Here is a 55,801-nt window from a genome sequence, read left to right on the forward strand (position 1 = left end):
TTCTCCGGGGAAGGCATCACTCCCCGGCTCTCCGAAATCACGCAGAAGCAGCTGCAGATATTTGACCGCGTGGGTGTGCCAAGGCCATCAATCTGACCTACACAGTATAAATTTTGCGGATTTCACGTTTATGGCAGAACATGAGTTGCCGAAACGCGAGTCCCTGCTTGCTGAATTCAAGAGCGACAGAGGAAAGAAAGGAGGAGGTTCTCCCGATGACGACCTGGTCGAAGAAGCAGTCGGGATGACCAACACTGAAAGAGGAACGCTCTACCTTGGAGCCTAGGACGACGGCCGCCTTACCGACAGGGGAACATTTTCGTGACCCTGTCGGTCTTGCTGCTCTGATCGGCAACCGAACCCGTCCATCGTTGTCAGTGCGTGCGGAAATCATCGGCATCAAGGGGCATCAGGTTATGGCCGTTCATATCCCCAAAAGCTTTTCCGTCGAGTCCACGGTTTCAGGGAAAATCTTAAAGCGAAGGCTTAAGGCGGACGGATCGCCTGAAGCCATCCCTATGTACCCGTATGAAATTTATACGAGACTTTCAGATCTTCGAAAGCTGGTTTTTTCTGCCCAGCCGATTCAAGAAGGTTCTCCTGATGATCTGGACCCGAATCAGATGGTCCGTCTTCGCGCCACGATTCAAAACCAGCACGGCGACCAGCAGCTGCTTGGCCTGACGGACGAGGAGCTCGCCCAGGCTCTGCGGCTTACCGCCCGCGTCGGCGACAAAATATATCCGACCCTGACCGGTCTTCTTCTGGCCGGCAAGGAAGCAAGCCTTCAGCGTTTCGTGCCTACTGCTGCAGCCGACTTTCAGGTGCTGCAGGGAACGAAGGTTTTGATCAATGCTAACGAGGTCTGGACGTAGGACATCACGTACTTCCGAACCAGCCATTACACGGGAGTCTTCTACTACGCCTATGTCATCGTGGACGTCTACAGCCGTTACGTCATCAGCGCTCGGGTTTTTGAAGCCGACAACGCAGACTATGCCGCCCAGTTCCTGCAGGACGCCTTTCATGAGTACGGCATCGTGCCGGGGCAGTTGGTCGTGCACTCGGACAACGGCGCGAGCATGAAGGCGGCCAAGACGCAGGGAGTGCTCACTCACTACGGTGTGAAGTTCTCCCACAGCCGCCCGCGAGTGAGCAACGACAATCCCTACTCGGAATCGTTCTTCCGCACGCTCAAGTACAACGGTGACTATCTGTACCCGCGCGATGGCTTTGAAAGCCTTGAGCACGCTCAGAAGTGGTTTGATGATTTCATTGAGCACTACAACGAAAAGCACCGCCACTGCGGCATCCGTATGGTGACGCCGGGGTCGCGTTTTCGGGGTGAGGACGCTGAGATCCTGCGCCGGCGCAGGGAGACGATGTTGCGTGACCGTCAACAGGCCCCGGAGCGGTGGATTAAGCCTGAGGCGTTGCTCAATTGTGAGCCCGTCCGCAAGGTGTGGCTAAACCCCGAGAACGGGCAGTTGCGTGAGGCTCAGCCGGTCGCGCATGCGTAAACGGCGCACTGCAGCAAGTCCACCGCGCGCCGTAGCGAACATCTTCGCGGTCACACGGAGTCGGACCTCTCCTATCCGTACCAGCGCATTGTAGAGACGTCATACGCGGCGTTGCAGCCCACATCTTTGTGGTCCCCAAAAACCTCGGGGGAATCCGCCGAAGGCGGAGGGGGCAGAGCCCCTCAGAACTCACACATATAAAAATTTGTAAATTAGCGAAAAGAAGACTTGACATCTACCGAAATCTTATCGAGCAGGGACTGATTGAAGAAATCGGGCGCGGCAAATCCAGAATGCTGATGCTGGGGCAAAAGGACTATTCAAACGCCGGCAAAACAGCAGAATATATAAGGCAGAGAGGCATTGATTCCATTCGTTTCCCAGAAATGATTCTGGAACTGGCCAAGCGGCAGGGAGGCGCCGTTACAAAAAAAGATGTTATGGAACTGCTGCACGTTTCCAAGCCGCAGGCTTATAAAACGCTGCAGCAGATGCGCGAAGACAAGCTCCTGAAACTGGAAGGCAAGGGAAGATTCGCTTTTTACAGAATAACCGGGAAAACAGCATGAAATGTTTTCGGCTGCCAAAGTTTTAAGCGAAGGATGAAATTGGGAGGTTCCCGCCTCAAATTTTCGGGATGAAAGTGCGCATTTAAAGGGAAAAGCCAGAGGGGCGGCTTTCGCCGGAAACTCTCATGAAGAGTACCCTTGAGGGCGTCGATGCCCAGCGTCAACAAACAACTCATCGTTCATTTGGAGAATCCGACTTGAAAGCCAACCTTTTGCTGCTTCCGGCCCTGTGCCTCGCCGCCTCCGGCGCCCTCGCTGCGATTCCGGGCAACACGACCGACGAAAGCTTCGCGCATGCCAAGAAGACGCTGCTCGAGAAAGTCTTCTACGACCACCGCGTGACCTTTTACTGCCGCGCCTCGTTTGACGAGCACAAGAACATCACGCTGCCGCGCGGCTTCACGACCCCGACGCACGAGGGCCGCGCGAACCGGCTTGAGTGGGAGCACATCGTCCCGGCCGAGAACTTCGGGCGCGCGTTCGAAGCCTGGAGAAACGGCGACCCGCGCTGCCAGAGCTCGAAGGGAGCCTTCAAAGGAAGGCGCTGTGCGAACCTCGCGAGCCGTGAATACCGCCTGATGCAGGCCGACTACTATAACCTCTACCCCGCGATCGGGGCCGTGAACGCGATGAGGAGCAATTTTCCCTACACGCAGTTCGCCGCGGACGCGCCCGCGACCTTCGGGACCTGCCCGATGAAGATTGAGGACCGCCGGGCCGAACCCCCGGACTGGGCGAAGGGACTCGCTGCAAGAACGTACAAATACATGGCGGCGGCCTACCCGCAGTTCCGGATGAGCGACCAGCAGCGCCGCCTGATGGACGTCTGGGACAAAAAATACCCGGCCGATGACTGGGAGTGCCTGAGGGCAAAGCGCATCAAGGCCCTGCAGGGCAACGCCAACCCCTTCACCGAGGAGTCCTGCGCTCGCAGAAAGTAAAAGCCAAAGTCCGGGGCGCCGTGGAAATGGGCCCAAGCCGGGGCTTCCGGCGCTGCCTTCGAGCGCATCGCGGGATGCGGCGCCCTGCCCCGGCTAGGCTCCGCTTCGCGGTCTCAATATACTTCGACCGGACAGTGGAAAACGCCTGTTACATTAATGTGAACAGCAGGGAGATCAGGATTCCTGCGGACTTCCGCCCGATGTTCTCCAAAAAGAGCATAGGCGAAATCGTACTCGCGGATCGCACCAAGGCGCCGGACGACATGAACGGGCTTGCGGCTTGCGGTCACGGTCTACCGCATCCGCGATGGCAAAGCCTGGCCCTTCGGAGCCTCCGACATATCAGGAGGCCCGACCGCACGCATCGGGGCAAACAAAATCTTCATCCCGAGGAATTTCCGGGGCTTCATCCACGTGTGGACTTTCTATCGGGACTCCTTCCAGTGCGAGGAAACGGACTGAAAGGCCTCGCCGCCGGCTTCCCCCTGACATCGACCGCATCGTCCTCACCCTTCGAGCACCACCCCGGGCTCCTGCGGCATGAAGAGCATGTTCCCGACCGGATAGCCGCAGGCGTTCGTGCAGCCGCGGCGGCTGCTCTCGCCGATTACGACCACATAGAAATGGGAGGGCAGCCCCAGGCCTGTCACCCATCCTGCGATCCCATATTCGGAGCCCTGCCCAGAAAAGCGCTTTTTTGTCTGAAAGCCCGGGGCAGGAAAGACCATGAAAACTTCGGACATTAGACGGCTCGGAACATAAAAATTCCGGCAGGGTCGGGAAACGGCCTCTGCCGGGATTTCAGGCGCAGGCGGGAAAGACCCGCCGAGGCGGCGCAACGGGCAGGATGGACTGGAAATCAGGCCCTGCCCTGCTTCTGCGGCTTAGTTTTTCTTATGCACGCGCGGGTGCACGGTGAGCCCCAGCGCATGCAGCGAGGTGCTGATCTCAAGCACGAAGTACATCATTGACACCACCGTGAGCGCCATGCCGCACAGCAGCAGCACCGACTCGGGCACGTCGAGCCTGATTCCGAAGAGCGCGTCAAGCACGTTGCAGAGCACAATGCAGGCGCTGAAAGTGACCGACACCGCCATGCACAGCATCGCGCGGCGCAGGTACCAGGCCCGCTTGTAGATCAGTTCGATCGAGGCGTCCAGCTCCGGGTCGATCAGCTTGTCCGACTGGCTCGCTTTCTCGCGCAGCAGCTCGCGGATGCGGTTCGTGGCGTGGCTGTAGCGGTTCGTCATGGACAGCAGGAGAAGGCCTACTCCGGAAATCAGCGTGACGGGGGTCAGAGCGGAAAGAAGGACAGAACTGAATTGCACGGCCATTTAGATTAATGCCTCCCATTCGAATGGATGTTTTTTATGAAAAAGTGAACTATAAGCCCAGAAAAAGCTCATGGCACAAAAATCTCATAAAAACAGGGTTTAATCCTATCTCCGGACCCTCCGGGGCCCAAGGCCGCTTAGCAAAAGGCGGCCTGCCCGCCGGCTTACGGGGCAGACCGCCTGGCAAAGCGCGCTTTCCCTTTAATTAGAAGGAAAGCCGCACGCCCGCATTCACGCTCCAGGCGCTTTCAAGCGAGTTCCCGAAGCGGTACTCGGCGTCCGCAAACGCGAAGGCGTTCCGCCCGAGCGCGACCTGAAAGCCCGCGCCTGCGTCATACCAGCTGCCCTTGTTCCCGATCGAGGCGTCGTAGCCCGAAGCGCGCGTGGTCGAGTCAAAGGCGCGGATCTTCTGCTTTCCGCTCCACTCGCGGATCCAGTCGGCCTTGATGTAGACCGAACTTGCCTTCTCCGCCCCGAAGCTGAGCCCGGCCCGGAAGCCCGCGCGCGTGAGCACGGAGTTGAAGCTGTCCTGGGCGATCCGCGAGCCCTGCGTCGTGCTGTAGTTCCCGTCGGTCACGTGCAGATACTGGAGCTGCAGCTCCGGCTCCGCGAACCACCCTCGCTGCCCAGCGGACAGCTTGTGGCCCGCTTCGACCGAAAAGCCCGCCACGTGGTTGTCGAAGTCGCCCTTCACCCGGCCGCCCGAGCCGTTCACAATGTCGAAGCTGTTAGACAGCCGCCCCCACTGCGCGACGAGGTCGACAACAGCCCCGCTTTCTCCCAGCCACGTGCCGTAGGCCTTCACGCCGAAGCGCCGGGTATCCCCGTCGCCCGAAAGTCCCTTGAAGTCGACGTCGGCGTCGCGCCAGTCGATGGCCACGCCGGCCAGCGCCCGCCCGGCGCTAAAGGAGAAGGCGCGGTCAAAACCGGCCTGGTAGGTCGCGGCCGAAGTCTTGAAGTCGCCCCGGCCCGAAGAGCTCTCGAGGGTGTCGTAGCGCACGCGAAGCCACAGGCCGTCCTCGCCCTTTGCGTAACGCGCCTCGCCCAGCCTCTTCACGAGTCGGTCCATATCGACCGCGTTCCAGTACATGGAGCGCGCGGCCCCGAGCACCGCCCGGCCCGCGTCGGAGAGCTCCACCTTCGTCTTTCCGCTGTTAGGCTGGACTGGCGTCACCGGCTCATCGGGCGTATCGGGCGTATCGGGCGTATCGGGCGTGTCAGGGGTGACAGGCTCGGTCTCGGTCGCCTCTTCTATATACCAGTTCGTGCCTTCCTTGCCAAAAACCGAGTCGGTGAAGGCGACGCCAGGCCGATAAGTGCCCTTGCCGCTGCCTTTGCCGTTGTAGAGGGTGTTTTCCGCATCGCCCTTCACGTAGTCGCTCTTTGCGAGCGTGAAGGTCACGTTGGTCACGCCCTGGTCCTTCATTTCGGCCTTGAACTCGTCGCCCCAGCCGGAGGCCTTCCCGTTCGTGGTCGCAAGGCGCACGCCTTTCAGCGCCTCGATGTTCGGGACCTCGCTCCTGTCAACGACCAGGGCGATCGTGCTGGAGGAGCCTTTCTGCAGGTCCGTTGCGTAGAGCATGTTGCCGCGGGACGGAGTCGGACTCGCCCGCATGACGAATGTCCCGGAGCCGGACAGGGTTCCCGCCGTGAGGCTCGCGCCCTCGGACTTTGAGAGATCGACCGAGCCGCCGCCCTCGCCGAAGGCGAGGCTCTTCACGAAGCTCCTGCCATAAGAGGTCCAGGACGCCCCTTTGGAGAGCAAAACCGAGGCGCTCCCGGCCGTGGAGGCGGAGGCCATGCGCCCGGAGCCGGTGAGGAAGTTCACCGTCCGGGCCGCTGAGGAATCGCCCCCTAGGTCGTGGTAGTCATCGATCTGGCCGCGGATGAAGGAGTCGGAGCCGCTTGCATCGAGCGTGAGCTGCCCGCCGTTGGCGACGTAGATGTCGCCCGCGATCTGCGTCGTGCCGCCCGAGAAGGAAAGGGAAGCGGGGCTCGACTCGCTCCCCGCGTCGCCACCCACGAGGATCGCACCATCGATGCGCCGCGTGCCTTCCCCGCTGAAGGCGACGACACCCGCCTGATCTACCCGGACCGCTGCGTTCCGCACGTTCACCTCCTCTTCCGAGGAAGAGTCGGAAAACGCGCCCTTGTAGTCGCCCGAGGCGCTCTCTTCGAGCGTGATGTTGACATTTCCGGTGATGTTGAGAGTCGCCGACTCCAGCCGCACGCCGTAGGCTGAGCCGTTTTCTCCCTCGGCCGAGATGCTGGCAACCGACAGGTCCCCGACGGTGACGGGAAGAGCCACGTTCGTCATATAAAGGCCGTTGGCCGTGCCTGTATCGCCCGTGGCGGCGACGCCCTCTACGTTGATACTGCCAAAATTCCCGGAGACAGGGTAAAGGTAGATGGGGACGTTGTCACTATATACCGTACTTGCATCCCACCAATCTTCCAAATAAACGCCGTCCGCACGGGTTACGCCCTTGACTTTGGAGACCTTTGCCGTGGAAATTTCGACTTTGCTTGCTGGACGCATGCTCTCAATTTGAGACATCAAAATTCCGCTGGCCCACTCCGAGGTCGAGGCGACGGCGTCAACGGTGAGAGAATTCACGTTGACGGCTCCCTGGTGCTCAGCAAAAAAAGCGGCTGTCATGGCGTCGCCGGTCACATTGGTGACAGTCACGCGGTCAGCTCGAAAAAGAGAGCTTGATGTGGAAACAGGGAACGCCTGGTCTCCTGAGTAGGAGGTCACATTGTCAATTTCGATGTTGTGGGCATAGAAGTCGTCTGCGTCGGTCTGCAGAGGTGAGGATCCTGTAAAGCCATGGCTTGAAAACGTGCCGGAAATATAAAACTTGCTCGCGGAGCTGGAAACGCCTACGTCTGCGGCATTGTCATTGAGCGTGATGTCAGTGGCGCGGATTTCCGTCCCTTCGCTCCCAAGATAAGTGAGGTGAGTTGTGCCGACAGGAATCCATTCCAAGTCAGCGTCTCTGCGCTCGTTAAGGGGGATGGTTCCTGTGGAATTCGAGATGGTGAGCCCCTGGTTGAATTTGAGGACAACGTTCAGGGGACCGATCTTGTTTTGGTGGTCATGCGAGCCGGGGAAGTTGTCGATGTCCACGGCAAGAGCCTTGCTACCGGAAAATGACACGGGGGCGTTGAACTCTATGGAAACGGGGAGATTCTCAGAGGCCGTGTTGCGCGCGGTGTTGGCGATCAGGATGCCGGTGTAAGGGTTGCGGCTGTCCCAGGTGCTGCCATTAAAGTTCACGGCGGAAGCGTTGATGACGAGATCGTTGTTCCCACCGTCGATGCGGATGCCCGTGGACTGAAATGAGATCTGGTGCTCGCCCGCGTCAAGCGTCGTCGTGGTTTTCTGCGACTGGCGGTCAAGCCACACGCCTCCGTACGGGAGCTCCTGGGCCGACAGGGTCACATCTTCGTTCCAGGACTTGCTCGATCCCAAAGGCCCGTATTCAACTGTTGCCGCTTCGGCGCTGAAAGGAGCGGCGGCAGTCCCCGCGGCCACGGCGGCGGTTAAAAGCGTTTTTCTGAAATTTTGAGGTGAGAAAGCAGACATTCATTCTCCTTGGATCTGTAAAGCAACAATGTATGAAAAGAAATAGCGGGAAAAAATTGCGTATTTTAACATGACCTTACAATCATTAATGGTTCTTCAAGGAATAGCAGGAAGAACTACCTCAAATCGAATACCGCTCTCGCTCGCAAGCAGCCTGCAGCGAGCCATTTGAAGCGTTTTCTGGATCAGGGAATTCGGGACTAGAAAAAGGACAAAAACTCCAGTTTAACAAATTCATCCCTGCCGCCTAAACTCGATTTTCTCTCCCAGCTCCGCTGCCCCGGTTCTTTCATCAAAGACATGAAACGAGAAGCGGACGGAAGCATTCACATCTACTTGGAACCTGTGTGCGAAGCAGTCTGCCCCGCTTGCGGTAAACGGTGTTTCTCAATTCACGAAAGCACGCGACGGATTGTGAGAGACGCGGGAACGCGTGTACGTTCACTTTGAAGCCCGGCGGGTTCAATGCAGCTGCGGCTGTCATAGGACGGAACGCCTGCCCTGGGTCAGCCAGCGATCCAGGCTGACGAATCTGATGATCGCTAACATCCAATCCCTGCTCCGGCTCCGTGTGTCCATCAGCGATGCAGCCGCCCACTACCGCCTGAGCTGGGACACGGTCAAGGCTTGTGACAAGGTTCTCCTCAAGTATTTATTCCAGAAAGTTGATTTCACCGGTGTGAAGCACCTGGCCATTGACGAATTCGCCGTCCATAAGGGGCATCGGTACGCAACGGTCGTCATGGATCTGGGCACAAGGCGCATCCTGTGGGTAGGAAAGGGAAAAAGCCGCAGAGACGTGGAGCCCTTCTTTGAACTCCTGCGGCAACACCACGCCTCCGGCCAGATCCAGTCCGCATCCTGCGACATGAACGCCGCATATCCTCGGATGGTGAAGGATCACCTGAAGGGGGCGTCGCGGTCTATGACCTTTTCCACGTCATGGCCAATTTTATCAAGGAGGTCCTGACTGAGGCCAAGACCGTCATCCGTGAGCAGATACGGAAGGAACTTCGTAAAAACAGCAAAATCCGGGAGAACGAGGAAACGAGGGAAAGCAGAGCCGGTCAGGTCAGGAAGCTCTCCGATTTGAAAAGCGCGGAATGGGTGCTTGCGCGGCGGCCGGACGATCTGCAGGTCGACAGACAGGAGCAGTTGAACCGTCTGAAGGCCGACAACGAGCTGCTGGCTTCCCTCTACCCGATTGCCGATTTAATCCGAAGAATATGGTGCTGCCGTTCGGAGGTTCTGGCTCGTGAGGCATTACAAAAAACAAAAAACCTGCTGGAGACTGCAGCTGAGAAACATGATTTCAGTCCAGCACGGAGATTTGCCAAAATGCTCGGCCGCCGCGCAGAAGGCATTGTCAATGCCGGGAAGTTCAAACGGGGTACCGGCCTCCTTGAAGGAGCGAACAATGCGATCAAAGTGCTCAGGCGAATGGCATACGGCTTCAGAGACTTTGAGTATTTTGTACTGAAAATCAAGTCCATTTTCCCCGGAAGGAACCTGTCTCCATGGAGAAGCCTTCCAGACTATGCCGCTGTGTTGAAATCAGGGCTGTGGGTACCAGCCTTTCCCGGTATACCGTGAAGAACCAGGTTATGAAGCTTCAGGGACGATAGGCGGAAAGCTTTGAAAAAAGAATCTTTCGCCGCAAGAGAATGACCCGCGAGGACCGGGAGCCGGACCGGACCCTCGGCGCCCTATCATGTGAGAGGCACCAGGCGCTTCGGCCAGCCATTTTTTTGTCAAAAACAGAAGAATGCGCGAGAGGGCAGGCGCGCCTCTCCCGGGAAGACCCCGGAAAAAGGACTGCTTACAGACGGGCTGCCGCCCGACAAAGCACCCCTTTTTCAGGCCGGGCGGACTTTCAGGAAACTCCTTCCCGATTTTTCTGGGAGGCTCCGAGCCGCCGGCGCTCCGCGTAGAAGCGCACCGCCGCGAGCGCGAGCAGCACCGTGGCGTAGAGGAGATACTCCCCGTAGGGCCCCGCCATCTCGGAGAGCGTCTTCCCCCTGAAGGCGAAGTCGCGCAGCATGCCGAACTGCCAGGTGAGCGGGAAGGCGTTTGAGACGTAATGGACCCAGCCGGGGAACTCGTGCTCGGCCATGGTCATCCCGCCCATGATGAAGCCCGGGGGCACGATGAAGATCATGAAGGCCGCCCCGTTGGCAGGCGTGGGCATCCTCCAGGTCACGATCATGGCGAGCAGCCCGATGCAGAGCGGCAGCAGGAACAGGCTGGGCAGATAGGCGAGGTAGTTCCCCTTGAAGGGCAGCCCGTCAAACTGCACGAGCGCCGCCGTCATCAGGGTGACAGCGGCGCAGTAGCCCAGGCAGTAGGGGAAGAGCCTCGCGACGAGCGCCGACAGCCCCCGCTCGCAGATCGTGGTTTCCCAGAGCCCCGAGACATGGAGCCGCCCCATGATCATGAGGGAAGTGATGCCGAAGTAGATGCCGGAAAAGAAATAGAGGAAGGCGAGCACCGTGATGTGCAGAGAATTGGCGGGGTTAAAGAGTCGCCGCACCTCCACTCCGATCCCGGAGGAGGAGGCACTTTCCGAGGCCTGGGAGGCGGCCCCGAGCGCTGCCAGGTTCGCCGCCGACACCGGCACGCCCTCGGCGGTGGCCACTTCGCTGAGCGAATTGAAGACCTCCCCGTTCTGAGCCGCGTTCGTCTGGTCCGCGAAATACCCGACCCGCGCCAAGCCGCGTCCGGTGAGGACCGATTCGGTGAGCCCGCGCGGAATGTAGATCACGCCCACGAGCTCGTCCTGGCGCAGCAGGCTCTCGGGGTTCACCGGGGAGCGCACCACCTTCGCCACCCGGATATCCCTCGAAGAGTCGAGGGCGCTGATCAGCGCAGCGCTCTGCGTGGTCCGGTCAAGGTCGATCACCGCGACCGGGGCCTCGATCACGCTCATCTGGGTGAAAAAGAGGCCGAGAACGACGGTGGTCACAACGGCAGCCATGACCGAGAGCTTGTGATAGGGCACGAAATGGCCCGAGGTCATCGCCTCGAGCTCCTCGAACATCGAGTCAATGATGTCCTGCAGCCACTTGGAGCGGCCCCTGCGCACTTCAGGCATGGGTCTTCACCTCGATGGTCATGCCGGGCTCCACCCCGGACTGCGGCGTGACGTAGATGCGGGCAATGAAGGAGGTGAGGTCGGCCTGGCCGCGCTCGCGCGTGCCGCGGATCTCGGCAAAGGAGGGCGCCCGGTAGAGCACCCGCACGATGCCCTGCACCTTCCGGCCCGAGGCGGTCGTGCCGGTCACCGTGCTCCCCTCGGAAAAGCGCGGGACGTCCTTCTCGCTCACATAGATCTCGTAGTACTGGCGGGAGGACTGCAGGAGCACGGCGGGGCTGCCGGCGCTCACCATGTCGCCGGGCTGATAGAGCAGCTTCACGATCTTGCCGTCCTCGGGCGCTGTGAGGGTGAGGCGGCCGCGCTCGACTTGGAGCGACTCAAGGTCGGCGCGCAGCTGCTCGCCCTGAGCTTCGAGCTGCCTCACCTTCAGGCGCCGGTTTTCAATGGATGCGCGGGTATCGGCGATGGAGGACAGCCGCATGCCCTCCGCGCTTCCGGTCCGCTCAAGGCGCGCAAGGCCCGAGCGGTTCGCACCCACCGTGGCAGCCGCGAGGTTCTTGCGGGTGTTGGCAAGCGCCGCGGCCGCCGACTCCCAGCTGCTCTTGGCCGAGTCAAAGCTCGACTGCGACACCGCCCCCGAACCCACGAGCTCCCGGGCCCTTCCGAAGTCCGCCCGGGCGCGCCGCTCAGCGGCCGCGGCCGAGTCAAGGGTCGCCTTGACCGCCTCGATCGTGCGCCAGGCGTTTTTCTCCGTCGTGGAGGCGGCCGCAAGGTCGATGCCGATCTGGCGCTTCTCGGACTCGACCGAAGCCTCGTTCTCGGCGATCTGCGCTTTAAGGCGCTTCACCGCAATGGCGTTGTCCACGCCGTCGAGCGTCATCAGGGGGTCGCCCTTCTTCACCCGGCCGCCCTCCTGGACGGGCCGCTCAATAAGGCGCCCGGAGACCTTCTCGAAGGCCACGTTCACCTCTTCGGCGGTGAGGATGCCGTACTTCTGGCGCTGCGCGAGCGTGTCTGCGTCGTGCCGAGGGCCGAGCAGCATGAGGACGACCCCGATCACAAAGAGCGCTCCGAGCGCCGCCACGGGCTTAAGAAGCTGGCGTTGCCCTCCGGCGGGCCGGCCGAGGCGCTGCGGCCTGCTGTCCTGCGCGGGCGAGCCCGCGTCTCCCGGATTCCCGCTCTGGACCATTATTTTTTGATTATTTTCTTTCATTATTTCTTTATTTTTTCTCTAAAATCAATCGTTTCTCATTCATCGTCAGCCGGATCGGAAAGCTTGAGCAGCAGCCGGGCGAGCTCCCTGCGCTCCTGACCGGAGAGCCGATCCGAGAAAGCCGCCACGCGCTTCAGGTGTCCGGGGAAAATCCTCCCGATCAGCTCGATCCCCTCGGACGTAATCTGCACCCGCCTCGCCCGCGCGTCGTCCGCGAGCCGCTCCACCCGCACGAGGGGCTTTGGCGCCTGGCGCATGCGCCGCAGCATGATCGACATCGTGGGCGGGGTGACGCCCACCCGGAGCGCAAGCTCGCGCACCCCGAGACCCAAAGGCTGCTCGCGCAGCGCCATGAGAAGCAGGAACTTCCCCTCAGAGAGCCCCTCGCGCTCAAGGGGCGCGATGATCTCCTCCTGCACGCGCGAGGCGCAGTTCAGTAGCGACAGCGTGAGCGCGGCCGCCTCCGGTGCGAGTCTCACGCCCGCCTTTTTCACGTTCTTCTCGATCGTCTCGAGGCTGGGAAGCTTTCTGATGCGGTAGTTCATTTAAATAGTTAGCCGGCTAAATATTTGCGAAGTTTAATCGTTTCCGTCCGACCCGGCATGCAGAAAAAGGGGATGACAGGGAAAAATCCCCATGAGCGAATTCAGGTGCGGCGCTGCCTTTGACCTGCGCTTCCAGCGATGTCCCTGGTCCGGAAAAGCCCGGTGTGATCCGCCCGGCGCCAGACCGGGCCCCGCGTTCCCATGAAAAACTGCGTCCTGCTCCTCGTGCTGCAGGGGCCGTTGCTTGGAGCCCTGTTTCTAGGCTTCCCGCTTTTCTCGAGTTACGCGTTGCTGCAGGGCCACCCGCTGCGCCGGGTCCTCGCAATGGCCTGGAGCAGCATATGGAAGGTGCGATTGCTTTTCATCGTCTTCATGCTGATCGGGATGCACACCGGGGCCTGGCGCGCCTCGGGCACCAGCGCCTACCTCGTCCTGCTCTTCCCGGAGATGATCCGCCCGTCCTGCTTTCTGCTGCTTGCCTTTCTCGCGAACTGCGCGGTGTCGTTTCTCCTGGGCTCGTTCTTTGCCACGGCCGCAACCATGGGCGTGGTGTCGATGAACATCGGCCTGAACCTCGGCGTTCCGCCCCTTTTCACCGGCGGGGCCATCCTCTCGGGCGTTTATTTCGGGGACCGGATGAGCCCCGTGTCCACGAGCGCCATGCTGGTGGGCGTACTCACCGGCACGGATATCTACCGCAGCATCCGCAGCATGGCCTGCTCGGCCTTCGCGCCCTTTCTCCTCGCCTGCGCGGCCTACTTCCTGCGGGGCCTTCGGGAAAGCGCCGGGGCGGGGGCTCCGGCCGCCGACAGCCTCCGGGGCTTTGCCGCCCTTTACAGCTTTTCGCCCTGGCTGCTCCTGCCCGCCCTGTCCATACTCGGCTGCAGCCTCCTGCGGGTCCCCATCCGCTGGAACATGGCGCTCAGCATCGCACTGGCCGCGCTGCTCGCGCTCTTCGAGCAGGGCATGCCGGCCCGGGAGCTCGCCCGCTCCCTCATTCTCGGCTACCGCTCGCCCCCGCCCGAGCTCTCGGGGCTGGCTGACGGCGGAGGGCTCGTCTCCATGCTCAAGGTCGCGGCGATCGTCTGCCTTTCCTCCTTCTACGCCGGGATCTTCGAGGCGACCGGGCTGCTCGACGGCCTGAAGGCAAAGTTCGAGAGCCTCGCAGCGCGCCGGGGACGCGCGCCCGCGGTCGCCGCGGCCGGCCTTTTTTCTTCGCTGATCGCATGCAACCAGACCTTTGCCATCGTGCTTACGCATCAGATCTGCAGCCGCTTCGGCCTTTCACGCGAAAAGCTCGCCCTCGCGCTTGAAGACTCGGCCGTGATCCTCTCGCCGCTCGTGCCCTGGTCGATCGCCTGCGCGGCGGTGCTCGACGCGACAGGCTCTGCGGCCGGCGCCGTTTTCTTCGCCGTCTATCTCTACCTGATCCCGCTCTGGAACCTCTGGCGCAGCCGCGGCCTATAGAGCCTCCTCCCGCCCCGGCCGGCTCCGCCCCCGCGCGCTCTGCTTCTTGGAAAAAGCGTCGGAGCCGTTTACATTTATACCCCTTTATAGTTATCTCAGACAACATAGCCAAAAGTGGTAATCATAGTCATAAATTTTTAATTTCATTCAATAATAAATGGCCGGCATTCCAAGCGCCCCGGGCTTTTCATCATTTGCCTTAATATTCATAACACACTGTTTTATATAACTTAAATCTTATTAAGGCCCTATTGACTTTACCTTAATCATAACTACTTAACCATAATGCTGCAGATCAATTGCTTTGCAATTTTTTAACGCCCTCTCAGCTCCCGATGACGCACTCTTCCTCCGTTTAACTAAAATTTTATTGTCGATGGGATTACACTTATAAATGGTAATTCTATAGATAAATTGCATTAGGTCTTATGCAGTAGCCTAACAAGGAGAGAGAACATGACAAACAGGATTTCCCGTCGTTCATTCCTGGGCGGCTCAGTCGCGATGGGCGGGGCCATGATGGCTTTTGCAGGCGACGCGCTTGCCGCCAAAGGCGGCAAATCCTCGAAGGCTCCCGCGAAGTGGGACTTCGAGGCTGACGTCGTTGTTGTGGGCGCCGGCGCTTCCGGCATCCCGGCCGCGATCCGCGCCCGCGAGGCGGGCCTGAGCGCCCTCATCGTCGATGCCAACTACGACATCGGCGGCCACGCGATCATCTCTCAGGGCAACACGCTGCTGGGCGGCGGCAACGCGGTCCAGAAGAAATACGGCATTCAGGACAGCCCCGAGACCTGGTTCAAGGATCTGACCGACTGGTCTGTCATCCTGCCCAACGGCTTCCCTGACTTCCGCTTCAACGACCGCGAGATGCAGTACCTCATCGCGATGAACGGCGTGCCCACCTACGACTGGCTCGTGAAGATCGGCGTGCCCTTCCTCGACAAGGCCCCGAACAACGCGGGCGCCTACGGCGCGGGCTGCAGTGCTCCGCGCGAGCTGCACTTCGCCTGGACCAAGGGCGCCTGCCCCGAAGCCCCGAACGGAAAATCCGGCACGGTGCTCATGCGCGCACTGGAAAAGGCGGCCCTCAAGGCGGGCGTGAAGTTCCTGATGAACTACTACATGGATGAGATTGTCCCCGAGACGAAGAACGGGGAGGTCGCAGGCGTGCTCGGCATCCGCGCCCACAGGACCCCGAAGGTTCTGCCCGACGGCAAGGAGCTCGTCGCCTTCAACGGCGCCAATCCGCTCTACATCAAGCACAAGGCGAAGAAGATCACGGTGCGCGCGAAGAAGGCCCTCGTGCTCGCCACGGCCGGCTATACCGACAACGTGAAGTTCCGCCGCATGGTCGACCCGCGCCTTACCGAAGAGTTCGCCTCCGCGGCCTGCGAATACTCTCCGCAGGACGGCTCGGGCACGCTCGCCGCCATGAAGCTGGGCGCCGCCCTCTGGGGCGTGACCAACGCGAACACCGACCGCTCGATCTCGATCACCCGCGGCGCCGTGGTGGGCGTGCACGACACCTACCTCAAGTGGGAGCCCGAGTCCCCGATCTTCCCGCTCGTGAAGCACTCGGGCGTGTCGATCCGCAACTGGCAGGACGCAATCGTCGTGAACTGGTGCGGCAAACGCTTCTACGATGAACTCGTCTCCGCCGGCCAGGTGAAGAACGGCGCGGCGCTCACCTCCTACGGCACCTCCAACGCCACCCGCGGCCTCATGAACGGCACGAACGGCGCTCACTTCAAGGACCTCAAGACCAACCCCTACGTCCAGGGCGACTACAACAACTACAAGCGCACACCGTTCAACCCGATCAACTTCATTCCGGCCGCGCTCGCCATCAACGAGGGCTCCTCTGAGTCGAACAACTGGTCCTCCGGCCCGCAGTGGGCGATCTTTGACTCCGACGGCGTGAAGCGCGAGCGCATGCACATCAGCGACACCTCGGTCGACCCGCAGTACTTCTTCAAGGCCGACACGATCGAAGAGCTCGCCGCGAAGATCAACACGAACCCCTGGATGAAGCACAAGATCGACCCGAAGGCGCTGGCCGCGACGGTGGACCGCTACAACAGCTTCGTCGACAAGGGCGAGGATCCGGACTTCGGCAAGCCCAAGCCCCAGTACAAGATCGCAAAGGCCCCGTTCTACGCGGCCTGGACCTCCGTCACACTGCACGACTGCTACTGCGGCCTGCACGTGAACAAGGAGTGCGGCGTGCTCACCTGGGACGAGAAGCCGATCAAGGGCCTCTACGCCGTGGGCGAGGTGACGGGCGGGTCCTCCATGCACGGGCTCTCCCGCGGCCTGATTATGTCCTACGTGCTCGGCAAGAAGTTCGCGAGCCTGAAGTAAGGCAGGAGGAAGGGATATGAAACTCACGATGATCGCAGCGGCCGCGGCGGCCGCAGCCGCTCTCGCCTTCGCATCCCTTCCGGTCTCAGCTGAGGAGGCGGGCGAAGGCTCCGCCCCTCAGTGCCTTGGCTGCCACGGGCCTTACGAGAAGGTCCGCGAGCTCACTAAAGACTGGAAGGATGAATTCGGAGACCCCGTCCAGCCGCATCAGTACATGGACGCGAAGGCCGCCAAGCCCCACGCGGCGAGAAAGATAGCGCCGGACTGCAAGATGTGCCACGGCACGCATCCCATCCCGCCCACCAAGGGCATGACGATGAAAAAGCCCACGCTCAACTCCTGCTACGGCTGCCACCACATGGAGAACTTTCAAAAGTGTTCGAGCTCCGGGTGCCATGAAAAGGACCCGCCGCGCAAATGAGGCCTGAGGCGCCTCCTACAAAAACAGATAAAACAACGAAACTTAAGGCCGGAGCACCGCCCAAGACAGTGGGCGGCCGGCCGTTTAGCCTGACGCTGAACCTCCTCTCCTAGGCGTCAGGCCTTTTTTGTCCTGTTTTCAAGCAATATCAATTTTTACTGTAATAAGTACAGCTAAAGCGCTGTTTTTGAGCAGACCGCACCACTCTGGGACAAAAAACGCACCAAAGCCGCATGTTCCGTCTTCCGAATCCCCGAAACAGGGCGTATCCGCACTGGCACGCCTTTTGCGTGAATTTCAGGCCATAGAAGGAGGAAGTCATGTCAGAAAAACAAAAAACAAATCTCCCTGGAGAAGGCGGCCGGATCAATGCGAAGGCGATCGGGCTCGCAGCGGCGCTCATCGCGCTCGCGCTGATCTGCCTCGCCCCGGCCCAGCCCGGGCTTTCCGTGGCGGGCCAGCGGATGCTGGGCGTCATGATCTTTGCCGTGATCGTGTGGGCGAGCGGCGCGATGTCCTACCCGGTCTCAGCGGGCGTCATCCTCGCCCTCGCGGCGCTGCTTGTGGGCTTTTCCCCGAACGGCACGGGCGGCATCGTCGGCACGAGCGCCGGCATGAAGATGGCGCTCGCGGGTTTTTCCTCGCCTGCGTTCTGCCTCGTGGGCGCCGCGCTGTTCCTCGCCGCGGCGATGACGATCACGGGGCTTGACCGCAGAATCGCGCTCCTCGTGCTCTCGAAGATCGGGACCGAGCCGCACCGCGTCGTGATCGGCGTGACCCTCTGCGGGTTCATCCTCTCGTTTTTCGTCCCCTCGACCACGGCGCGCGTCGCCTGCCTCGTGCCCATCGTCATGGGCGTGATTGCCGCCTTCAAGGTGCCCCTCACCTCGAAGTTTGCCGCTGCGCTCATGATCACCGTGGCCCAGGTGGACTCGGTCTGGAACGTCGGCATCAAGACGGCGGCAGCCCAGAACATGGTCGCGGTGAACTTCATCAAGAGCATCACCGGCTACGACATCAGCTGGCTCGAGTGGTTCACGGCGGCCGCGCCGTACGCGGCCTGCATGTCCGTGTTCCTCTATTTCGTCGTGACCTGCCTCATGCCAATCGGCGACGTGAGGATTGAAAACGGCCGCGAGGCGATCCGCGCCCAGTTGAAGGCACTGGGGCCTATGAAGCGAAACGAGTGGAAGCTGCTCATCGTCTCCTGCGTGCTTCTCTTTCTCTGGGTGACGGAAAAAAAGCTCCACCCGATCGACACGACCACTTCGACCGTGGCCGCCATCGCCCTTCTCATGATGCCGGGCTTCGGCGTGATGGAATGGAAGGACACCGTGCACCGCATCAACTGGGGAACGGTCTTCCTCTTCGGCATGGGCATCTCGCTGGGCTCGGCGCTGCTCTCGACGCACGCCGCGCAGTGGCTCGCCAATGAGATCGTCCTCGCCTTCGGACTGGCAAGTGCCGCGCCTTTCACGGTGCTCGCTGTGATGGCCGCCTTCCTGATCGTAGTGCACCTGGGCTTTGCCTCAGCCACGGGGCTTGCCTCAGCGATCATCCCGATCATCATCGCAGTCCTCTCCTCGCTGCAGACCCCGGGGGTCAATGTGATCGGCATGACGATGATTCTCCAGTACGTAGTGAGTTTCGGCTTCATTCTGCCGGTGAACGCCCCGCAGAACATGATCGCCTACTCGACTGGGACCTTCACGGTGAAAGAATTCGCCAAAACGGGCATCATCCTCACGGTCGGAGCCTACGCGCTGCTGCTCCTGATGTCGAAGACCTACTGGAGCTGGCTCGGGCTTATCTGAAACCCCTGCACCCGTTCTTCCCTTTCGGCGTCCGGCAGCACTGACGGGAGGCCGGCCCGAAGACCCCGCCCTGCGTCAGGCGCTCTTACTCCCCTCGCGGCGGCCTGCCCTGCCGCCGCAGACCCGCGGGATGCGGACGGGGCCGCCCTCCCGTTTTAGCGACCCGCAACCCGGGCCGCGAGCCATGCGACAGCCGCATGGAGGGCCTGCCTGCAGCTGATCAGGCGCACGACTGCCCCGCCCGCCGGCTCTTCCCGTATCGATATTGAGTTAACAGCATGCGGCCTGCTCTCCCAGAATCGCCGCCTCGTATCCAGTTCCTGTTCGTCAGGCTGACGTTTTGCTATCGGCTTCCTTCATCAGTTTGTTACCGCCAGACTCTGCCGAGTCGCTAGTCCTTCCCTCAATCGGACGGACGGTGGACTTTCACTACCAGTCACACGTGCGCTGCTGGGCGCACCAAAAAAAAACGGGACCCCGGAAATTCCGGAATCCCGCTTCGGAAGAGTCCTCGGGGGAAGCGCTCCTTCGCCTCCCCCTTTACAAGGCCTTTCGGGCCCGTCAGACGTCCTTCCTGCCCATCACGATCTGGCCCGCCATATAGCCCGAGGTGTGGGCGAAGCCGCATGCGTTGCCGCCGCAGTAGAAGGCGCCGTGCACGCCCGCCACGGTCTCGCCCGCGGCGTAGAGGCCCTTCACGGGCTTCAGATCCCAGCCGAGAACCTCGAGCCTGCTGGTCACGCGGAAGCCGCCGCAGGACAGGTTGTTCCACGGATACATCTTGATGCCGTAGAAGGGGCCGTTCTCATCGATCTTCACGGTCATGTCGGTGCGGCCGAACTGCGTGTCATTCTTCTGTTCGACGGCCTTGTTCCACTGCGCGAGCTGGGCGCGCAACCCCTTCTCGTCGATCCCAGAGAGCTTGCAGAACTCGGCGAGCGTATTGGCGCGGAAGAGATTCTGGCCCTTCTTGAACTCCTCTTCAACGCGTTCGTCGTTCCAGGAGGGCAGTCCGATCAGGGCTCCCACCTTGTACTTCGCGCGGGTGGCCTCGTAGATCTTCTTGTCCATGAAGACCAGGTGCCAGCCACCGGGGTTGCCGGCCAAGTGCGGCGTGATGTGGCAGATGCCTTCCTTCTCCGTCACGAAGCGCCGGCCGTTCTTGTTGATGAGGATGCCGCCCGCGTTGGTGAAGTACCAGAAGCGGCAGTAGGGGCCGTTGCGGCCGTTCACTACGATGCCGCAGGGGTAAGAGGCGATGTACTGCATGTGCGAGAGCGGCACGCCGACGTCGCGCACGGCGATCCTCATCGCAGTGCCGTCGTTGGCCGAGCAGCCGATCGAGACGCCCTTTCCCGCGACCGACGGGACCCAGAAGTCGAGAGACTGCGGAGTGCCGGTGATACCGCCCGTGGCGAGGATCACACCGCGGCGGGCGCGGATGCAGATCTTCTTTCCGGTATCGAGGTTCGTCGCCTCGACGCCGGTCACCGTGTTCTTCTTCATGTCAAAGAAGATCTTCGTGAGCGGCGTGCCTTCCATGATCTGGATGTTCTTTTTCTTCGACTCGCGCACGAGCACGTCGATGTAGTCCTTGCCCTGGTAGCTTTCCTGACGGATCGCGCGCAGGTTGCTGTGGCCCGGGTACTTCTCGAGGTGGTGCGGTGCGAGCCCGTGGTTTTCAAGCCAGTCGAAGGCTTCGCCGGAATGCTTCGCGAAAAGCTCCACCGGCTCCTTGAGCGACATGTAGGCACCGTAGTCCATGATGTCGTGCGCGAACTCCTGCCAGGAGTCCTTCGCGTGCTCGCGCTTCTGGATCGCAGAACCGTAGGCGGTGAAAAGGCCCCCGCACATGCGGGTGGCGGAGTGATACGGACTGTAGGACTTGTCGACTACGAGCACGCTGCCACCCTTTTCAACCACTTGGTTGGCGGCCATGAGGCCGGCGCCGCCAGCGCCGCAGACGACCACGTCAACGGTCTTGTCCCAGCGGGCGGGGGAGGCGGAGGACTGGCTCGCGGCAAACGCCGGGGCCGCGGCAACGGCCGCGCCCGCGCCGGCCGCGGTTCCGAGGAACTGACGACGGGAAAGGTTCTTGAGATTCATCATGATCTTTTACTCCCCTTTAAACTTGCGGTTCGGGATCGCGTGGCAGTCATGGCAGATGTAGTGGCTCTTGCCGTGCATGGAGTGGCACTGCGTGCACTCGACGCGGCCCATGTGGGAGTCGTGGGGGTTAAACTTCTCTCCGGCCTTGGCCGTTTTTTTGGCGAGCGCCTCGTAGCTGCCGTGGCACTTGAGGCAGGTCTTCTGGCTCGGTGCAGCTTTCGCAGCCTGGCCCGCGTGGCAGGTTTCGCACTTGAGCGAGGCGTGCGATCCGTTTATCGTGACGGCGCCGGCCGGTGCGGCTCCTAAGCAGACGGCCGCAGCAAAGGCCGCCATGATGGCTTGAGCAGGGAATCTCATTTTTGTTCTTCCTTTGGTCTGCTTCCGGCGGACTGGGCGCGGCGTCTTCGGAAGCGGGGTCTTGGTTTTCTTGTAAGAGCCAGAGCAGCATGGGCGGCCCATCTGGCTTAAGCAAATCTTAAGGACGGGGTGCGTCCCCCGACTACCTCCCAAAGGAGGTGGACAAAAAGATGTTCTTAAAGGGGCCGCCCGCCTCCCGCCCCGCGGGGCGAATTTTTTTACCGGCATGAAGAAGCATCCGACAACACGACTGTCCGCCGCCGCGCTTTCCGTCACACTTTCTGCTGCGCGTTATACCGCATGGGCTGCGGTGCTCACGGCCTGTCTCGCGCTGTCCCTGCCCGCCGCCGGGTCAGAGCCTGAGCCTGCCCGGGACCCGGACGAGATCCTGATCGGCGTCATAGGTTCCAACGACCTTGGCTTCCGCTCGAACACCGTGACGCCGACGCTGCAGCACCTGGAAAAGAGCCTGCCGCGCTACCGCTTCCGCATCATGGACATCCCGGCCTACCAGGCGCTCGACCTGATCGAACGCACCCGCCCCGACTTCGTGGTGGGGCCTTCCGACGTCTTCTTCACCCTCATCAACACCGCAGGCGCACAGGCGCTCGCGACGAGAAAGAGCGCCTGGGCACGCGACGGGGGCGCGTCGGTGGGTTCTGCGATCGTGGTGAAAAGCAACGGGAGCGCGATCCGGACGCTTGCCGACCTGCGTGGCAAAAAAATCGCAGCCTCGATGCCCGACTCGCTCGGCGGGTGGCTCGCCTTCAAGGGCGAGCTCGCCCGCGCGGGCTACGATCCGGAGGACTTTATCGGAGGCGCGAACTTCCTCTCCTACGAATATCCCGCGGTCTTTGAGAGCGTGATCGACGGGCGCAGCGATGCGGGGATCCTCTCGGCCTGCCAGCTCGAGTCGGCGGAGGCCTCGGGGCTGCTCGCACCCGGGCTGCTTCGGGTCATCAACGAAAAGAGCGACAGGGCGATCGCCTGCCGGCGCTCGACCGACCTCTACCCCGGCCAGACCTTCGGCGTGCTCGACTTCTCGCGCCCTGAGCTCGTAAAAGGGATCGCGCTCGCACTGCTATCCATGCCCCCGCAGCCCACTTTTTCCTGGCAGGTGGCCGGGCAGTTCCACGCCGTGAGCCGCCTCTACCGGGACCTGAGGATCGGACCCTTTGCTGTGAAGCCCTGGACACTCCGGGACTTCATCGCGCGCTACTTCTGGTATTTCGCCGGAGTGCTGGGGCTCGCGCTCTTTCTGGTGCTGAACGAAATCCGCCTCAACCGCCTGGTTGCCCGCCGGACCTCCGCCCTCGAGCGCTCGCTCGAAGAAAACCGGAGGCTTGCCGACACCGAGCGGCAGGCCCGCGAGCGGCTATCCGTGCTCGAGCGCCGGTCCTTCGTCTCCCACATGGGCTCGATGATCGCCCACGAGTTGAAGCAGCCTCTGGCGGCCATGCGCAACTACTGCGAGGTCGCCCGCATCAGACTCGAAGATCTCGACTCGCCGCCATTGGAGGAACTGCTCGAAGCGCTTTCGCGCGAGGTCGAGCGCGTGAACGCGATCGTGGACCGCGTGAGAAGCTACGCGAAAAAGACCCCGCAGTCGCACAGCCCGGCCGACCTCTCCGAGGTGGCGCGGCGCGCCGCCGGGAACTTCAGGAACTACCAGGAGTACGCGAGGGTCCGCCCCGCGCTGCGGCTTGAGCTCGAGCCCGGCTCACGGGTCGACGGGGACGCCCTGGAGCTCGAGATCCTGGTGCTCAACCTGATGAAAAACGCCGCCCGGGCCGAACAGGGGGTCGAGTCCCCCGAGATCCGCCTGCAGGTGAAGCGGACCGCAGAGGGCGTGAGGATGCGGGTCGAGGACAACGGCCCGAGGCTTACCGACGAACAGTTCGAGCGGCTCCAGCACGCCTCGGACTCCACCTCTGCGGAGGGCCTGGGGCTGGGGCTGCCGATCGTGCGCAGCATCGCAGACGCTCATTCGGCCGACCTTTCCGTCACGCGGCTCGAGCCCATGGGGCTGCGCTTTGAAATCCTTTTTGACGCGTCCGCCCAGGCCCTGGCCGGCGGCGCCCCGGAGAAGAACCATGCCTGACCAGCCTCTCATCCGCATCGTCGATGACGATGCCGAAATCCTCCACTCGCAGCGGCTGCTGCTCGAGACACTCGGCTGGGAGGTCGTGGCGTACTCGAGCGGCGAGGAGTTCCTGCGGCACGACGCGTTGCGCCGCCCGGGCTGCGTCGTGCTCGACGTGCGCATGCCAGGCATGACCGGGCTCGAGGTCCAGGAGGAGATGGAGAAACGGGGCGCGGCGCACATCGCTGTCATCTTCCTCTCCGCCCACGGCGACATGCCGATGGCGGTCCACACGATGAGGCACGGCGCGGCCGACTTCCTGCAAAAGCCTGCCGATCCCCGGTACCTGCTCGAGCGGGTGTCGGCCTGCGTCGCGCGCTCGGTGGCCAAAAGCGACCTCGAGGCCGAGTTGCGGCGCCTGCGGGATCTCTACGCGGCGCTCTCGCCCCGCGAGCGCGACGTCGCCCGCTGCATCGCCCGGGGCCTTCGCAACAAGGAGATCGCCCGCGAACTGGGAATTGAGGAGACGACCGTGAAGATGCACCGCGGCAACGCCCTGTTGAAGCTGCAGGCCCGCACGAGCGCGGACCTGGTGCGGATTTTCACGCTCCTTGACATGAAGGAGAAGGAGGCCTCGCTTTGAAACGAAGAGTGCTGGTTGCAGGGCTTGCCTCGGCCGCCGCCCTCGGGGGCGGCCTAGAGGCCGCCCGGGCCCGCCCCCAGGGCCCGAGGCTCGACGGTCCGGCCGACGTCCTTGTGGTCGGTTCGGGTCTTGCGGGGCTCTCGGCCGCCGTCGCAGCGCGCGAGGCCGGGGCCGAAAGCGTTATTGTCCTTGAGAAGGACTATCTGTTGGGCGGCCACTCGGCCATTGCGAACGGCTACTTCGCCGCGGTCCGCCTCGGGGGCAGGAACCGCACCGAATACGAGACCGCCGTGCAGCAGATGATCGCCGACATGAACCTGACCGGCAAGAGCGCGGGCGACCAGCGCCTGATCGAGACGCTCGTGCGAGGCACGGGCCCGGCGCTCCGTTGGCTCTCGCGTCACGGCGTGGTCTGGATGAACTCCACCTACGAAGCGCTCGGAGGGCTCGCGCCGCGCTGCTACGTCTCGAGCTTCGAACGCGGGGGCTACGACTTCGTGCGGGCCTTAAGCCGGTCGGCCCGGCGCCTCGGGGTCGAGATCCGGTTTTCGAGCCGCGCGACCGCGATCGGCCGCAGCGGCTCGAACCTCGTCGTGACGGTGAACGGCCGCACACCCGTTACCGCACGCTCGGTCGTCCTCGCGACCGGAGGCTTCGGTGACAACCCGCAGATGCGCATGAGGTACGACCCTAGGCTCACCGAAGACATCCGCAGTACCGCCAATCCGTACGGAGAGGAGCACGACACCGCAATGGGAGACGGCATCGCCCTCGGCGAGTCCCTCGGAGCGGCGCTCGTCGACATGGACCAGATTCTCACGATCCCCTACTCGGGCGGCAGGCTCACGAACTACGTGGGAGCCGACATCTATCTCACTCGCGACGGACGGCGCTTCGTGCGTGAGGATGCTCCGATGAATGCGATCTCGGAGGCGGTCTGGAAGCTGCCGACCCATGATTTCTGGGTTGTCACCGACTCGCAGTCCGCCAAGGGCGCGAGCCGCAACGTGAAGTTGATCAAGGGGCTCGTGAAAACCGCCGACAGCCTCAACGCGGCGGCCCGCGGCATGGGTATCGATCCAGATCGTTTCAGGGCCGTCATGGCCCGCTACAACGAAAGCGCGAAAAGCGGCCGCGACCCGGAATTCGGCCGCACGATGTTCACTCAGCAGATCATCCGCCCGCCCTTTTACTACGGGCTTGAGAAGCCCTACGTGCACTTCTGCAACGGGGGCCTCAAATTCAGCCCGGAGGGGAAAGTGCTTCGCGCCGACCTCTCGGCGGTCGACGGGCTCTTCGCCGCGGGCGAGGTGACCGGCGGCCTCCACGGACGGGGCCGTCTCGGGGGCTGCTCGCTGCCCGACTGCGTTGTGTTCGGACACATCGCTGGAAAAAGCGCCGCGGCCCGGGCGCGGCGCCTGAAGGCAGGGCGCCGGGCGTAAGGATCCTTACCCCCCGGGAACCGGGGCCCCGGGTGGCTTCAAGGGCGGAGGAGCGTCAGCCGCGCACCACGAGCAGCGGGATCTTCCCCTCGGCCGCGACGCGGGTCGCTACCGACCCCATCACCGCGGACTTGAAGTTGCTGTAGCCGTGGCTGCCCATCACGATGAGGTCGAGCCCTTCCTTCGCGCCGTACTTCGCGATCGCGTCGCCGGCCATGCCTTCGAGCTTCACCTCCTGTGCCGTGATCCCCGCTTCCTTCAGGATCCGGCGGGCCGGTGCGAAGGCCTCCTCGTACTCTTCCTCTTCGAGGGCCCGGAGCTGCTTTTTGTCCTCGTCGTTCAAGGTCATGTAGCCCGCGGTCTCATAGGCCTTGATGCCGTCCATCCCCTCGAAGACATGCAGGAGGAAGATCTTCGGGTCGGGCCCAAGGAGGGCGAGGTGCTTCACGACGCAGGACGCGGCCGCGTCCCCGGCGCCCGAGCCATCGAGAGCGATGCCGACCTTCATCCCGGAGGCGGGACTCACCCGGCGGCCGCGCACGAGCAGCACCGGCACGCGGGTCTTCGAGATGACCGAGGTAGAAACCGAGCCCAGGAACAGCTTCTTCACGTTGGAGAGGCCCTGCGCTCCCATCACGATGAGGTCGGGCCGGATCGACTTCACGGCCGCGGCCACCGCGTCGGCGGGCCGCCCCACCACGACCTTCTCCTCGGCGTCGATGCCCTTCGTGCGCAGGATCTTGCGCAGCGGCGCGAAGATCTTTTCAGAGGCTCTCGTCACAAACTCGTCGAAAGCCTCCCGGGCGCCGTTTTTAAGCAGCGCCTCGCTCCAGGGCATCTGGGCGTTGAGCAGCATAACGCGCGGCTTGCTGCCCAGAAGCTTCGTTCTCGCCACCACGAACCTCACTGCATAGAGGCTGTAGAGGCTTTCATCGACCGGCAGAAGAATCTTCAGCATTTTTTCCCTCCCCGCCCCTTCAGGCCGGCACCACGAGCATCGGCACCTTGCCGTCGGCGGCCACGCGCGAAGTGGCCGAACCGAGCAGAATCGACTGGACGTTGGAGCGCCCGCGGGTTCCCATCACGATGAAGTCGAGCTTTTTCTTCGCGTACTTCGACAGGGCGATGCCCGCATCGCCCGACAGGCACACTTCCTTCACGGGAATCCCCGCCTTCTCGAAAATCGGGCGCACCGGCGCCATCGCCTTCTCGAAGGCTTCCTTTTCGAGCCCCGGGAGCTTCTTCTTCAGGTTCTCGAAGTTCATCTCGGCCTCTTTCGTTTCAGCCGGGGTCTCAGGCAGAGGGCTTTCTTCCGGATAGGAGTACGAGAGCTCCTCGAAGACGTTCACGACGTTGATGAGCCTGAAGCCCGCGTCAGAGCCGAAGAAGTCGCGGTGGGCGGCCACGAACCGGGCCGCAGCGAGGCTGGTCTCCGAGCCGTCGACCGCGATGCCCACGCGCAGATCCCCGGCCTTCGGAGCCTCCTTGTCGCGGATCACGAGGACCGGCACGTGAACGCGCGCGAGCACCCCGGTCGTCGCCGACCCGAGGAAGAGCTTCTTGAAGTTATCAAGGCCTCGCGAGCCCATCGCGATGAGGTCGGCTCCGAAGATGCCGGCCTCCTCGGCGATCGAGCTGGCCGGCAGGCCGATCACGGTTTTCTCGGCAGGCTCCATGCCCTTCGCCTGGAAAATCGCGCGGGCCGCCCCGAAGACCTTTTCGGAGTCATCGCTGTAGAGCCTTCCGTCGGGATCCCGGCCCCGGATTTTGGGCAGCATGGCGCCGTAGTACGGCTGGACGTTGAAAAGCTCGACTTCAGGCTTCTGTCCGAGCAGAGCGATACGGTCGGCCACAAACTGTGCAGCGCCCGTGCTGTAGGCGCTGCCGTCGATCGGAAGCAGAATCTTCATGGCTCCTCCTTTAGGCCAGGCCCTGCAGCAGGAGAAGACCGCCCCGCCGGGGTCGGCGCATGACAGTTGATTAATCCGCGAAATGCGGGTGAATCCTTTAGTTAGAAGTATATCCCAGCCTATGGCAAGCGGTCCGGCCATAATCCGGAGCATATCTGTAAGCTCCCCGGACGCACCGCCCGCCTGTCTCCGGGGGTCTCCAAAAGAGCCCTCTTTCACTAAGATAACGAGCTTCCCTGATCCAATTTCGACCGCCGGGCCTTTCCTTCCTGGGACCGTGTTCCATCTCTCAAGCGCCCCGCCCCATGAAGTTCAGCCCTGAAAACCTGCTCTCCGCCGCAAAAGTTGCCCTCGTCAACGCTTTCGGCGCAGCGCTTTGCGGGCTCCTTCTCAAAGGGGCTGCCTACCCCGTGACGGCGACAGAAGTTTTGTCGCTTGCCGCCTTCCTGCTTCTTGCCGTGCGCGCCCCGGCTGTGCTCCGCGTCCTGATCACCCTCGTTCTCTCGGCCTACTGCCTGTATTTCCCGATCGGGCTGCGCTGCGGAATTGTCTCGGAAGGGCAGATCGCCGCGGCCTTCGCCACCGACCCGCGCAAGGCTTCCGAATTTTTCGACACCTTCGGGCCGCTTGACTTCGCCTCCCCGGTCCTTCTCGCGCTCGGGCTCGTCCTTTTTTACGCAGCGGCCCGCCGCGTGAGGATTTTTAAAAGCAGGAAGTTTTTCGCTCCAGCCCTTGTCATCGCTGCCGCTTTCCAAGCGAAGGCCTTCCACCCCGTGACGCACACCGCGAAGCTCACGCACCGCGTGGCGGAGGAGCGCAGGAACTTAAAGAACATGAACTGAACGCCCGCCTGGAAGGTGCTCTCCGCGCACCCCGCCTACAAAAACTACGTCCTTGTGGTAGGCGAGAGCGAGCGGCGCGACTACATGAACGCCTACGGCTACCCGGCGGACGACACCCCCCTTCATGTCGCGGGCCCCGGGCATCGTCTACGAGGGATTCACGGCCGAAGGTGACAACACGATCCCGTCGTTCACCCGAACGCTCACGCTCCCCGACCCGAAGAGCCTGCGGCCACGCTACGAATACAACCTCGTCGACCTCGCCCGCGAGGCGGGCTTTGCGACCGCCTGGTTCTCGAATCAGGACTACGTCTCGCCTTTCGACACCCCGGTCACCGCGCTCGGTGCGCGCTCCGAGCGCAGCCGCTGGCTCAAATTCGGCCGCGACGCGAGCCGCAACTACTTCGACTATGAGCTCCTGCCGCTCGTCAAATCGGAGCTCGACCGGGACGATCCGCGTCCTAAACTTATCGTCGTCCACCTGATCGGCTCCCAAGACGACATCTGCGAGCGGGTGAGCGACAAGCTCCCCCGGATCTCGCACGTAAAGGACCCGGCCTGGAAGATCCTTGGCTGCTACCTCGACACGATCCGGCAGACCGACGCCGTGCTCGAGCGCCTGCGCGGCGCCACGGCGTGATGCGGCTTCTGCACTCCCCGGTGAGCCGCCAGCACCGCGACATCCCGCTTTTCCTCACCTCGAGCGACGCGAAGGAGCACCGCACGGTCCGCGGCCTGCGCTACGGCAGCTCTTTCCTCGAAGGCTTCATGGAGTGGACGGGGGTGAGCACTCGCGAAATCCCCCGCCCGAGATCCCTTTTCCTCGCGCCCCCCGACACCCCGCAGCCCGAGGCGGAGCGGATGCGGCTCCTGCGCCCCGACGACCCCTCGGCGAACATTCAAAGTCACTGATCCGTCTGGCCTTTTTATAATTTCACTCAGAGCTTCAAGGAGTAAAATTTTATTTTTTCTGCGCGCTGAACCAACATGCTGGACGCATTTCTCAACGGGCTGTCCGCAATCGTCGTGATCGTCGTGATCGCGGGCTTCGGCTACTTCACCGCCGCACGGGGCTGGTATGACGACAAAGGCCGCCAGCTCGTCGCACGCATCGTGAATCTGTCCATCCCATGCCTGCTCTTTTACTCGCTCACCTCGCGCTTCACCCACGAGGCGTTCATCGACATGCTCAAGATCGTCCCGATCTCCTTTCTCACCGTCGGGACGAACTTCCTCATCTCGGTGCTGCTCGTGAAAAAGGGCGTCGTCGACCAGAAGATGGGCGGGACCTTCATCGCCTGCTTCACGACCTCCACGGTGCTTTTCATCGGCATCCCCCTCATCTGGTCGCTCTACGGCGACAAGGGGCTGCCGTACCTCCTCGTCTACTTCTTCGCCAACAGCCTCTTCACCTGGAGCCTCGGGATCTTCAACATCCAGCTCGAGGGGAGCCTGCGGCGCGGCGAGCCCCGCCCGAAGCTCCTCTCGGCGAAAAACCTGAAGATGATCCTCTCGCCGCCGATCCTGGGCTTCGCCACGGCGGTGATCTTCCTCGTCTTCAGCATCCCCATCCCCAAACCCCTCGCGATGATCGTGCAGTACATGGGGCAGCTCTCCTCGCCGCTTGCTCTGATCTTCGTGGGCATCACGGTCTACCTCGTGGGCTTCAAGAGGCTGCGGAACCTGAACCGCGAGCTCGTCCTCATCATGCTCTCATGCTTCCTGCTGCGGCCGGCGCTCGTTGCGCTCTTTTCGCTGCCCTTTGACCTCCCCCCGGGGGCGAGGCAGGCCTTCATCATGTCGGCCACGCTGCCGGTGTCTTCCACGATCCCGGTGCTCGCGAAGGTCTACGGCGCCTCGCCCGCCTTCGCCTCCGAGGCCGTCGGGGTCACGACCGCGGCCTACGTGTTCGTCCTGCCCGTCCTGATCCTCGTGGTGACGCTGCTCTTCTGAAGCGGGGGCCGCGCGCCCCTTCAAAAAAGCCTTCGCCCACGGGCTTCGCCGCCCGCCCGGAGGTTACCGGGCTTCGGAAATTGGTATAGGCTTTCCACTCTGGAGCCGCCTGAAACCACGGCGCGGCCCCTCAGAGGAGAATCAAAATGGAATTTTTCGAAGCTGTTTCCGCCAGGCACTCCACCCGCGACTACAGCGCAGAGCCCGTGTCCGAGGCCTCGCTGAAGAAAATACTGGGCGCGGCCTGCGCCGCCCCCATCGGCATGGGGCGCTACGACGCGCTGCACCTCTCGGTAGTCTCGACGCCTTCGGGCGCCGCGGCGCTGCACGCCCGCATGAACGCGCTTTTTCCGCAGGATCCCCTCTACAACGCCCCGGTCTTCATCCTGGTGTCCTCGGCCGACTCCCCAATGGCGGGCCAGAACGCCGCCTGCATCATTGAAAACGTCCTGCTGGCCGCAGCGGCCGAGGGGCTGTCGGGCTGCTACATCGCAGGCGCCATTCCGAAGATCGCCGAAGACCGCGCGCTCGTGCGCGAGCTGGGCGTCCCCGAGGGCTTCAGGCCCGTGGCGGGCGTGCTGGTCGGGCACCCGAGAAACAAAAAGGAGCTCGGGCTGCGGCGTCCTCCGGCGCTCGAGAAAATCCGCATGACGAGACTCTGACCCATGGAGGCCGCCTTCAAGGAGGCGGGCCTCGCTCTGCAGGCCTGCCCCTACCTCTTTGCCGTGGCTAAGATCGCCGACCCCTCCGGGATCGACTGGAGCGTTCCCTGGACCTTTGTCTCCAGCACGCCCGGAGAGCTCTCGATCGTGTGCCAGGAAAAGGCGCTGCCCGCCTCGGCGCGCCCCGTCTCCTACGGCTGGAAGATGATCCGGGTGATCGGGAAGATGCCCTTCGACGCCGTGGGCGTCATGGCCTCACTTTCCGGGGCGCTCGCCCGCGAGGGGATTCCGCTCCTTGCCTTTTCAAGCTACGACACGGACTTCCTCTTTGTGAAATCCGTTCACTGCAGCCGCGCGCTCGAGGCGCTTGAGAAAGGCGGCTGCAGGGTCCGGCGCTGAAAGGGAAAGCCCCTAGAGGATCGCCATGAAGTCGCGGCGGTTTTCCTTGAGCAGCATTACGAGCTTCAGGGCCGCGGGCGACAGGTTGGCGGTCTTCAGGTAGTTCAGGTAGTAGCCCGTGCTCAGATTGAAGCGCTCCACCTCGACGCGCACGAGTTGCCCGGACTCAAGTTCCCTTCGCACCGTCATCTCGGGCAGCACGATGAGCCCCATGCCGCACACGGCCAGCTGCTTGGCGAGCTCCATCGAGTTGACCGAGCAGCTGCCACAGAAGTGGGGCTCGCCCTGCTCGGCGAGCCACTCTTCGAGCTTCGCCTGGGAGCGGGCGCCTTTCTCGCGCGTGATGATGCAGCCCTTCGCAAATTCCGAGGGCAGCAGCGGGCGGCCCATCGCGCACCAGCGCGAACTCGGGCTCGCGAGCACCCGGTAGGGCTCGCTCAGCAGCTGGTATTGCACGAGGTCGCCGGCGCCCACGACGCGCGCGCAGATGCCGAAGTCCGCCTCCAGGTCCCGCACGTCGCGGGCGACCTGCTCGGAATTGCCGATCCTCAGGTGCAGCTCGATGCCGGGATAGCGGCGCCGGTATTCCGAGATAAGCGGCGGCAGATAGTAGGTTCCAACAACCGCCGAGGCACTCACGGACACGTGCCCGCTCTGCAGCTCGGTGAAGTTCTGGAAGGCGTTGTCAATTTCGCCAAAGAGTTCGAAAAGCCGCCGCGTGTAGTTGTAGAGGATCTCACCCTTCGGAGTGAGCGAGATCTGCCTGCGGGAACGGTCGAAAAGCGGAGCCTTGAGCGAGTGCTCGAGCTTCTGAATCTGGCTGCTCACGGTGGGCTGCGTCAGATAAAGCGCCTCGGCCGCCTTGGAGAAGCTTCTACATCGGGCGACGGCATGGAAGGTTTTCAGCCAGTCAAGGTTCATAAGGGACATGGGCGATATCAGTCCGGTTATTGTAGAGCGGCCGGACTCCCGGGTCGGGGCCGCAGGAGCAGTTCGGAAAGCCGCCCGTAGAGCGTGAGAAGCTCCACCTGCAGCGGCATAAGACCCGCCGCCCGGTCGCCTTCGGGCATCTTCAGGCACTGTGCGAGCGCAGCCTCCCCGCAGACGCGGCCCGACTTCCGCAGCGCCTCGGCCTCGGCCTCGAGCGCGCGAGCTCCCTCAGGCCCCGCCTCTCCCCTCTGCGCCCCGAGGACCCGCTCGAAGTGCGCGAGGCAGCGCTCGAAGTGCCGCTGAGACTCGAGGATCAGCGCCTCGGAACGGGGCGGGAAGAAGCGGTTCGCGCTGCACTTGCCCTTCACCAGCGCAGCCAACGCGGTCTCGAGCAGCCCCGAGGCGGACTGCACGATGGCGTTGGCGCGCTCAAGGGCCTGCCACTGCGTGATTTCATCCTCGGAGAGCGAGCGCTGCACGAGCGCGGTGAGAAAGCGGCCTATCTCCTCCGAGCGGGCGCGCAGCGCCCGGCCCTCGTCCTGCAGCAGCATCCACTCGCCCTCGGGCGGGTTGCCGCGGATGAACGGGGCCACGGCTGCCCCCTCGCGCCTTAAGAGCTCGGCCGAGCGCACGATCTCACGGCGCGCGGTCTCCAGCGCCGCGTCGGGCGATAGGAGGTTTTCCTCGCTCATGAGTCTTAAGGCTGGGGCGGGCCCCTCCGTGCGCTCCGACAGCCTCGCGTCCACCCAGGCGGCCACCGGCTTCGTAAAGAAAAGGCCCGTTGCGCCCAGGGCGGCGTTGAAGGCCACGTGAAAGTAAATGGGCCCGTCGGGAAGCCCCGAAAAGAACGCGCCGCAGACGGGAACAGCCGCAAGGAGCACCGCCCCGGAGGCCACTCCGGCCAGCCGGAAAACCATGTTGCCGAGCGGCGCCCTCTGGGCGACCCGGGTACCGCCCGCGGTCGTGATGAGCGCGAGAAAGGCGCTGCCCAGATTGGCGCCCAGCACCACCCAGAGTCCGCTGGCCGGATCGGCGAAGAGCCCCGCCTGCAGGAAGCCCGAGGCGATGATCACCGCGGCAAGGCTCGAGAAGCAGGCCACGGCCAGAACGGCGCCGCAGAGCAGGCACGCCCCCGGCACGGCGCCCACCGCCGCAAGAAAGCCCGCGGCGGCGGGGCTGTCGCGCACCGGAACCACCGCGGAGGCGATGAGTTCGAGGGAAAGCATCACAAGCCCCAGACCCAGCAAGACGCGCCCGAACTGGCCCAGGCGGCTCGCGGGCTTTTTCAGAAAGCAGAAGACCCCCACCGCGATGAGAACGGGCGAGAGCGCCCTGAGGTCGAGGCTGAGAAGGCGCGTCATCAGGGCGCTGCCGAAGTCCGCCCCCAGCACACAGCTCAAGGCCCGCTCGGTGGAGACAAGGCCGCTGCCCTGTAGTCCCGCCACGAGAAGCGCCGTCGCCGTGGAGCTTTGCAGCAGCATGGCGATCCCGGTGCCGGCGGCAAAGCCCCGCAGACGGTTCACTAAGATGATCTCCAGCCAGCCGCGCAGCGCGTAGCCGAACGTGCGCAGCATCCCCGTCTTCACCATGTAGGTCCCCCAGAGGAGGAGCGCCACGGCGCCGGCCAGGTGTACGATGCTGTCCAATTGCCTCTCCTTTCAGCCTGCAGGGGGCGGCCCGAGCCGCCGCAACGTATAAAATTTTATTATCGATTTATTCGTTAACTTATAGAAAAATGAAATAGAAAGCATTCGATCTTTCAATTGTTCATTTCATTTCCCGGCCGCGATAATTTCCCCTGAGCGCAGGGCCATCCGGCCCCGCTCCTCATTCTTCAAGCCCCGGCAAAAAGGGCGTTTTAAGCAAGGAGCAGTCCATGGGAAAGGAAATAGAACGCAAGTTTCTCGTTGTGGGCGGCGAGTGGAAAAAGCTCGCCCAGGGCACGGCCTACCGCCAGGGCTACCTCAACAGCCAGAAGGAGCGCACCGTGCGCATCCGCACGATCGGAGACAAGGCCTTCCTCACGGTGAAGGGCCCCACGGTGGGCGTCACAAGGCTCGAATTCGAATACGAAATTCCCTACGCGGACTGTGTCACCATGCTCGAACAGCTGGCCGAAAAACCGATCATCGAAAAGAACCGTTACAAGATCCCGCAGGGCCCCTACACCTGGGAAATCGACGAGTTTCTGGGCGTGAACAAGGGCCTCGTCGTGGCTGAAATCGAGCTCCCCTCCGAGGACGCGCCCTTTGACAAGCCCGCCTGGATCGGCCGAGAAGTCTCGGGCGATCCCCGCTACTTCAATTCGAACCTGGTGAAGCACCCGTTCACCTCCTGGGAGAAATGACCATGACGGACGCTTACGCAAAGAATGTGGCCACGAGCGCCGAGGAGGCTGCCCGGATCGTTCCGAGAGCGGAGTTCCGCGTGTTCGGCCAGGACATCGTCGAGGCCGTGAAGGAAAAAATGTGGTCCTGCAGGGCGCAGCTCTACAAGGCGCGCACGATGCCCTCCGAGACCTACATCCTGTCGCGCTTTACCGACCAGGCGAACGTGAAGGTCCGCGACGGGCTGCTCGACATCAAGACCCGCACCGGGCTCACCCCCGAGGGCTACGAGATCTTCCAGCCGCGCGGGAAATTTCAGTTCCCGGTGAAAAAAGCCGAGCTCGAGGAGATCCTCTCGCATCTGAAGGTGCCAATGCCGCTCGAAAAGGAGAGCTACAGCTTCGAAGACTTCAAGGCTCTGGCTGCCTCCTGCCCGGATCTCGCCCTGGTGCGCGTCGACAAGAAGCGCTACGGCTTCACAGTGAACGGAGTCATATGCGAGTTCGCCTACGTGTGGTTCAACGGCGCGCGGGTTGAGACGGCCTGCTGCGAAAGCGAGGACTATGCGGCCATGAAGGGCGCCGTGGAAGCCCTGGGGCTCGCGGGGCGGCCCAACACCAACTATCTGCGGGCCGCCAAGGCAGTGATCGGCATGTAGCCGGCCCGCCTTCATCTTCCTCCTCAGAGCGCACCGGCGCCGCCCCCTCTTTTAAACGCTGGGCGCTGGCGCCGGGCACCCGGGGCTTTCAGTAAGGAGCATCGCCATGAACACTTCCGCAGCGGCGCCGCCCAAGGACTACGACCCCTTGGACATGAACAACTACTCGCTCAACAAACTGCCCAAGCGTCCCCTGTCGGCCTCGGGCCGCTTCTTCCGGATCTGGGGACTGCCGATCGCGGCCGCCATTTTCATTCTCTTCTCTTACGTCATTCATTTTCCCATCCTCAGCGTGAAGCAGCAGGTCATGTTCGGCCTTTTCGCCACCTCGCTCTTTCTGTGGATCAGCGAGACCGTCCCCAACTACGTCACCTCAATGATGCTCATCTGCGGGCTGATCCTCACCGGCATCCTCAAGGTGAAGCCGGCCATGGCCACCTTGGGCGACCCGGTGATCTGGCTGAACATCTCCGCCTTCATCATGGCGAGCGCCATGATCAAGACCGACCTCGTCAAGCGCGTCGCGCTCTGGCTCATCCTGCGGTTCGGCAGGAACGCGGGCAGCATCTTCATCACCTTTCTCGTGATCAACATCATCCTCGCCGCGTTCGTGAACGCCACGGCCGCCAAGGCTGCGCTGATGATGCCGCTCTTCATGGTCGTGTGCGCGGTCTACGGGGCACCCGGCACCGACACGACGAACAACTTCGCCCGCAATCTCGTGCTGCACAACCTGCTGATGATCAACGCGAGCTGCAACGCGTTCATGACCGGTTCGGGCGCGAACCTCCTCGGCGTGGCGATCCTCGCCGGAGCGGGCGTCTCCATCTATTACTTCGACTGGTTCGTGGCCGGTCTGCCGCTTGTGATCGGCTTCGGGCTGCTCGCCTACGTGACCGGCGTGCGCTTCGTGTTTCCCCTCACCAAGGAAGACCGCCAGCCCAAGCTCGAGGGCGGCCGCGCCGCCCTCGAGAAGGCCTACCGGGATCTCGGGCCCTTCAAGGTGAACGAGCTCAAGGCCTCCATCGTCTTCCTGATCGTGCTTGTCGTGTGGGCCACCGACAAAATCCATGGCATCAACGCTACCGTGGTGGCCATGCTGGGCGCGATCGTCATGCTCGCGCCGCAGTTCAAGCTACTCAACTGGAACGACGTAGACATTCCCTGGCACCTCATGATCTTCTCGGCGGGCGCCTATTCGCTGGGTGCGGGGCTGAGCGCCACGAAGCTCATGAACGTGCTCACGGTTCAGCTCATGCAGACGCTCGGCATGGACTCCATGAGCTACTTCTCGCTCTACGCCGTGCTCACCGCGATCTTCATCGCGAGCCACTTCATCTTCCAGTCGAAGAATATGCGCACTCTCATCTTCATGCCGATTGTGATCGGCATCGCACAGCACCTGGGGGTCGACATCCTGTCGCTCGCGCTACCCGTGGCGCTGTGCATTAACTGCTGCTGGTCGCTGCCCTTCAACGCGAAGCCGAACGCCATGCTCTACGGCACCAACAAGTACACGATGGGCGAGACGTTCAGGTACGGGCTCGTGATGAGCGTCCTCTACTGGGGGTTGCTGCTGGTCGCGGGAGGCACCTACCTGCATTGGATGGGCATTACCCCGGGCTTCTTCTGAAAGAACCTCCCCAAAGCGGCACCGCGCTTTTTCCCCTCCCCCGCGGGGCCGCTTCTTTCTCTTCAGACCCCCGGCCTCCCAGGGGCCTTTCCCATCTCCATTTTGGTGCACGGCTCCACTTTTAGTGCATGCCCTGCGCCCCCGCGCCGCGGCTTTTCGTACGCCCGGACTGTTTTCTCAGTTTTTTTCTCTCTGGCACGCTTTATGCATTGGTTTCGGTCGAGCGCCGCGCGCTTCGCGGCGCCCCCAAAAAGAGAAAACGCAGGGAGAAAAACATGAAACTCATCACAGCAGTGATCAAGCCCTTCAAGCTTGACGCTGTCCGCGAAGCGCTCTCGGAAGTGAACATTTCGGGCATCACCGTGACCGAGGTGAAGGGCTTCGGGCGGCAGAGGGGCCACACCGAGATCTACAGGGGAGCCGAGTACGCAGTCGACTTCCTGCCCAAGATCAAGCTTGAAATCGCAGTGCCCGACGAAATCGCGGACCTGGTGGTTGAGACCATCGCAAAGACCGCCGTCACCGGAAAGGTGGGCGACGGCAAGATCTTCGTGTCGGAGCTGGAGTCGGTGATGCGCATCCGCACGGGCGAAACAAACGAGGAGGCGCTGTCATGACTGAAACGCTGAAACTGCGCGCCCTGAAGCTCTTTGCAGCCGCGGGCGCCCTGGCTGCGAGCGGCGCGGCCTTCGCCGAAGACAAGCTCGACAAGGGCGACACGGCCTGGATGCTGGCCGCCACGGTGCTCGTACTCTTCATGACGATTCCGGGCATTGCGCTTTTCTACGCCGGCATGGCCCGGAAAAAGAACATCCTCGGCACCATCGCCCAGGACCTCGCGATCTGCGGCATCGTCTCCGTGCTCTGGTTCCTGATCGGATACTCGCTCGCCTTCTCCTCGGGCGGCCCGTTCATCGGGGGGCTCTCCTTCCTCGGCATGCAGGGCATTGGCGTGAACACGCTCCAGGGGTCAATCCCGCAGCTGCTCTTCGCGGTCTTCCAGATGACGTTTGCGGTGCTCACAGCCTGCCTCATCACCGGGGCCTGGGCCGGGCGCGTGAAGTTTTCCGCCCTCCTCGTCTTCATGGTCTGCTGGAGCCTGCTCGTCTACGCGCCGATCTGCCACTGGGTCTGGGCTGAAGACGGGTTCTTCTTCAAGATGGGCGCCCTCGACTACGCCGGCGGCACGGTCGTGCACATCAACGCCGGCATCGCCGGCCTCATGGGCGCGCTCATCATCGGGCGGCGCCAGGGCTACGGCACCGTCGCGATGCAGCCTTCCAACCTCACCTTCACCGTGATCGGTGCGGCGGTGCTCTGGGTGGGCTGGATGGGCTTCAACGGCGGTTCGGGCCTTGCGGCCGACGGGCGCGCGGCCATGGCTGTCGTGGTGACGCAGATTGCGGCCGCCGCCGGGCTAGTGGGCTGGATGGCCTGCGAGTGGTACCTCCGCGGCCGCCCCTCGGTGCTCGGCATGATCTCGGGCGCCGTCGCAGGCCTGGTCGGCATCACCCCGGGGTCGGGCTTTGTCGAGCCCCTGCCCGCGATCGTGATCGGCCTTGCGGCGGGCGTGGTCTGCTTCTGGGCCGCTACTGTCGTGAAGTACAAGCTGGGCTATGACGACTCGCTCGATGCCTGGGGCGTGCACGGCGTGGGCGGCATCGTGGGAGCGCTCCTCACCGGCGTGTTCGCCACCTCCCGGGTCACGGGCGCGGACCTGCCCCCGATGATCGAGCAGGTCGGCATCCAGGCTCTATCGGTTCTTGCCACGCTGGTCTACGGCGGGGTGATGAGCGCCGCGATCCTGCTGGCGATCAAGAAGACGATGGGCCTGCGCGTCTCGCCCGACGAGGAGCAGGAAGGCCTTGACCTCGCCCTGCACGGCGAGCGCATCGAATAGTGAAACACCTTCATACACTTTGTCTCTCCAGGAGTTTGCCGGGCCCTAGGGCCCGGCTTTTTTCGCTCCGGAGCGGCCGTTGACCTCGCGCAATTTACTCGAGTAAACGCGCGGGAAAAATGACACCGTGCCCCGGAAGAAAAAGCTCCGGGCGAAATAAAACTTTTGGAGAGAAAACATCATGGCTGACTTGACCCGTCGTTCCATTCTCAAGGCTTCCGTCGCCACCGCGGCCGCGGCTACCGCCGCCTTCGCCGCTCCGGCAGGGGCGAAGGCGAAGACCTCCTCCGCGGGGCTGCCCGCCCGCTGGGACATGACCGCCGACGTCGTCGTCGCGGGCTCCGGCATCGCCGGCATGAGCGCGGCGATCTCGGCGCTCGACCTGGGCGGCAAAGTCCTCGTCTTCGAGAAGGGGGAGAACTACGGCGGCTGCGCCATCATCAATGGCGGCATCATCGCGCTGCGCGGCGGCACCCGCTTCCAGCGCGAGCACGGCGAAAAGGACACCCCGGCCGACGTCTACGCGCACCTCACCGACCCGAAGAACATCGAATACCGCAAGAACGACCCGGCGCTCGCGCGGCGCTATTCGCAGATGGTGGGCGGCACCCAGGAGTGGCTCGAGGCCCACGGCGTGAAGTTCATGAACACCTCCACCGCGGCCGGCAAGTACGACTCCCAGCACCACGAGTCCTATCTGCACATCTACTCGCCCGATCAGGGCGACGGCAACGGCCACCCGAGCCCCGACGGTGGTTTCCGCACGGGCCGCGGCATCATGGTTCCGTTCCACAAGTACTTCACGGAAAAGGGCGGAAAGATCTTCCTCAACTCCAAGGTGACCGACGTCTACAAGGACGCGAAGGGCCGGGTCGTAGGCGCGAGGGTCGAGACCGCGAAGGGCGTCGTGAACGTCCGCGCGAAGAAGGGCGTTGTGCTCGCCGGCGGCGGCTGGAAGGCGAACAAGGAGCTGCGCGTCATCACCGACCCGCGCTTCACCCCGGACCTCGTCCCGACGGGCTATCCGTTCGTCGCCCCCGACGGCTCGGCGATCCTCGCCGGCCTCAAGGCGGGCGCGATGTTCCTGGGCGACCGCGGCGAGGACACGCCGCACATGCGCCGCATGTTCGGCACCAACCGCTACGGCTTCCACAAGGGCTCCAAGTACGGCTGCCCCGGCATCAGCGTGAAAGGCCCGCGCTGGGGAGACATCGTGTTCGTGAACAAGAACGGCGACCGGTTCGTGCGCGAAGAGGACAAGGGCAACCTCGGCGGCTACAGCTTCTACGACATGGCCTACGTGCAGCCCGAAAAGAAGGTTTACTGCATCTTTGACGACGCCACGGCGAAGAAGTACCACTGGGACACCTCCTACCCCACCTGCGAGAAGGGCTTCGCCTTCGACGCCCCGACGCTCGAGGAACTCGCCGCGAAGCTCGGGACGAAGAACCTCTCGGCCACGGTCGCCCGCTACAACGGCTTTGTCGACAAGAAGCAGGACGACGACTTCCAGAAGCCTGCCGCGCTCATGAGAAAAAAGATCGAGAAGGGGCCGTTCCATGCCGTGCAGGTGGTGCTGTTCGTGCATAACCTCACCGGCGGCCTGCGCATCAACGAAAACGCCCAGGTGATCGACATCTTCGGTCGCGTGATCCCGGGCCTGTATGCAGCGGGCGAAACCGCGGGCGGCCTCTACGTGGGCAACGGCATGCCCCGCGGCATCCTGCCAGGGCGCTTCGCGGGCGAGCACGCCATGAAGTCCTGAAACTGCTGAAGAACAAAGAACCAAAGAACTAAAAAAACGTCTCTCTCCACCCGGGCCGCCGGTCCCTTTTCGAGGCGGCCGCGGCTCGGGATCTTTTTTCCGGGGAGAGCGACAGGAACAAAAGGAAGACCCCTCCATGAACAGACTGATGCTTGGATCGCTTGCCGCGGCCCTCGGGCTCGCCTTCTCGGGTCCGAGCCTGGCCGCGCCGGCCATGAAGAAGGCCGACTGCCTGCAGTGCCACGGCCCGATCGAGAAACTCACGGCGCTGCCGCCGATGTACGAGACCGACTCCGGGAAGATCAACCCGCACAAGTACGTGCCGCACGACAGCAAGGACCTCGCGAAGTTCCCCGAGTGCACGACCTGCCATACGCCGCACACGATGCCCCCGCCCAAGGGCTTCAAGGACAAAAGCGCGAACGTAGAATACTGCTACAGTTGCCACCACAACTACACGTTCCAGAAGTGCAGCGGCTGCCATAAGTAAGCCTCCGGGGACCGCGCGATTCCAAAGCGCCCTCCCGGCCCCTTCAATCTTGAGCCCAGGCGCAACGGTCACGACATGACGCGGGAAGACAAAGCAAAGGACGGTCGCAGCGCGGCCGCAGTTCTGCCGGCCGCCGCAATGGCGGTTTGCGCGGCCGCTGCCGCCGTCATCCTCTTCTTCACTTCGGGCGAAGCCCCGGAGGACGAAGCCCGCACCTCCTATTCCAACGCCGCCGCGGCCCATATCGAGCCTACTTCGCCCGTGGTGAGAATGGGCCTCATCGACTTCAGCTATTCCTCCACCAACTCCCGCGAAATCGACCGGACGCTCGAAGTGATCCGGCGCGCGATCGCACCCTTAAAGCTCGAGGCGGTGCGCTACCGCGCCGAGGACCTCGACCGTGAGGTAAAGCGGGGCGAGATCGACTTCTTCGTCGCGAGCTCGGGTTTTTACTGGCGCATGATCCCCTACGGGGCCCGGGGACTTGCGACGCTTGTGAACCCCTCGCGCCCCGACCCCAACCTCAGCAGCGGCGCGTCCTTCATTGTGACCGCCTCGTCGCCCGTGCACACCATCGAAGACCTGCGGGGCCTGCGGCTTGCCGCGAGCTACCCCACGGCCTTCATGGGCTACCGGATCTCGATGGCGGACCTCGTCGAGCGCGGCTACGACTACGAGCATTTCTTCCGCTCAGTCTCCTTCACCGGAACGCCCTACGTGCACGGACTCATGCACAAGATCATCACAGGCGACTCCGACGTCACCATCATCCCCTCCTGCACCTGGGAGGAGATGACGCCGAAGGAGCGCTCGGGCTTCAGGCTCGTGGGCGTGCGTGAGAACACCGGCATGGAGTGCCTGTCAACCACCCGCGCATACCCCGGTCACACGCTTGCGGTGATGAACGGCGTGAAGCCCGCGGTGGCCGCCCGGGTCGCCACCGCAGTCCTCACGATGAAAAGCGTCGGGGGGAGCGAGGCCTGGAGCATTGCCACTGACTTCACCTCCGTGGACCAGGCCTACCGGTATCTCCGGATCGGTCCCTACGCGTATCTGAGGGAGCCGACGCTGCGGCGCTGGCTGAGGCAGTACCGCTCGGCGGTTCTCTTCGCGCTCATGCTGGTGGCGGGGCTTGCCTTCCACGCCTGGCGATCCGACGAGCTCGTGCGGCGGCGCACCGCACAGCTGCGCGCGGAGGAATCCGCCCGGGAACAGGCCTCCCGGTCGCTCGAGGAGCTCAACCAGCGCATGGAGCGGATGCACAAGGCGAACATCGTAGGGCAGCTCTCGAGCATGATCTCCCACGAGCTCGCCCAGCCCCTTGCCGCCATCCGCTACTACTGCGAGGGCGAGCGCGAGCTGCTACGCAGCCCCGCGGAACGGGCGGAGGCCCTTGCGACCTGCAACGAGCGCATCAGCTCGCAGGCCGACCGGGCGATCGCGATCGTCGAGAAGGTGAGAAGCTACGCTCGGTCCGAGGCAACGCGGGAGGAGCGGGTGGACCTCGCCCGGACGCTCTCGCAGGTGCTCACCGAACTGCGGGTGAAGGGAATCGGAAAGGTCGAGGTCTCGCGCCTTATCCCTTCCAGCCTTCCCGTGCGGGGCGATCCTCTGGAGCTCGAGCTGCTTTTCTGGAACCTGCTTAAAAACGCGACCGAGGCCGCGCTTCGTTCTCCCCAGCCCCGGATCCAGATCGAGGCGGGGCGCACGGCCGGCCGCGCGGAGGTCGTGATCGAAAACTCGGGGCCGCCGATGACCGCCGAGGACATGGAGCGGCTTTCCTCGCCCCTTTCGAGCGGCAGCCGCGGGGGGCTGGGGCTTGGCGTTGCGATCGCCCGCTCGATTGCGGAATCCTCGGGCGGTGGAATCGAATTCTCAAGCCGCCCCGCAGGCGGGCTCTCGGCCCGGGTGAGGCTGCCGGCCTGGGAGGAGCGGGCTGCGGACAAGGAGGCTCAGGCATGAAGGAAGAAGACCGGAAGCGCGTGCTCGTGCGCATTGTGGACGACGACCCGGACGTGCGGGAGGCCGAGAGCTTCATGCTCGACTGCAAGGGCTGGAGGACCCGCTCCTACGACTCAGCCCGGGCTTTTCTCGTGGGCGACGCGGCAAGCATCCCGGGCTGCCTCGTGCTCGACATCCGGATGCCCGGCATGAGCGGGATCGAGCTGCAGGCCGAAATGCGGCGCCGCGGGTACACGCTCCCCATCATCTTCCTCACCGGACACGCAGACGTCGACTCCGCGGTGAAGACCCTGCGGCGGGGTGCGGCCGACTTCCTGCAGAAGCCGGTCGAGAACGCAAGGCTCCTTGAATCGATCGAGCGCTGCTGCGACCTGTCGCTTGCCGCTGCGCGCGGCGAGCTTTCGGGCGGGGAGGCCTCGCGGGCGCTTTCCGAAATGAGCGCCCGGGAAAAGCAGGTGACGGGGCTCATCGCGCAGGGCGTGAGCAACCGCGAGATCGCCTCGCGGCTGGGACTCTCGGAGCGGACCGTTCAGGGTCACCGCAACAACATCTACCGAAAGCTGCGCGTGCACAACGAGGAGGGGTTCCTCGAGTGCCTCAGGCGAGCGGCGGACTGGAAGCGGGACAACGGGCTGGACTAACCAGTAGCTAGCCGATAAAGCGCTCAATCTGGCGCGGCTCGGCCTGCGGAAGGAGCTTCACGAGCCAGGCTTCCATGCGGTTTTTAGACTCCTGCGGGCTTCGCTCCGCTCGGAGGGCCGAGGCCCCGAAAAAGCTCTCCGGGGTGGTGAGCCGCGAAAGTCCCCAGCCGTAGGGCCGGCCGTTTTTATCGTGCGCCATTTCGAAGTCCGCCGTCACGATCCAGCAGCCCTTCTGCAGCCGCGTGAGCGCCGTCTCGAAGCTCTCCGAGCGGGAGGCGGGGGTGCGGCCCCCGGCCGAGTCGATCGCCGCCTCAAGCCGCGCGAGCTTTCCGACGGCGCCTTCAGGTGCTGCGCCGCGCTGCCTTTTCGGGCGGGAGCGGCGCGAGGCATAGCCCGAGAGCGCCCGCAGCTCCTTGACCAGAAGCGAGTCCTCGCCCCGCAGCGTCTCGAGGATGCGCCGCTCCTCGGCCGAGAGCGGCCAGCGGCTTCTCCTGTAGTTGAGGAAATCCGGGAACCACCGGTCACTCACGAACCCCATGCCGCGGAAAAACTTCGCGTAGGCGCAGTTTGCGAGCGAGATGATCCGGCCCTTCCAGTCCCAGACCGGCCACTGCCAGCGCCCGTCGCCGTACTCGACGTACCAGAGGTCGGGCGGGCAGGCCTCTTCGAGCGAAAAGCCTTCGATGTCGTTTTTGAAAAAGGGAAGGAATCCGTCGCGCCGGATGAACCCGACGATGTCCTCCGCGCTTCGCACCAGCTTCTTTCTCCCTGCCGCAGGCATCGCTTCGCCCTCCCCTTCTTTTCCTTCTCTGACTGATGCAAAGCCCCCGCGGCTTGTCCGCACGGGGGCCCGTCCCTAAAGAGGTCAGTTTAATGCCGCCCCGGGAGCCGCAAGAGGCGCCAGAGGGGAGTCCCCCGGATCCTTACCAAGTCGCAAGGTAGGTGATCACAAGCGCGTTGATGAAGTCGATCAGGAAGGCGCCCACGATGCTCACGATGAGCCAGGCCTTCGGGCTCTGGCCGTACTTCTCGCCCACGGCCTGCATGTTGGCCAGGCCGTTCACCGTCGCGCCCATCGAAAAGCCGATCCCGCCTACGGTGAGCATCACCGCGTCGTAGGAGCGTCCGAAGAGCGTGAACATCACAAGCCATGCGTAGACGAGCATGAGAAGCGTCTGGCCGGCCAGGATCACGAGCATGGGGATCGCGAGGTGCACGAGCTCGTAGAGCTTGAGCGAGTTGATCGCCATCGTGACGAAAAGCACGAGGCTGATGTCGGCCACGGCGTCGAGCCCCTTGCCCTGGACGCGGTAGAGGCCCGTGTAGTCGCCGATGTTGCGCACGACCGCTGCGACGATCATCGAGCCGATGTAGGCGGGCAGCGTGACGAACTGTCCGAGGTAACCCGAGACGATGGAGCCAAGCGCCACGCACACCGCCACGACGCCGCCCGCGCGCATGAGCTGCTCGGTGAAGGTGGGCTCCTTCGCGGCCGACCCCGGTGCAAGCCCGGTTTCCATCTCCTTGGGCAGATGCAGTCTGGGCTCGGGCACGCCCACCTCCTTCGGGGTCTTCACCTTGTAGCGATGGATCGCCCACTCGCCGAAGGGGCCGCCGATCAGCAGCGCCGCCACCATGCCGAAGGTGGCCGAGGTGATCCCGACCGCGGTGCCGCCGGTGACGCCGTAGGTCTGCTCAAAAAACGGACCGAAGGCGGCCGCGGTGCCCAGTCCACCCATCATGGAGACCGAGCCGGAGAGAATGCCGTAGTGGGGATCGAGCCCCATCACCGAGGCGAGCCCCATGCCGAGGAAGTTCTGCAGCACGCAGAGCACCGACACCGCCACGAGGAAACCGACGAGCATCCGCCCGCCCTGCGTGATGAGCTTCACGCTCGCCATCAGGCCCACGGTCGTGTAGAAGGCGAGCATGAGCAGCGTCTGCAGAGACGAGTCGAAGCGCACCTTGAGGACCCCGCAGCCTTCGAGCACCGAGAGGATGAGCGCGAAGGTCATGCCGCCCACCACGGGACTCGGGATCGAGTACTTCTCGAGAATCGGAATCTTTTTCTTGGCCCAGACGCCGAAATAGTAGGTGATGACGGCGAGCGCCACGGCCTGGATGGCGCTCACATTGATGAGAAGGGTTCCTGCCTTGACTGTGTAATCCATTTTGACTTCGTGTTATCTGTGGTACCTGCGGCGCCGCGGCGGCGCGCGTGACACGTAAGATTACTCGTTTTTGCGGATAACACAAACAGTAATTTACCTGTAAATAGGACGCAGGAAGGCCCGTCCGGTCCCCTCGGGGAGCCGATTTCTCTGCACTTTCAAGGCACTAAGCCGCACCCGGCCCCGGGGAGCGCGCTGCAGGGAGGCGCCTTCAGCGTTTTTCCGGACCCCGGCTGCGCGGGGCCTTCCCGCAGCCGCAGCAGGAACCGCCCCCGCAGTCGCATCCGCATCCGCAGCCGCAGCCCCTGCGCTTTCTTCTGCGGAAGATGGAAACAAGGGCGGCCGCTACCGCAGCCGCAAGCAGCGCACCAATGATGTAGTCAGCCATACAGAAATCCTCCCTGCCTCAGCCAAGGCCCGCGAGCCGCCCGACCCCGTAGACCAGGAACGCCGCGGCCCAGGCGAACGCGCACTGGAAAAAGACGAGCTCGAGCGCGCTCTTTCCGCCCAGCTCGCGCTTCACCGACGCGATCGCCGCGATGCAGGGCGTGTAGAGCAAACAGAAGATAAGAAGCGAAAACGCCGCCAGCGGCGTGAGCGAGGCGCGAAGCGAAGGCACGCTGCCGTAGAGCACCGACAGGGTCGACACTACGCTTTCCTTGGCGAGGAACCCCGAAATGAGAGAGGTGGAGACGCGCCAGTCGCCAAACCCGAGCGGCGCGAAGATCGGGGCGATCGCGCCCGCCGCCGAGGCGAGGATGCTGTCCTCGGAGTTCTGCACCATGTTGAGCGTGAAGTCAAAGCTCTGCAGGAACCAGACCACGATGGTGCCCACGAAAATCACCGTGAAGGCCCTCTGCAGGAAGTCCTTCGCCTTGTCCCACATGAGCCGCAGCGTGTTCTGCAGGCCCGGGAGCCGGTAATTCGGCAGCTCCATCACGAAGGGCACCGCCTCGCCCTCGGCCCTGAAGCGCTTCGAGACGAGCGCGACGAGGATCCCGGAGAAAATCCCGATCAGGTAGAGCGAGACCATGACGAGCCCCCCGTGCCTCGGGAAGAACGCCGCGGTGAAGAAGGCGTAGATCGGCATCTTGGCCGAACAGCTCATGAAGGGCGTGAGCAGGATCGTGAAGCGCCGGTCGCGCTCGGAGGGCAGCGTGCGGGTCGACATCACCGCGGGCACCGTGCAGCCGAACCCGATCAGCAGCGGCACGACGCTCCGGCCCGAGAGTCCGATCTTTCGCAGCAGCTTGTCCATCACGAAGGCGACGCGCGCCATGTAGCCGCTGTCCTCGAGCATGGACAGGAAGAAAAAGAGCACGACGATGATCGGGATGAAGCTCACGACGCTGCCCACGCCGTTCATGACCGCGTCGACGAGAAGCGACTTCATCGCCTCGTTCACGCCCGAGGCCTCGAGCGCCTCGGAGGCCCGTTGCGTGAACCAGTCGATCCCCTCGGCGAGCTCGTCCTGCAGGAACGCTCCGATCACGCTGAAGGTGAGCCAGAAGACCACCGCCATGATCGCGACGAAGGCCGGGATCGCGGTGAAGCGCCCGGTGAGAATCCGGTCGATCTTCTGGCTCCTTTCGTGCTCACGGCTGTGCCGGGGCTTCACCACCGTGCGGGCGCAGAGCCTGCGGATGAAAAGAAAGCGCATGTCAGCCATCGCAGCCGCGCGGTCCAGTCCCCGCTCGGACTCCATCTGCTGCACGATGTGCCCGATCATGTCCTTTTCGTTCTGCTCGAGCTTTAAGTCCCGCTCGACGATCGGGTCGCCTTCTATCAGCTTGCCCGCGGCAAAGCGCACCGGGATGCCCGCGGCCCTCGCGTGGTCCTCGACCAGGTGCATGATGCCGTGGATGCAGCGGTGCACGGCCCCGCCATGGTCGTCGCGGCCGCAGAAGTCCGTGCGACCCGGCAGCTCGTGGTAGCGCGCGATGTGCACCGCATGCCTCACGAGCTCGTCGATGCCCTGGCCCTTCTTCGCAGAGATCGGCACCACGGGGATCTGCAGGATCGACTCCATCTCGTTGATGTGGATCGTGCCGCCGTTGCCCTCCATCTCGTCCATCATGTTGAGGGCGAGCACCACGGGGACCCCGAGCTCCATGAGCTGCATGGTGAGGTAGAGGTTGCGCTCGATGTTGGTCGCATCGACGATGTTGATGATCGCCGAGGGCTTCTCGCGCAGGATGAACTCCCGGGAGATGATCTCCTCGCTCGTGTAGGGCGAGAGCGAATAAATCCCCGGCAGGTCCGTCACCTCGAACTCGGGGTGTCCCTTGATGAAGCCGCTCTTGCGGTCGACCGTGACGCCGGGGAAGTTGCCGACGTGCTGGTTCGAGCCCGTGAGCTGGTTAAAGAGCGTGGTCTTGCCGCAGTTCTGGTTGCCGACCAGTGCGAAGGTGAGCTTTCCCTCGAGGGGGCTCGCGTGCTCCTCTTCGTAGTTTTCCTGGAAGCTGTGCTCCTCGCCGAGCGCCGGGTGGGGCACAAGGCTCAGGTCCTCGTCGTCGGCGTCCTCCTGCGCGGCCCGCGGCTCGTTCCGGACTCCCTCGATGCCGATCTTCTCGGCGTCGGCCACCCGCAGCGTAAGCGAGTAGCCCTGAACAAGCAGCTCCATCGGGTCGCCCATCGGGGCGTATTTGACCAGAACCACCTCGACGCCCGGGATGAGGCCCATGTCGAGGAAGTGCTGCCGCAGCGCTCCCTCGCCCCCCACCGTCGTCACAGTCGCGGCCTTGCCGACAGGCAGTTCGCGTAAATTCATCGGCAGATCTCCTTTCCGCCCCCGGGCCTGAGGCTTTGATTTGTTTTTTATCAGCCCGAAAACTGCAGCTTCCCTCCGCCTGCCGCGGCGGAGGGCCGCATTGTAGTTCCTGAGTCCGCGCCCGCGCGCGGCCTCGCAAGGACTCCTTCAGCCCAAGTGCCGCAGCACGAAGGCCGTCATGACTCGCGGCCCCATCGGCAGCAGCGTGTCGTCAAAGTGCATGTTCCTGTCGTGCAGCCCCGAGACGGCGCCCACGCCGATGCCGAGGTAGCCCGTCCGGATCGAGGGCAGCAGCACGGGCCCGGGCTCGCAGCCCCGGATCACGGCGAGCACCCCATTCGTGTCCCCGATCCTCGAGGCCTCGACCCCCAGGGCGCGCAGCTTCGAGAGCACGAAATCGGCCGTCCGCGCGACGTCAAAGCCAGGCTCGGCCATCGGGTGCAGCTCCCGGCGAAGTTCGGTCGAATTGTAAATCTCAGGCATGAAGCGCCTCCATTTTTGCCCGCATCTCCCTTAAAGCCGCTGCGCCGCCTTCTTCAGGCTTTCCGCAGCACGCTGCGGTCGATCTGCCTCCCGTCGGGCAGCCGGGAAGAAAGCTCGAGCGAAGAAGCATCCGCCCGGAGCACCAGATAATTGTCCGTCTCGGGCTGGGGCGCCACGAATTCGTCAAACGGGCTGTCGATCCAGAAGTCGTTGTACCGGATGTTGCCCGCCACGCCGCTCACGACGTAAAGGGGGCCGGAAGCGTCGCGCCGGAAAGCGCGGATGCGGCCGCGGCGGCGGTAGGTGTGCAGGTGCGCCGTAACGACGAGGTCCACTCCCGCCTCGTCGAAAAGCGGCATCAGCTCGCGCCCGGCCTCGGAAAAGGGGCCTCGCGGCTTCCTGCCCCGGATGTTGTTTGCAACCGCGCTCCGGTGCATGAGCACGACCTTCCAGGGCTGGGCCGTCTTCGAGGCCTCCCGGAACCAGCGCTTCATTTCGGGCAGCAGCCCGGGCCTGAAGCTGTCGGACTCGGGCCACTCGGTGTTCACGACCAGAAAGCGCACGGGACCCGAGTCGAAGGCATAGTACCAACGATCCCAGAGGGCACTGCCGTTGCCGGGCGGAGCGAAGGCGGCGAGGAAGTTCTCCGGCATCCCGATCCGGGCGTTCTGATCGTAGGTATCGTGGTTACCCATCACGGGAGCGACGGGCACCCGATCGATGCCGCCCTTGACGGCCGCGAACCAGTCGTACCAGTGCTCAAGCCATGCGCCGCAGTCGACAAGGTCTCCCATGTGAGCCGTGAAGTCGGCCTGCGGCTCTCGCTCAAGGGCGCCTCGGTAGAGCTTTCTCCAGGTCTCATAGTGGTCGGTTGACTGCGAGTCCGGAAAAAGAAGCGCCGTGGTGGACCCGCGCTCCGCCGTGCGAAAGGGCGTCCAGTCCCCGAGGACCCCGGGGATGCGGTAGGCGTAGGAGCCCCCGGGCAGCAGGCCCTCGAGCCTCACTTCGTTCAGATGAAAAAGCGTTTCGCCCGAGTGGTGCTCGGTCCGCACGGGCTCGAAGGAGCACACCGCGCCGTCCGGCCCCCGCAGTTCCAGCCCCGCGGTTTTTCTTCCCTCCCACATCACCGTGCGGGAAGCCGAATTGTCAGCCCCGACCACGAGCCTCACGCGGGGACCGCCCTGGGCGGCCTGCCCTTCTTCTTTCCGGACCATATAGACGGCGGCACCGGCTGCCGCGGCCGCGGCGGCCGTACCGGCCCCGGCAAGCAGGATGCGGCGGGACAGTGCCATGCGCGTTCCTCCTTATCTTTTTTCTCTTTGGAAACCGTGAGAAAAAAAGGGCGCCCGAGCGCCCTTTTCTTCCCGTTGTCTTTATTTTAAGTTAAGTCGCGGACCGCCCCGGCCCGGGGCGCCCCGCGCAAAAAAATCAGGAGCCCGCCATGAAGGTGCGGATTCCGGAGCCCACGAACTGCACGCCGATGCACACCAGCAGGAACCCCATGATCTTCGAGAGCACCTGCGTGCCCGAGGGACCCAGCGCCCGGGCGCAGAAGTCCGAGGAGCGCATCACGATCCAGACAATGAGCGAGGTCACGGCGATCGCGGCGGTGATCACTGCGAAGGCCGCGGCCTTGCCCGGCCAGTCGTCGACTTCGGCAATCTGCGTGGAAAAGCCGATCACCACAGCGATCGTACCCGGGCCCGAGATCCCCGGCATCGCGAGCGGGAAGAAAGAGTAGTCATCCTTCGTGCGGCTCACCGGAGGCGCCTTGTTGGGGGAGGCGCCGCCAAAGAGCATCTGCTGGCCGATGAGGGCGACCACGATGCCGCCCGCGATGCGCATCGCGCCGTAGGAAATACCGAAGACAGTAAGAAGGAGGTTGCCGGCGATCAGGCTCACCACCATGATGAGGAAGGCGTAGATCGCGGCCCACTTCGCCTGCTCGACGCGGCGCTGCGCGGGCATCCCCTCGGTGAGGCTGATGAAAAGAGGAATCTTGGAGACGGGGTTCGTGATCACGATGAGCGAGATCAGCGCCCCGAAGAAAAACTGAAAATGCAGTGCCTGCGGCATGACTCTTGCCTCTGCGGTTTGCGAAGGCTCAAATCATCCTCTTTTTACATAACAAAATCAAACAGTGAAATATTGTTTTTAATACCAATTATTTTTGTTTTATGTCAATTCCACTTCAGCTTCTCGCCCAAGGCTCGCACTTCCTCGTGCCGGAAGCAGCTGAGAATATGGTCGTTCACGAGGCCGGTGGCCTGCAGATGGGAGTAGAGGATGGTGGTGCCCAGAAACCGGAAGCCCAGCTTTTTCATGTCGCGTGCGAGCCGGTCGGAGAGCGGGCTGTTCGGCGGCAGAAGATCGTCGGAGGCGATCTCGTGCTCGAGCGGACGGCCGTCGACGTAGCCCCAGATCCAGCGGGAAAAGGAACCGTGCCGCGCGGCGACTTCGAGGAAGGCCCGGGCGTTGGCCACCGCGCTTTCAATCTTGAGGCGGTTGCGGATGATCCGGCGGTCGGCCATGAGTCGCGCGACGTCGGCCTCGGTGAAGGCGGCGACCCGCACGGGGTCGAACCCGGCGAAGCACTGCCGGTAGCCCTCGCGGCGGCTGAGGATCGTGCTCCAGGACAGCCCCGCCTGGGCCGACTCGAGCACCAGAAACTCAAACTGGCCACGGTCGTCGGCGCGCGGCACGCCCCATTCCTCGTCGTGGTAGCGGACCATGAGTTCCGAGCCCCGGGCCCAGCCGCAGCGCGGCTTTGCAATCGGATCCATTTTTCTTCTCTGCCAGCCTGAAGACGAAAATATCCTTTCGATCTTAGCCGAACGGGCGGGGCCGCGCGAAAAAGGAGGGTCCCTGGGCGCCGCCCGGACCCGCCCCGGCTAAAATGGCTCCCGCTTTTGGAAAGCGGGCCGCCTCTGAAGGGCCTTCGCCCCCGCAGCCGGCTTTCCTCATGTTGAAAGGAGTTTGCCATGAAACGCCGCTTTTTCCTCGCGGCTGCGGCCGCCGCTCCCCTTGTTCTCGCAGGATGCGTTCCCCCGCCGCCGCACGGCGGCCGCCCCGACGAGCGCGCTGGCGCAGCCAGGCCCCTGCCTGCCGACGGCAGGCGCACCGGCCCCGCACCGCGCCCTGATGACCGCAGGGACGCCCCGGCCAAGGCCCCGAACGGCCCCGCGCGCAGCCGTCCCTGAAGGCAAGTGCGGCTGAAGGCTCCCTCGCGGGAGGGAAACATCAGATAATCAGCTCTGTGTCCTCCTTTTTTCCCTCTCCCGCCTTCGGCGCCACATTATGATGAAGCCAATCCTCCGGGTTCTAGCCGGGGTCTGCCTCGCCCTCACCCTCGCCGGCTGCAGCGTCTTTGCCGTGAACGGGGCGGCGGGCGCCTCGGGCACCATCCACTTCTTCGCCCCCGGCGGCAGCGGGCCTGCCGCCGGCTCTTCCAGATGAAGGCGACCAGGCGCGCCCTGCTTCTGGGGGGCGCGGCGGCGGCAGCGGCCGCTGCCGCTGGCGGCGCTTCGGTCTATCGGCGCGGCACGCCCGCGATGACCCCGCAGCGCCGAGCACGAATCGAGGCCTCACCTCACTACACGGGGGGCGAGTTCCGTCCGGTCGTGCCCCACACGCCGCTGCGGGCGGGATCTGATGTCTGGAAGAAACTCCTTTTCCCCCAACCCGGTATCGGGCAGCCGATCAATCCCCTGCCCGCGGTCAGGACCGACCTGAAGAGCCTGCCGCGGGAACGCGACCTGCTCGTCTGGTTCGGACACTCAAGCTTTTACCTGCAACTCTCCGGCCACCGCATCCTGCTCGACCCTGTCTTCTCGCGCTACGCCTCGCCCGTGCCCTTCGTCTGCCGCGCCTTCCGGGGCACGGAGATTTACTCGGTCCGCGACCTTCCCGAGAAGATCGACGTGCTCGCGCTCACGCATGACCACTGGGACCACCTCGACTACGACCTCACCCGCGAGATCGAGCCGCGGGTACACCGCGTCGTGACGGGGCTGGGCTGCGGAGGCTACTACGAGGCCTGGGGCTATCCGCCCTCCAAGATCAGCGAGGAGGACTGGGACACGGAGGTGAAAATCGACCCGGAGCTTTCCATCTGGGTGCTTCCGACGAGGCACTTCTCGGGACGGCTGCTCGAGCGCAATCAGACCCAGTACGTGAGTTTTGCCTTCATCACGCCCGGTCGCCGGGTCTTTGCAAGCGGCGACGGGGGCTACGACTCGAGGTTCTCTGATTTCGCGCGCCGCTTCGGGGGCTTCGACCTGGCGATCATTGAAAACGGTCAGTACAACCTCGGCTGGCACTCGGTGCACATGCTGCCCGAGGAGTCCGCACGGGCGGCCGAGGAGGTGGGGGCAAAGGAAGTCGTTCCCTGCCACAACTCGAAGTACTGCCTCTCGCCCAGCCCCTGGAAGGAACCGCTCGAGCGCTTCGAGCAGGAAAGCCGCGGCAGGCCCTACCGGCTTCTCACGCCGCGGATCGGCGAGGTCGTGGAAATCGGCGCGGGCCGCAGCTTCCCCGCCTGGTGGAAGAACGCGCTTTAGAAGCGGGGCCCGCGCGGCCTCACTCTTTTTCAGCCTGGTAGGACTCGCAGGGCTCGCTCTGCGGCTCGCCGCAGATCGGGATCGTGCGGCCTCGCCGGGGGGCGGCGCCGCCGGAGCCCGCGGCCTGGCCCGGAGCCGGGCGCTGACCCGTGCGCTCGAAGAACGCGTTCGAGTCGCCCCAGGCGTCCCAGCCCACTTCGTCGCCCGCCCAGCGCACCCGCGCGGTGAGGCAGTTCGCACACTGCGCGGAGGTATCCTCCACGCAGGGCTTTCCGTCGTAGAGCTGGTAGCTGGACCGGAACCGGGGCAGCGTCACGATCGGCATGAGCACGTTCGCGCCCGCGCGCAGCCCGAGCTCGCGTCCGTGGCGGTTGAGGCCCTGCAGGGCCGTGGTGGCGGCGATGTTCGCCTCCGGCATGAGAAGCCTCGCGGCCGCGATCATGTTGAGTCCGAGCTCGAAGCGCCGGGCGCGGTGCGCCTCGGTGTCGAGCCCCGCCTCGAGCGCGGCCCGGCCCATCGGCGTGTCGTGCGCGACGATGTAGGGCCCCATGCCGATCATGTCGATTTTCATGTCCCTGAAGTAAAGGAGGTCGTCGGCGAGCATCTCCTCGCTTTGACCCGGCAGTCCGATCATCACTCCGGTGCCCACCTGGTAGCCCGCGCGCCTTAGGGCGAGGAGGCACTCGTGCCGCACCTGCCAGAGGTGGCGGCCGTCGGCGGGGTGCATCGCCGCGTAGAAGGCGGGGCTGCTCTCCTCGATCCGGAGGAGGTAGCGGTGCGCGCCGGACGCAAACCAGCGGCGGTAGGTCTCCTCGGTCTGCTCGCCCACGCACAGCGTGATCCCCAGCCTGCCGCCCGTGACGCGCTTGATGCCGCGCACCGCCTCGTCCACGAAATCGATGAACTTCGGGTCCGTGCGCTCGCCCGACTGCAGCACGACCGAGCCGTAGTGGTGCCCGAAGACCCACTTCGCCTGCTCGAGGATCTCCTCGAGCGTCGACTCAAAGCGCCGCACGCCGCGGCTGCCCTTCCTGATGCCGCAGTAGAGGCAGTTCTTCACGCAGATGTTGGAAAACTCGATGAGGCCGCGGTAGTAGTCGACGCGCCCGACGCGACGCGCCTTCACCTCGTAGGCCGCCCGGTAGAGCGCCTCGCGCTCGGCCGGATCATGAAGCCCGATGAGCTGCGCGAGATCGCCGCGGCTGAAGCTGTCCTGGGCGAGGAGCTGGGAAAGCGGCTTCATCGGCGCTCCCCGCGCTCGAGCCTGCGCTGCCGCTCGGCCCGCCAGGCCTCGAGCGCCTGCGGGAAGGGCGAGAGCGTCCTCTCGAGCACGCCCTGCAGGTACGAGATCGCGACCCCATAGTTCGTCATCGGCACGCCCTGGCTCTCGCACTCGCGCAGCCTCGCGAGCATGTGCCGGCGGGTCACCATGCAGCCTCCGCACTGGATCACGACCCGGTAGGGCTTGAGTTCCAGCGGAAAGTCCTTCGACACGGCGATCGTGATGTCGAGCGGCCCGCCCGTCTTCTGCATGAGCCACTTCGGGATCTTCACGCGCCCGATGTCCTCGCCCTGCGGGTTGTGGCTGCAGGTCTCGCAGATGAGCACCTTGTCGCCGGGCCTGAGTTCGGGCAGCTCGGCCGCCCCGGCCGAGAGCTTCTCGAGGTCGCTCTTGGACCTCGCCATCAGGATGGAGAACGTGGTGAGCGGGATTTCGGGCGGCACCTGCTCGGCCACCTGCTTCACGGCCTGGGAGTCGGTGATCACCACGGCGGGCGGCACCTTCATCTCGGAAATGGCCTGCGCCACATGGTCCTCGCGGACCACGAGGCAGCCCCGCCCCTCGTCCATGAGCTCGCGGATCGCCTGCACCTGCGGCGGGATGAGGCGGCCCTTGGGGGCGCCGAAGTCGATCGGCACCACGAGGATCGCGGTCCGGCCCTCGGGGACGAGCCCTTCGGTGAGCGGCCGGTCGGGCTCCCAGCCCGCCTCGACCGTCTTCACAATCGCCGCGCGAAGCTCCTCGAGCCCCGTGCCCTTTAAGGCCGAGACGAGCACGATCGGGTAGCCGAACCCGTGCAGCGACTCGCGAAGCGCGGCCTCGGACGCCCCCCGGGCACGGTCGGACTTGTTCAGGACGATCACCACGGGCGTGCCCTGGGCCTTGAGCTTCCAGAGGAGCAGCCGGTCGGAGTCGAGCAGCTTCCCGCCTGCGTCGATCACGAGCAGCGCGAGATCCATCCA

General features: G+C 63.7%; 52 protein-coding genes and 2 pseudogenes (1 of these 54 cut by a window edge). 32 read left to right on the top strand and 22 right to left on the bottom strand.

The window, feature by feature from the left end; translation table 11 throughout:
- Positions 1-130: 130 nt before the first annotated feature.
- The 6 genes from MAF45_RS04720 to MAF45_RS04745 all read left to right on the top strand — a co-directional run bounded on the left by MAF45_RS04720 (position 131) and on the right by MAF45_RS04745 (position 3,492).
- Positions 131-286 carry an ATP-binding protein gene (locus MAF45_RS04720; protein WP_237978404.1) on the top strand — a complete coding sequence of 52 codons (156 nt, stop codon included), beginning with the start codon at positions 131-133 and terminating at the stop codon, positions 284-286.
- The gene (locus tag MAF45_RS04725; RefSeq protein ID WP_237978405.1) at positions 276-875 is read left to right on the top strand and encodes a DUF8451 domain-containing protein; all 600 of its coding nucleotides are present in this window, start codon (positions 276-278) and stop codon (positions 873-875) included. The genes MAF45_RS04720 and MAF45_RS04725 overlap by 11 nt, the downstream gene beginning before the upstream one ends.
- 3 nt (positions 876-878) lie before the next feature.
- Positions 879-1,520 carry a DDE-type integrase/transposase/recombinase gene (locus MAF45_RS04730; protein WP_326520676.1) on the top strand — a complete coding sequence of 214 codons (642 nt, stop codon included), beginning with the start codon at positions 879-881 and terminating at the stop codon, positions 1,518-1,520.
- Between the two features lie 293 nt (positions 1,521-1,813).
- A complete protein-coding gene (locus MAF45_RS04735; RefSeq protein WP_237978407.1) occupies positions 1,814-2,089 on the top strand; it encodes a helix-turn-helix domain-containing protein in 276 nt (91 codons plus the stop codon).
- Positions 2,090-2,214: 125 nt separating this feature from the next.
- On the top strand, positions 2,215-3,030 hold the full coding sequence (locus MAF45_RS04740; RefSeq protein WP_237978408.1) for an endonuclease: 816 nt from the start codon (positions 2,215-2,217) through the stop codon (positions 3,028-3,030).
- 273 nt (positions 3,031-3,303) lie between these two features.
- Positions 3,304-3,492 carry a hypothetical protein gene (locus MAF45_RS04745; protein WP_237978409.1) on the top strand — a complete coding sequence of 63 codons (189 nt, stop codon included), beginning with the start codon at positions 3,304-3,306 and terminating at the stop codon, positions 3,490-3,492.
- Positions 3,493-3,536: 44 nt separating this feature from the next.
- Here MAF45_RS04745 and MAF45_RS04750 read toward each other — a convergent pair whose 3' ends face one another.
- The 3 genes from MAF45_RS04750 to MAF45_RS04760 all read right to left on the bottom strand — a co-directional run bounded on the left by MAF45_RS04750 (position 3,537) and on the right by MAF45_RS04760 (position 7,953).
- Positions 3,537-3,773, bottom strand: coding sequence for a hypothetical protein (locus tag MAF45_RS04750; protein WP_237978410.1), 237 nt, complete (start codon positions 3,771-3,773; stop codon positions 3,537-3,539).
- Positions 3,774-3,914: 141 nt separating this feature from the next.
- The gene (locus MAF45_RS04755; RefSeq protein WP_237978411.1) at positions 3,915-4,364 is read right to left on the bottom strand and encodes a DUF2721 domain-containing protein; all 450 of its coding nucleotides are present in this window, start codon (positions 4,362-4,364) and stop codon (positions 3,915-3,917) included.
- Between the two features lie 205 nt (positions 4,365-4,569).
- Positions 4,570-7,953, bottom strand: coding sequence for an autotransporter outer membrane beta-barrel domain-containing protein (locus MAF45_RS04760; RefSeq protein WP_237978412.1), 3,384 nt, complete (start codon positions 7,951-7,953; stop codon positions 4,570-4,572).
- Between the two features lie 433 nt (positions 7,954-8,386).
- On the opposite strand from MAF45_RS04760, the pseudogene MAF45_RS04765 reads away from it, so the two are divergent.
- Positions 8,387-9,546: pseudogene (locus MAF45_RS04765) on the top strand (ISL3 family transposase).
- Positions 9,547-9,826: 280 nt separating this feature from the next.
- On the opposite strand, the gene MAF45_RS04770 reads toward MAF45_RS04765, so the two are convergent.
- From MAF45_RS04770 to MAF45_RS04780, 3 genes are read right to left on the bottom strand one after another with little or no spacing between them, the layout of a single operon-like run.
- Positions 9,827-11,044 (bottom strand): ABC transporter permease, encoded by a 1,218-nt coding sequence (locus MAF45_RS04770; protein ID WP_237978413.1) that lies wholly within the window; start codon positions 11,042-11,044, stop codon positions 9,827-9,829.
- Positions 11,037-12,236, bottom strand: coding sequence for an HlyD family secretion protein (locus tag MAF45_RS04775; RefSeq protein ID WP_237978414.1), 1,200 nt, complete (start codon positions 12,234-12,236; stop codon positions 11,037-11,039). Before MAF45_RS04775 ends, MAF45_RS04770 begins: the two co-directional genes overlap by 8 nt.
- Positions 12,237-12,295: 59 nt before the next feature.
- Positions 12,296-12,805 carry a MarR family winged helix-turn-helix transcriptional regulator gene (locus tag MAF45_RS04780; protein ID WP_237978415.1) on the bottom strand — a complete coding sequence of 170 codons (510 nt, stop codon included), beginning with the start codon at positions 12,803-12,805 and terminating at the stop codon, positions 12,296-12,298.
- 201 nt (positions 12,806-13,006) lie between these two features.
- On the opposite strand from MAF45_RS04780, the gene MAF45_RS04785 reads away from it, so the two are divergent.
- The 4 genes from MAF45_RS04785 (at position 13,007) to MAF45_RS04800 (ending at position 18,868) form a co-directional block, all read left to right on the top strand.
- On the top strand, positions 13,007-14,272 hold the full coding sequence (locus MAF45_RS04785; RefSeq protein ID WP_237978416.1) for a Na+/H+ antiporter NhaC family protein: 1,266 nt from the start codon (positions 13,007-13,009) through the stop codon (positions 14,270-14,272).
- Between the two features lie 456 nt (positions 14,273-14,728).
- Positions 14,729-16,633 carry an FAD-dependent oxidoreductase gene (locus MAF45_RS04790; RefSeq protein WP_237978417.1) on the top strand — a complete coding sequence of 635 codons (1,905 nt, stop codon included), beginning with the start codon at positions 14,729-14,731 and terminating at the stop codon, positions 16,631-16,633.
- A 16-nt stretch (positions 16,634-16,649) separates the two neighbouring features.
- Positions 16,650-17,054, top strand: coding sequence for a cytochrome c3 family protein (locus tag MAF45_RS04795; protein ID WP_237978418.1), 405 nt, complete (start codon positions 16,650-16,652; stop codon positions 17,052-17,054).
- 320 nt (positions 17,055-17,374) lie between these two features.
- Positions 17,375-18,868, top strand: a complete 1,494-nt coding sequence (locus MAF45_RS04800) for a DASS family sodium-coupled anion symporter (protein ID WP_237978419.1) — start codon at positions 17,375-17,377, stop codon at positions 18,866-18,868.
- A 561-nt stretch (positions 18,869-19,429) separates the two neighbouring features.
- Here the strand turns inward: MAF45_RS04800 and MAF45_RS04805 are convergent.
- Positions 19,430-20,977 (bottom strand): FAD-dependent oxidoreductase, encoded by a 1,548-nt coding sequence (locus tag MAF45_RS04805; protein WP_237978420.1) that lies wholly within the window; start codon positions 20,975-20,977, stop codon positions 19,430-19,432.
- 6 nt (positions 20,978-20,983) lie between these two features.
- The gene (locus MAF45_RS04810; RefSeq protein WP_237978421.1) at positions 20,984-21,334 is read right to left on the bottom strand and encodes a cytochrome c3 family protein; all 351 of its coding nucleotides are present in this window, start codon (positions 21,332-21,334) and stop codon (positions 20,984-20,986) included.
- 226 nt (positions 21,335-21,560) lie between these two features.
- Here MAF45_RS04810 and MAF45_RS04815 point away from each other — a divergent pair, with 226 nt between their 5' ends.
- Genes MAF45_RS04815 through MAF45_RS04825 form a run of 3 tightly spaced genes read left to right on the top strand, consistent with a single transcriptional unit; the run spans position 21,561 to position 25,502 of the window.
- The gene (locus MAF45_RS04815) at positions 21,561-23,435 is read left to right on the top strand and encodes a sensor histidine kinase (protein WP_237978422.1); all 1,875 of its coding nucleotides are present in this window, start codon (positions 21,561-21,563) and stop codon (positions 23,433-23,435) included.
- Positions 23,428-24,060: a response regulator transcription factor gene (locus MAF45_RS04820; RefSeq protein WP_237978423.1), complete on the top strand. Its 633-nt coding sequence runs from the start codon at positions 23,428-23,430 to the stop codon at positions 24,058-24,060. The genes MAF45_RS04815 and MAF45_RS04820 overlap by 8 nt, the downstream gene beginning before the upstream one ends.
- Positions 24,057-25,502: an FAD-dependent oxidoreductase gene (locus MAF45_RS04825; protein ID WP_237978424.1), complete on the top strand. Its 1,446-nt coding sequence runs from the start codon at positions 24,057-24,059 to the stop codon at positions 25,500-25,502. The genes MAF45_RS04820 and MAF45_RS04825 overlap by 4 nt, the downstream gene beginning before the upstream one ends.
- A gap of 55 nt (positions 25,503-25,557) precedes the next feature.
- Here MAF45_RS04825 and MAF45_RS04830 read toward each other — a convergent pair whose 3' ends face one another.
- Positions 25,558-26,460 carry a universal stress protein gene (locus tag MAF45_RS04830; protein WP_237978425.1) on the bottom strand — a complete coding sequence of 301 codons (903 nt, stop codon included), beginning with the start codon at positions 26,458-26,460 and terminating at the stop codon, positions 25,558-25,560.
- A gap of 19 nt (positions 26,461-26,479) precedes the next feature.
- Entirely contained in the window at positions 26,480-27,412 is a 933-nt protein-coding gene (locus MAF45_RS04835; protein WP_237978426.1) for a universal stress protein, read from the bottom strand.
- A 305-nt stretch (positions 27,413-27,717) separates the two neighbouring features.
- On the opposite strand from MAF45_RS04835, the gene MAF45_RS04840 reads away from it, so the two are divergent.
- The 6 genes and pseudogenes from MAF45_RS04840 to MAF45_RS04865 all read left to right on the top strand — a co-directional run bounded on the left by MAF45_RS04840 (position 27,718) and on the right by MAF45_RS04865 (position 31,268).
- Entirely contained in the window at positions 27,718-28,254 is a 537-nt protein-coding gene (locus MAF45_RS04840) for a hypothetical protein (protein ID WP_237978427.1), read from the top strand.
- A 115-nt stretch (positions 28,255-28,369) separates the two neighbouring features.
- Positions 28,370-28,894 (top strand): annotated as a pseudogene (locus MAF45_RS04845) (sulfatase-like hydrolase/transferase); the annotation flags it as partial.
- Positions 28,891-29,166 (top strand): hypothetical protein, encoded by a 276-nt coding sequence (locus MAF45_RS04850; RefSeq protein WP_237978429.1) that lies wholly within the window; start codon positions 28,891-28,893, stop codon positions 29,164-29,166. The pseudogene MAF45_RS04845 and the gene MAF45_RS04850, both read left to right, overlap by 4 nt.
- Positions 29,167-29,241: 75 nt before the next feature.
- A complete protein-coding gene (locus tag MAF45_RS04855) occupies positions 29,242-30,207 on the top strand; it encodes an AEC family transporter (protein ID WP_237978430.1) in 966 nt (321 codons plus the stop codon).
- A 146-nt stretch (positions 30,208-30,353) separates the two neighbouring features.
- The gene (locus MAF45_RS04860) at positions 30,354-30,869 is read left to right on the top strand and encodes a nitroreductase family protein (RefSeq protein WP_237978431.1); all 516 of its coding nucleotides are present in this window, start codon (positions 30,354-30,356) and stop codon (positions 30,867-30,869) included.
- A gap of 3 nt (positions 30,870-30,872) precedes the next feature.
- On the top strand, positions 30,873-31,268 hold the full coding sequence (locus tag MAF45_RS04865) for an ACT domain-containing protein (RefSeq protein WP_237978432.1): 396 nt from the start codon (positions 30,873-30,875) through the stop codon (positions 31,266-31,268).
- A 12-nt stretch (positions 31,269-31,280) separates the two neighbouring features.
- Here MAF45_RS04865 and MAF45_RS04870 read toward each other — a convergent pair whose 3' ends face one another.
- The gene (locus tag MAF45_RS04870; RefSeq protein WP_237978433.1) at positions 31,281-32,198 is read right to left on the bottom strand and encodes a LysR family transcriptional regulator; all 918 of its coding nucleotides are present in this window, start codon (positions 32,196-32,198) and stop codon (positions 31,281-31,283) included.
- Between the two features lie 17 nt (positions 32,199-32,215).
- A complete protein-coding gene (locus tag MAF45_RS04875; protein WP_237978434.1) occupies positions 32,216-33,844 on the bottom strand; it encodes a Na/Pi cotransporter family protein in 1,629 nt (542 codons plus the stop codon).
- 230 nt (positions 33,845-34,074) lie between these two features.
- On the opposite strand from MAF45_RS04875, the gene MAF45_RS04880 reads away from it, so the two are divergent.
- From MAF45_RS04880 to MAF45_RS04920, 9 genes are all read left to right on the top strand, one after another.
- The gene (locus tag MAF45_RS04880; RefSeq protein ID WP_237978435.1) at positions 34,075-34,545 is read left to right on the top strand and encodes a CYTH domain-containing protein; all 471 of its coding nucleotides are present in this window, start codon (positions 34,075-34,077) and stop codon (positions 34,543-34,545) included.
- 2 nt (positions 34,546-34,547) lie between these two features.
- Complete coding sequence (locus MAF45_RS04885; protein WP_237978436.1) at positions 34,548-35,183, top strand: hypothetical protein; 636 nt, start codon at positions 34,548-34,550, stop codon at positions 35,181-35,183.
- A 106-nt stretch (positions 35,184-35,289) separates the two neighbouring features.
- Positions 35,290-36,816 carry an SLC13 family permease gene (locus tag MAF45_RS04890; RefSeq protein WP_237978437.1) on the top strand — a complete coding sequence of 509 codons (1,527 nt, stop codon included), beginning with the start codon at positions 35,290-35,292 and terminating at the stop codon, positions 36,814-36,816.
- 275 nt (positions 36,817-37,091) lie between these two features.
- Positions 37,092-37,433 (top strand): P-II family nitrogen regulator, encoded by a 342-nt coding sequence (locus MAF45_RS04895; RefSeq protein WP_237978438.1) that lies wholly within the window; start codon positions 37,092-37,094, stop codon positions 37,431-37,433.
- Positions 37,430-38,716: an ammonium transporter gene (locus MAF45_RS04900; RefSeq protein WP_237978439.1), complete on the top strand. Its 1,287-nt coding sequence runs from the start codon at positions 37,430-37,432 to the stop codon at positions 38,714-38,716. The genes MAF45_RS04895 and MAF45_RS04900 overlap by 4 nt, the downstream gene beginning before the upstream one ends.
- A 181-nt stretch (positions 38,717-38,897) precedes the next feature.
- Positions 38,898-40,481 carry an FAD-dependent oxidoreductase gene (locus MAF45_RS04905; protein WP_237978440.1) on the top strand — a complete coding sequence of 528 codons (1,584 nt, stop codon included), beginning with the start codon at positions 38,898-38,900 and terminating at the stop codon, positions 40,479-40,481.
- Positions 40,482-40,617: 136 nt separating this feature from the next.
- A complete protein-coding gene (locus MAF45_RS04910) occupies positions 40,618-40,971 on the top strand; it encodes a cytochrome c3 family protein (protein ID WP_237978441.1) in 354 nt (117 codons plus the stop codon).
- Positions 40,972-41,046: 75 nt separating this feature from the next.
- Complete coding sequence (locus tag MAF45_RS04915) at positions 41,047-42,933, top strand: sensor histidine kinase (RefSeq protein ID WP_237978442.1); 1,887 nt, start codon at positions 41,047-41,049, stop codon at positions 42,931-42,933.
- On the top strand, positions 42,930-43,574 hold the full coding sequence (locus tag MAF45_RS04920; protein WP_237978443.1) for a response regulator transcription factor: 645 nt from the start codon (positions 42,930-42,932) through the stop codon (positions 43,572-43,574). The genes MAF45_RS04915 and MAF45_RS04920 overlap by 4 nt, the downstream gene beginning before the upstream one ends.
- Before the next feature lie 7 nt (positions 43,575-43,581).
- Here MAF45_RS04920 and MAF45_RS04925 read toward each other — a convergent pair whose 3' ends face one another.
- The 8 genes from MAF45_RS04925 to MAF45_RS04960 form a co-directional block, all read right to left on the bottom strand.
- A complete protein-coding gene (locus MAF45_RS04925; RefSeq protein ID WP_237978444.1) occupies positions 43,582-44,355 on the bottom strand; it encodes an AlkZ-related protein in 774 nt (257 codons plus the stop codon).
- A 142-nt stretch (positions 44,356-44,497) separates the two neighbouring features.
- Complete coding sequence (gene gltS / locus MAF45_RS04930; protein WP_237978445.1) at positions 44,498-45,745, bottom strand: sodium/glutamate symporter; 1,248 nt, start codon at positions 45,743-45,745, stop codon at positions 44,498-44,500.
- Between the two features lie 211 nt (positions 45,746-45,956).
- Entirely contained in the window at positions 45,957-46,133 is a 177-nt protein-coding gene (locus tag MAF45_RS04935) for a FeoB-associated Cys-rich membrane protein (protein WP_237978446.1), read from the bottom strand.
- 18 nt (positions 46,134-46,151) lie between these two features.
- Positions 46,152-48,515 (bottom strand): ferrous iron transport protein B, encoded by a 2,364-nt coding sequence (feoB, locus tag MAF45_RS04940; protein WP_237978447.1) that lies wholly within the window; start codon positions 48,513-48,515, stop codon positions 46,152-46,154.
- Positions 48,516-48,662: 147 nt separating this feature from the next.
- Positions 48,663-48,998: a hypothetical protein gene (locus MAF45_RS04945; RefSeq protein ID WP_237978448.1), complete on the bottom strand. Its 336-nt coding sequence runs from the start codon at positions 48,996-48,998 to the stop codon at positions 48,663-48,665.
- 53 nt (positions 48,999-49,051) lie between these two features.
- Positions 49,052-50,290, bottom strand: a complete 1,239-nt coding sequence (locus MAF45_RS04950) for a metallophosphoesterase family protein (RefSeq protein ID WP_237978449.1) — start codon at positions 50,288-50,290, stop codon at positions 49,052-49,054.
- 136 nt (positions 50,291-50,426) lie between these two features.
- A complete protein-coding gene (locus MAF45_RS04955) occupies positions 50,427-51,074 on the bottom strand; it encodes a MarC family NAAT transporter (RefSeq protein WP_237978450.1) in 648 nt (215 codons plus the stop codon).
- A 104-nt stretch (positions 51,075-51,178) separates the two neighbouring features.
- Positions 51,179-51,781: a DNA-3-methyladenine glycosylase I gene (locus tag MAF45_RS04960; protein ID WP_237978451.1), complete on the bottom strand. Its 603-nt coding sequence runs from the start codon at positions 51,779-51,781 to the stop codon at positions 51,179-51,181.
- A 198-nt stretch (positions 51,782-51,979) separates the two neighbouring features.
- Here MAF45_RS04960 and MAF45_RS04965 point away from each other — a divergent pair, with 198 nt between their 5' ends.
- From MAF45_RS04965 to MAF45_RS04975, 3 genes are all read left to right on the top strand, one after another.
- Entirely contained in the window at positions 51,980-52,198 is a 219-nt protein-coding gene (locus MAF45_RS04965; protein WP_237978452.1) for a hypothetical protein, read from the top strand.
- A gap of 97 nt (positions 52,199-52,295) precedes the next feature.
- Positions 52,296-52,454: a hypothetical protein gene (locus MAF45_RS04970; protein ID WP_237978453.1), complete on the top strand. Its 159-nt coding sequence runs from the start codon at positions 52,296-52,298 to the stop codon at positions 52,452-52,454.
- A complete protein-coding gene (locus MAF45_RS04975; protein WP_237978454.1) occupies positions 52,451-53,557 on the top strand; it encodes an MBL fold metallo-hydrolase in 1,107 nt (368 codons plus the stop codon). The genes MAF45_RS04970 and MAF45_RS04975 overlap by 4 nt, the downstream gene beginning before the upstream one ends.
- A 19-nt stretch (positions 53,558-53,576) precedes the next feature.
- Here MAF45_RS04975 and hydE read toward each other — a convergent pair whose 3' ends face one another.
- Positions 53,577-54,800: a [FeFe] hydrogenase H-cluster radical SAM maturase HydE gene (gene hydE / locus MAF45_RS04980; RefSeq protein WP_237978455.1), complete on the bottom strand. Its 1,224-nt coding sequence runs from the start codon at positions 54,798-54,800 to the stop codon at positions 53,577-53,579.
- A protein-coding gene (gene hydF / locus MAF45_RS04985) for a [FeFe] hydrogenase H-cluster maturation GTPase HydF (protein WP_237978456.1) crosses the window boundary here: on the bottom strand, positions 54,797-55,801 show its 3' portion. It continues 279 nt past the right edge of the window; only the last 1,005 of its 1,284 coding nucleotides appear in the window; its start codon lies beyond the right edge, outside the window — the gene reads right to left on this strand; its stop codon occupies positions 54,797-54,799. The genes hydE and hydF overlap by 4 nt, the downstream gene beginning before the upstream one ends.

It is taken from the genome of Mesosutterella porci, from assembly GCF_022134585.1.
Taxonomy (GTDB): Bacteria; Pseudomonadota; Gammaproteobacteria; order Burkholderiales; family Burkholderiaceae_F; genus Mesosutterella; species Mesosutterella porci.

Coding starts and splice junctions, on each gene's coding strand:
- MAF45_RS04720 (WP_237978404.1), top strand. CDS start 131: ATGGCAGAACATGAGTTGCCGAAACGCGAGTCCCTGCTTGCTGAATTC.
- MAF45_RS04735 (WP_237978407.1), top strand. CDS start 1,814: ATGCTGATGCTGGGGCAAAAGGACTATTCAAACGCCGGCAAAACAGCA.
- MAF45_RS04740 (WP_237978408.1), top strand. CDS start 2,215: ATGAAGAGTACCCTTGAGGGCGTCGATGCCCAGCGTCAACAAACAACT.
- MAF45_RS04750 (WP_237978410.1), bottom strand. CDS start 3,773: ATGTCCGAAGTTTTCATGGTCTTTCCTGCCCCGGGCTTTCAGACAAAA.
- MAF45_RS04755 (WP_237978411.1), bottom strand. CDS start 4,364: ATGGCCGTGCAATTCAGTTCTGTCCTTCTTTCCGCTCTGACCCCCGTC.
- MAF45_RS04760 (WP_237978412.1), bottom strand. CDS start 7,953: ATGTCTGCTTTCTCACCTCAAAATTTCAGAAAAACGCTTTTAACCGCC.
- MAF45_RS04770 (WP_237978413.1), bottom strand. CDS start 11,044: ATGCCTGAAGTGCGCAGGGGCCGCTCCAAGTGGCTGCAGGACATCATT.
- MAF45_RS04775 (WP_237978414.1), bottom strand. CDS start 12,236: ATGGTCCAGAGCGGGAATCCGGGAGACGCGGGCTCGCCCGCGCAGGAC.
- MAF45_RS04780 (WP_237978415.1), bottom strand. CDS start 12,805: ATGAACTACCGCATCAGAAAGCTTCCCAGCCTCGAGACGATCGAGAAG.
- MAF45_RS04785 (WP_237978416.1), top strand. CDS start 13,007: ATGAAAAACTGCGTCCTGCTCCTCGTGCTGCAGGGGCCGTTGCTTGGA.
- MAF45_RS04790 (WP_237978417.1), top strand. CDS start 14,729: ATGACAAACAGGATTTCCCGTCGTTCATTCCTGGGCGGCTCAGTCGCG.
- MAF45_RS04795 (WP_237978418.1), top strand. CDS start 16,650: ATGAAACTCACGATGATCGCAGCGGCCGCGGCGGCCGCAGCCGCTCTC.
- MAF45_RS04800 (WP_237978419.1), top strand. CDS start 17,375: ATGTCAGAAAAACAAAAAACAAATCTCCCTGGAGAAGGCGGCCGGATC.
- MAF45_RS04805 (WP_237978420.1), bottom strand. CDS start 20,977: ATGATGAATCTCAAGAACCTTTCCCGTCGTCAGTTCCTCGGAACCGCG.
- MAF45_RS04810 (WP_237978421.1), bottom strand. CDS start 21,334: ATGAGATTCCCTGCTCAAGCCATCATGGCGGCCTTTGCTGCGGCCGTC.
- MAF45_RS04815 (WP_237978422.1), top strand. CDS start 21,561: ATGAAGAAGCATCCGACAACACGACTGTCCGCCGCCGCGCTTTCCGTC.
- MAF45_RS04820 (WP_237978423.1), top strand. CDS start 23,428: ATGCCTGACCAGCCTCTCATCCGCATCGTCGATGACGATGCCGAAATC.
- MAF45_RS04830 (WP_237978425.1), bottom strand. CDS start 26,460: ATGCTGAAGATTCTTCTGCCGGTCGATGAAAGCCTCTACAGCCTCTAT.
- MAF45_RS04835 (WP_237978426.1), bottom strand. CDS start 27,412: ATGAAGATTCTGCTTCCGATCGACGGCAGCGCCTACAGCACGGGCGCT.
- MAF45_RS04840 (WP_237978427.1), top strand. CDS start 27,718: ATGAAGTTCAGCCCTGAAAACCTGCTCTCCGCCGCAAAAGTTGCCCTC.
- MAF45_RS04855 (WP_237978430.1), top strand. CDS start 29,242: ATGCTGGACGCATTTCTCAACGGGCTGTCCGCAATCGTCGTGATCGTC.
- MAF45_RS04860 (WP_237978431.1), top strand. CDS start 30,354: ATGGAATTTTTCGAAGCTGTTTCCGCCAGGCACTCCACCCGCGACTAC.
- MAF45_RS04865 (WP_237978432.1), top strand. CDS start 30,873: ATGGAGGCCGCCTTCAAGGAGGCGGGCCTCGCTCTGCAGGCCTGCCCC.
- MAF45_RS04870 (WP_237978433.1), bottom strand. CDS start 32,198: ATGTCCCTTATGAACCTTGACTGGCTGAAAACCTTCCATGCCGTCGCC.
- MAF45_RS04880 (WP_237978435.1), top strand. CDS start 34,075: ATGGGAAAGGAAATAGAACGCAAGTTTCTCGTTGTGGGCGGCGAGTGG.
- MAF45_RS04885 (WP_237978436.1), top strand. CDS start 34,548: ATGACGGACGCTTACGCAAAGAATGTGGCCACGAGCGCCGAGGAGGCT.
- MAF45_RS04890 (WP_237978437.1), top strand. CDS start 35,290: ATGAACACTTCCGCAGCGGCGCCGCCCAAGGACTACGACCCCTTGGAC.
- MAF45_RS04895 (WP_237978438.1), top strand. CDS start 37,092: ATGAAACTCATCACAGCAGTGATCAAGCCCTTCAAGCTTGACGCTGTC.
- MAF45_RS04900 (WP_237978439.1), top strand. CDS start 37,430: ATGACTGAAACGCTGAAACTGCGCGCCCTGAAGCTCTTTGCAGCCGCG.
- MAF45_RS04905 (WP_237978440.1), top strand. CDS start 38,898: ATGGCTGACTTGACCCGTCGTTCCATTCTCAAGGCTTCCGTCGCCACC.
- MAF45_RS04910 (WP_237978441.1), top strand. CDS start 40,618: ATGAACAGACTGATGCTTGGATCGCTTGCCGCGGCCCTCGGGCTCGCC.
- MAF45_RS04915 (WP_237978442.1), top strand. CDS start 41,047: ATGACGCGGGAAGACAAAGCAAAGGACGGTCGCAGCGCGGCCGCAGTT.
- MAF45_RS04920 (WP_237978443.1), top strand. CDS start 42,930: ATGAAGGAAGAAGACCGGAAGCGCGTGCTCGTGCGCATTGTGGACGAC.
- MAF45_RS04925 (WP_237978444.1), bottom strand. CDS start 44,355: ATGCCTGCGGCAGGGAGAAAGAAGCTGGTGCGAAGCGCGGAGGACATC.
- gltS (WP_237978445.1), bottom strand. CDS start 45,745: ATGGATTACACAGTCAAGGCAGGAACCCTTCTCATCAATGTGAGCGCC.
- MAF45_RS04935 (WP_237978446.1), bottom strand. CDS start 46,133: ATGGCTGACTACATCATTGGTGCGCTGCTTGCGGCTGCGGTAGCGGCC.
- feoB (WP_237978447.1), bottom strand. CDS start 48,515: ATGAATTTACGCGAACTGCCTGTCGGCAAGGCCGCGACTGTGACGACG.
- MAF45_RS04945 (WP_237978448.1), bottom strand. CDS start 48,998: ATGCCTGAGATTTACAATTCGACCGAACTTCGCCGGGAGCTGCACCCG.
- MAF45_RS04950 (WP_237978449.1), bottom strand. CDS start 50,290: ATGGCACTGTCCCGCCGCATCCTGCTTGCCGGGGCCGGTACGGCCGCC.
- MAF45_RS04955 (WP_237978450.1), bottom strand. CDS start 51,074: ATGCCGCAGGCACTGCATTTTCAGTTTTTCTTCGGGGCGCTGATCTCG.
- MAF45_RS04960 (WP_237978451.1), bottom strand. CDS start 51,781: ATGGATCCGATTGCAAAGCCGCGCTGCGGCTGGGCCCGGGGCTCGGAA.
- MAF45_RS04965 (WP_237978452.1), top strand. CDS start 51,980: ATGAAACGCCGCTTTTTCCTCGCGGCTGCGGCCGCCGCTCCCCTTGTT.
- MAF45_RS04970 (WP_237978453.1), top strand. CDS start 52,296: ATGATGAAGCCAATCCTCCGGGTTCTAGCCGGGGTCTGCCTCGCCCTC.
- MAF45_RS04975 (WP_237978454.1), top strand. CDS start 52,451: ATGAAGGCGACCAGGCGCGCCCTGCTTCTGGGGGGCGCGGCGGCGGCA.
- hydE (WP_237978455.1), bottom strand. CDS start 54,800: ATGAAGCCGCTTTCCCAGCTCCTCGCCCAGGACAGCTTCAGCCGCGGC.